This window comes from Syntrophobacterales bacterium, from assembly GCA_031274925.1.
Lineage (GTDB): Bacteria > Desulfobacterota > Syntrophorhabdia > Syntrophorhabdales > Syntrophorhabdaceae > PNOM01.
This window is the reverse complement of the sequence record JAISPL010000030.1, coordinates 1-57,671: the sequence shown is the minus strand read 5'-3', so window position 1 is coordinate 57,671 and position 57,671 is coordinate 1. Positions and strand designations below refer to the sequence as shown.

Annotated in this window: 56 protein-coding genes, 1 tRNA gene and 4 pseudogenes (1 of these 61 running past the window's edge); 20 read left to right on the top strand and 41 right to left on the bottom strand. The window is 49.4% G+C overall.

Translation table 11 applies throughout. The annotated features are described in order from the left end of the window. Together mtnA and LBQ00_05755 are read left to right on the top strand one after the other, a co-directional pair. Positions 1–888 carry the 3' portion of an S-methyl-5-thioribose-1-phosphate isomerase gene (gene mtnA, locus LBQ00_05760; protein MDR2018359.1) on the top strand. Its footprint begins 144 nt before the window's first position, so the window shows 888 of its 1,032 coding nt (coding positions 145–1,032); the start codon falls outside the window, past its left edge; its stop codon occupies positions 886–888. Positions 889–890: 2 nt separating this feature from the next. Beyond that, on the top strand, positions 891–1,670 hold the full coding sequence (locus tag LBQ00_05755) for an SAM-dependent chlorinase/fluorinase (GenBank protein ID MDR2018358.1): 780 nt from the start codon (positions 891–893) through the stop codon (positions 1,668–1,670). A gap of 40 nt (positions 1,671–1,710) precedes the next feature. Here the strand turns inward: LBQ00_05755 and LBQ00_05750 are convergent, their stop codons facing one another. The 7 genes from LBQ00_05750 to LBQ00_05720 all read right to left on the bottom strand — a co-directional run bounded on the left by LBQ00_05750 (position 1,711) and on the right by LBQ00_05720 (position 6,452). Continuing rightward, positions 1,711–1,911 carry a hypothetical protein gene (locus LBQ00_05750; protein MDR2018357.1) on the bottom strand — a complete coding sequence of 67 codons (201 nt, stop codon included), beginning with the start codon at positions 1,909–1,911 and terminating at the stop codon, positions 1,711–1,713. A gap of 91 nt (positions 1,912–2,002) precedes the next feature. Next, positions 2,003–3,385, bottom strand: a complete 1,383-nt coding sequence (locus LBQ00_05745; protein MDR2018356.1) for a DNA recombination protein RmuC — start codon at positions 3,383–3,385, stop codon at positions 2,003–2,005. 110 nt (positions 3,386–3,495) lie between these two features. After that, positions 3,496–4,647 (bottom strand): aminotransferase class I/II-fold pyridoxal phosphate-dependent enzyme, encoded by a 1,152-nt coding sequence (locus tag LBQ00_05740; GenBank protein ID MDR2018355.1) that lies wholly within the window; start codon positions 4,645–4,647, stop codon positions 3,496–3,498. A gap of 53 nt (positions 4,648–4,700) precedes the next feature. Next, on the bottom strand, positions 4,701–4,976 hold the full coding sequence (locus tag LBQ00_05735) for a hypothetical protein (protein ID MDR2018354.1): 276 nt from the start codon (positions 4,974–4,976) through the stop codon (positions 4,701–4,703). Further along, positions 4,973–5,590 carry a class I SAM-dependent methyltransferase gene (locus LBQ00_05730; GenBank protein ID MDR2018353.1) on the bottom strand — a complete coding sequence of 206 codons (618 nt, stop codon included), beginning with the start codon at positions 5,588–5,590 and terminating at the stop codon, positions 4,973–4,975. Before LBQ00_05730 ends, LBQ00_05735 begins: the two co-directional genes overlap by 4 nt. Before the next feature lie 203 nt (positions 5,591–5,793). Then, positions 5,794–6,054, bottom strand: a complete 261-nt coding sequence (locus LBQ00_05725) for a hypothetical protein (GenBank protein MDR2018352.1) — start codon at positions 6,052–6,054, stop codon at positions 5,794–5,796. A gap of 152 nt (positions 6,055–6,206) precedes the next feature. Beyond that, positions 6,207–6,452 carry a hypothetical protein gene (locus tag LBQ00_05720; GenBank protein MDR2018351.1) on the bottom strand — a complete coding sequence of 82 codons (246 nt, stop codon included), beginning with the start codon at positions 6,450–6,452 and terminating at the stop codon, positions 6,207–6,209. Between the two features lie 327 nt (positions 6,453–6,779). On the opposite strand from LBQ00_05720, the gene LBQ00_05715 reads away from it, so the two are divergent. Next, on the top strand, positions 6,780–7,049 hold the full coding sequence (locus LBQ00_05715) for a hypothetical protein (protein MDR2018350.1): 270 nt from the start codon (positions 6,780–6,782) through the stop codon (positions 7,047–7,049). A 152-nt stretch (positions 7,050–7,201) separates the two neighbouring features. Here the strand turns inward: LBQ00_05715 and LBQ00_05710 are convergent, their stop codons facing one another. The 4 genes from LBQ00_05710 to clpB form a co-directional block, all read right to left on the bottom strand. After that, positions 7,202–9,721, bottom strand: coding sequence for a heavy metal translocating P-type ATPase (locus LBQ00_05710; GenBank protein ID MDR2018349.1), 2,520 nt, complete (start codon positions 9,719–9,721; stop codon positions 7,202–7,204). Positions 9,722–10,785: 1,064 nt separating this feature from the next. Then, positions 10,786–11,427: a hypothetical protein gene (locus LBQ00_05705; GenBank protein ID MDR2018348.1), complete on the bottom strand. Its 642-nt coding sequence runs from the start codon at positions 11,425–11,427 to the stop codon at positions 10,786–10,788. 748 nt (positions 11,428–12,175) lie between these two features. Next, positions 12,176–12,250 (bottom strand) — tRNA-Val (locus tag LBQ00_05700). Positions 12,251–12,506: 256 nt separating this feature from the next. Next, a complete protein-coding gene (gene clpB, locus LBQ00_05695; GenBank protein MDR2018347.1) occupies positions 12,507–15,092 on the bottom strand; it encodes an ATP-dependent chaperone ClpB in 2,586 nt (861 codons plus the stop codon). A gap of 348 nt (positions 15,093–15,440) precedes the next feature. On the opposite strand from clpB, the gene LBQ00_05690 reads away from it, so the two are divergent. From LBQ00_05690 to LBQ00_05670, 5 genes and pseudogenes are all read left to right on the top strand, one after another. Beyond that, on the top strand, positions 15,441–15,878 hold the full coding sequence (locus LBQ00_05690) for an Hsp20/alpha crystallin family protein (GenBank protein MDR2018346.1): 438 nt from the start codon (positions 15,441–15,443) through the stop codon (positions 15,876–15,878). Positions 15,879–15,891: 13 nt separating this feature from the next. Continuing rightward, positions 15,892–16,301, top strand: a pseudogene (locus LBQ00_05685) (Hsp20/alpha crystallin family protein). A 691-nt stretch (positions 16,302–16,992) separates the two neighbouring features. Then, complete coding sequence (locus LBQ00_05680; GenBank protein ID MDR2018345.1) at positions 16,993–17,199, top strand: hypothetical protein; 207 nt, start codon at positions 16,993–16,995, stop codon at positions 17,197–17,199. Positions 17,200–17,391: 192 nt separating this feature from the next. Then, positions 17,392–17,880, top strand: coding sequence for a hypothetical protein (locus LBQ00_05675; GenBank protein MDR2018344.1), 489 nt, complete (start codon positions 17,392–17,394; stop codon positions 17,878–17,880). Between the two features lie 193 nt (positions 17,881–18,073). Beyond that, complete coding sequence (locus tag LBQ00_05670) at positions 18,074–18,298, top strand: LapA family protein (protein MDR2018343.1); 225 nt, start codon at positions 18,074–18,076, stop codon at positions 18,296–18,298. A gap of 472 nt (positions 18,299–18,770) precedes the next feature. Here LBQ00_05670 and LBQ00_05665 read toward each other — a convergent pair whose 3' ends face one another. From LBQ00_05665 to rplU, 13 genes are read right to left on the bottom strand one after another with little or no spacing between them, the layout of a single operon-like run. Next, entirely contained in the window at positions 18,771–19,628 is an 858-nt protein-coding gene (locus tag LBQ00_05665; GenBank protein MDR2018342.1) for a DUF2520 domain-containing protein, read from the bottom strand. Then, on the bottom strand, positions 19,625–22,672 hold the full coding sequence (locus LBQ00_05660) for an AsmA-like C-terminal region-containing protein (protein MDR2018341.1): 3,048 nt from the start codon (positions 22,670–22,672) through the stop codon (positions 19,625–19,627). The genes LBQ00_05665 and LBQ00_05660 overlap by 4 nt, the downstream gene beginning before the upstream one ends. Continuing rightward, positions 22,669–23,376: a ComF family protein gene (locus tag LBQ00_05655; GenBank protein MDR2018340.1), complete on the bottom strand. Its 708-nt coding sequence runs from the start codon at positions 23,374–23,376 to the stop codon at positions 22,669–22,671. Before LBQ00_05655 ends, LBQ00_05660 begins: the two co-directional genes overlap by 4 nt. Further along, positions 23,357–24,553, bottom strand: coding sequence for a 2,3-bisphosphoglycerate-independent phosphoglycerate mutase (locus LBQ00_05650; protein MDR2018339.1), 1,197 nt, complete (start codon positions 24,551–24,553; stop codon positions 23,357–23,359). The genes LBQ00_05655 and LBQ00_05650 overlap by 20 nt, the downstream gene beginning before the upstream one ends. Further along, entirely contained in the window at positions 24,550–25,920 is a 1,371-nt protein-coding gene (locus LBQ00_05645; GenBank protein MDR2018338.1) for a tetratricopeptide repeat protein, read from the bottom strand. The genes LBQ00_05650 and LBQ00_05645 overlap by 4 nt, the downstream gene beginning before the upstream one ends. Continuing rightward, entirely contained in the window at positions 25,920–26,288 is a 369-nt protein-coding gene (locus tag LBQ00_05640; GenBank protein ID MDR2018337.1) for a TraR/DksA family transcriptional regulator, read from the bottom strand. The genes LBQ00_05645 and LBQ00_05640 overlap by 1 nt, the downstream gene beginning before the upstream one ends. Beyond that, positions 26,269–26,655 (bottom strand): ribosome silencing factor, encoded by a 387-nt coding sequence (rsfS, locus tag LBQ00_05635; protein ID MDR2018336.1) that lies wholly within the window; start codon positions 26,653–26,655, stop codon positions 26,269–26,271. The genes LBQ00_05640 and rsfS overlap by 20 nt, the downstream gene beginning before the upstream one ends. Further along, on the bottom strand, positions 26,655–27,290 hold the full coding sequence (gene nadD, locus LBQ00_05630) for a nicotinate-nucleotide adenylyltransferase (GenBank protein MDR2018335.1): 636 nt from the start codon (positions 27,288–27,290) through the stop codon (positions 26,655–26,657). The genes rsfS and nadD overlap by 1 nt, the downstream gene beginning before the upstream one ends. A gap of 6 nt (positions 27,291–27,296) precedes the next feature. After that, positions 27,297–28,541 carry a glutamate-5-semialdehyde dehydrogenase gene (locus tag LBQ00_05625; protein ID MDR2018334.1) on the bottom strand — a complete coding sequence of 415 codons (1,245 nt, stop codon included), beginning with the start codon at positions 28,539–28,541 and terminating at the stop codon, positions 27,297–27,299. Then, positions 28,538–29,659, bottom strand: coding sequence for a glutamate 5-kinase (gene proB / locus LBQ00_05620; GenBank protein ID MDR2018333.1), 1,122 nt, complete (start codon positions 29,657–29,659; stop codon positions 28,538–28,540). The genes LBQ00_05625 and proB overlap by 4 nt, the downstream gene beginning before the upstream one ends. After that, positions 29,659–30,651: a GTPase ObgE gene (gene obgE / locus LBQ00_05615; GenBank protein MDR2018332.1), complete on the bottom strand. Its 993-nt coding sequence runs from the start codon at positions 30,649–30,651 to the stop codon at positions 29,659–29,661. The genes proB and obgE overlap by 1 nt, the downstream gene beginning before the upstream one ends. Next, positions 30,648–30,905: a 50S ribosomal protein L27 gene (gene rpmA, locus LBQ00_05610; GenBank protein MDR2018331.1), complete on the bottom strand. Its 258-nt coding sequence runs from the start codon at positions 30,903–30,905 to the stop codon at positions 30,648–30,650. Before rpmA ends, obgE begins: the two co-directional genes overlap by 4 nt. After that, positions 30,895–31,224 (bottom strand): 50S ribosomal protein L21, encoded by a 330-nt coding sequence (gene rplU / locus LBQ00_05605; protein MDR2018330.1) that lies wholly within the window; start codon positions 31,222–31,224, stop codon positions 30,895–30,897. The genes rpmA and rplU overlap by 11 nt, the downstream gene beginning before the upstream one ends. Before the next feature lie 564 nt (positions 31,225–31,788). Here rplU and LBQ00_05600 point away from each other — a divergent pair. The 5 genes from LBQ00_05600 to LBQ00_05580 all read left to right on the top strand — a co-directional run bounded on the left by LBQ00_05600 (position 31,789) and on the right by LBQ00_05580 (position 36,684). Beyond that, the gene (locus LBQ00_05600) at positions 31,789–32,154 is read left to right on the top strand and encodes a hypothetical protein (protein ID MDR2018329.1); all 366 of its coding nucleotides are present in this window, start codon (positions 31,789–31,791) and stop codon (positions 32,152–32,154) included. A gap of 277 nt (positions 32,155–32,431) precedes the next feature. Continuing rightward, entirely contained in the window at positions 32,432–33,295 is an 864-nt protein-coding gene (locus LBQ00_05595; GenBank protein ID MDR2018328.1) for an NAD(+)/NADH kinase, read from the top strand. A gap of 2 nt (positions 33,296–33,297) precedes the next feature. Then, entirely contained in the window at positions 33,298–34,917 is a 1,620-nt protein-coding gene (gene recN, locus LBQ00_05590) for a DNA repair protein RecN (GenBank protein ID MDR2018327.1), read from the top strand. After that, the gene (locus tag LBQ00_05585; GenBank protein ID MDR2018326.1) at positions 34,895–35,347 is read left to right on the top strand and encodes an N-acetyltransferase; all 453 of its coding nucleotides are present in this window, start codon (positions 34,895–34,897) and stop codon (positions 35,345–35,347) included. Before recN ends, LBQ00_05585 begins: the two co-directional genes overlap by 23 nt. A gap of 26 nt (positions 35,348–35,373) precedes the next feature. After that, entirely contained in the window at positions 35,374–36,684 is a 1,311-nt protein-coding gene (locus LBQ00_05580; GenBank protein MDR2018325.1) for a TldD/PmbA family protein, read from the top strand. A 162-nt stretch (positions 36,685–36,846) separates the two neighbouring features. Here the strand turns inward: LBQ00_05580 and LBQ00_05575 are convergent. From LBQ00_05575 to LBQ00_05535, 9 genes and pseudogenes are all read right to left on the bottom strand, one after another. Further along, positions 36,847–37,004: pseudogene (locus LBQ00_05575) on the bottom strand (integrase core domain-containing protein). 342 nt (positions 37,005–37,346) lie between these two features. After that, complete coding sequence (locus LBQ00_05570; GenBank protein MDR2018324.1) at positions 37,347–37,619, bottom strand: hypothetical protein; 273 nt, start codon at positions 37,617–37,619, stop codon at positions 37,347–37,349. Positions 37,620–37,753: 134 nt separating this feature from the next. Beyond that, the gene (locus LBQ00_05565) at positions 37,754–38,092 is read right to left on the bottom strand and encodes a cupin domain-containing protein (protein MDR2018323.1); all 339 of its coding nucleotides are present in this window, start codon (positions 38,090–38,092) and stop codon (positions 37,754–37,756) included. A gap of 703 nt (positions 38,093–38,795) precedes the next feature. Then, positions 38,796–39,260: a DNA-binding protein gene (locus LBQ00_05560; GenBank protein MDR2018322.1), complete on the bottom strand. Its 465-nt coding sequence runs from the start codon at positions 39,258–39,260 to the stop codon at positions 38,796–38,798. Positions 39,261–39,968: 708 nt separating this feature from the next. Further along, positions 39,969–40,121 carry a hypothetical protein gene (locus LBQ00_05555; protein MDR2018321.1) on the bottom strand — a complete coding sequence of 51 codons (153 nt, stop codon included), beginning with the start codon at positions 40,119–40,121 and terminating at the stop codon, positions 39,969–39,971. Positions 40,122–40,531: 410 nt separating this feature from the next. Continuing rightward, on the bottom strand, positions 40,532–41,404 hold the full coding sequence (menA, locus tag LBQ00_05550) for a 1,4-dihydroxy-2-naphthoate octaprenyltransferase (GenBank protein ID MDR2018320.1): 873 nt from the start codon (positions 41,402–41,404) through the stop codon (positions 40,532–40,534). Positions 41,405–41,488: 84 nt separating this feature from the next. After that, positions 41,489–42,235, bottom strand: a complete 747-nt coding sequence (locus LBQ00_05545) for an ABC transporter permease (protein MDR2018319.1) — start codon at positions 42,233–42,235, stop codon at positions 41,489–41,491. 5 nt (positions 42,236–42,240) lie between these two features. After that, positions 42,241–42,987 (bottom strand): ATP-binding cassette domain-containing protein, encoded by a 747-nt coding sequence (locus tag LBQ00_05540; protein ID MDR2018318.1) that lies wholly within the window; start codon positions 42,985–42,987, stop codon positions 42,241–42,243. Then, positions 42,971–43,915, bottom strand: coding sequence for an ABC transporter substrate-binding protein (locus LBQ00_05535; GenBank protein MDR2018317.1), 945 nt, complete (start codon positions 43,913–43,915; stop codon positions 42,971–42,973). The genes LBQ00_05540 and LBQ00_05535 overlap by 17 nt, the downstream gene beginning before the upstream one ends. A gap of 324 nt (positions 43,916–44,239) precedes the next feature. Between LBQ00_05535 and LBQ00_05530 the strand changes: the two genes are divergently transcribed. Beyond that, complete coding sequence (locus tag LBQ00_05530; protein MDR2018316.1) at positions 44,240–44,497, top strand: hypothetical protein; 258 nt, start codon at positions 44,240–44,242, stop codon at positions 44,495–44,497. Positions 44,498–45,088: 591 nt separating this feature from the next. On the opposite strand, the gene thiH is transcribed toward LBQ00_05530, so the two are convergent. The 4 genes from thiH to thiE (LBQ00_05510) are packed head-to-tail and all read right to left on the bottom strand — an operon-like array spanning position 45,089 to position 47,698. Next, on the bottom strand, positions 45,089–46,144 hold the full coding sequence (gene thiH, locus LBQ00_05525) for a 2-iminoacetate synthase ThiH (protein ID MDR2018315.1): 1,056 nt from the start codon (positions 46,142–46,144) through the stop codon (positions 45,089–45,091). Beyond that, complete coding sequence (locus LBQ00_05520; GenBank protein ID MDR2018314.1) at positions 46,137–46,913, bottom strand: thiazole synthase; 777 nt, start codon at positions 46,911–46,913, stop codon at positions 46,137–46,139. Before LBQ00_05520 ends, thiH begins: the two co-directional genes overlap by 8 nt. 1 nt (position 46,914) lies before the next feature. Continuing rightward, a complete protein-coding gene (gene thiS / locus LBQ00_05515; GenBank protein ID MDR2018313.1) occupies positions 46,915–47,112 on the bottom strand; it encodes a sulfur carrier protein ThiS in 198 nt (65 codons plus the stop codon). Beyond that, positions 47,102–47,698 (bottom strand): thiamine phosphate synthase, encoded by a 597-nt coding sequence (thiE, locus tag LBQ00_05510; protein MDR2018312.1) that lies wholly within the window; start codon positions 47,696–47,698, stop codon positions 47,102–47,104. The genes thiS and thiE (LBQ00_05510) overlap by 11 nt, the downstream gene beginning before the upstream one ends. A gap of 527 nt (positions 47,699–48,225) precedes the next feature. On the opposite strand from thiE (LBQ00_05510), the gene LBQ00_05505 reads away from it, so the two are divergent. Then, a complete protein-coding gene (locus tag LBQ00_05505; protein MDR2018311.1) occupies positions 48,226–48,594 on the top strand; it encodes a hypothetical protein in 369 nt (122 codons plus the stop codon). 41 nt (positions 48,595–48,635) lie between these two features. Here LBQ00_05505 and LBQ00_05500 read toward each other — a convergent pair. The 4 genes and pseudogenes from LBQ00_05500 to LBQ00_05485 form a co-directional block, all read right to left on the bottom strand. Further along, positions 48,636–48,900: pseudogene (locus LBQ00_05500) on the bottom strand (Tn3 family transposase). Positions 48,901–49,018: 118 nt separating this feature from the next. Next, positions 49,019–50,968 (bottom strand): RICIN domain-containing protein, encoded by a 1,950-nt coding sequence (locus tag LBQ00_05495; protein ID MDR2018310.1) that lies wholly within the window; start codon positions 50,966–50,968, stop codon positions 49,019–49,021. Between the two features lie 330 nt (positions 50,969–51,298). Then, positions 51,299–51,775, bottom strand: coding sequence for an RICIN domain-containing protein (locus LBQ00_05490; protein MDR2018309.1), 477 nt, complete (start codon positions 51,773–51,775; stop codon positions 51,299–51,301). A 17-nt stretch (positions 51,776–51,792) separates the two neighbouring features. After that, positions 51,793–51,961, bottom strand: a pseudogene (locus LBQ00_05485) (transposase). Positions 51,962–53,142: 1,181 nt separating this feature from the next. On the opposite strand from LBQ00_05485, the gene nifU reads away from it, so the two are divergent. The 5 genes from nifU to thyX all read left to right on the top strand — a co-directional run bounded on the left by nifU (position 53,143) and on the right by thyX (position 57,496). Further along, entirely contained in the window at positions 53,143–53,979 is an 837-nt protein-coding gene (gene nifU / locus LBQ00_05480; protein MDR2018308.1) for a Fe-S cluster assembly protein NifU, read from the top strand. Further along, entirely contained in the window at positions 53,976–55,151 is a 1,176-nt protein-coding gene (nifS, locus tag LBQ00_05475) for a cysteine desulfurase NifS (protein MDR2018307.1), read from the top strand. The genes nifU and nifS overlap by 4 nt, the downstream gene beginning before the upstream one ends. A 103-nt stretch (positions 55,152–55,254) precedes the next feature. Next, on the top strand, positions 55,255–56,085 hold the full coding sequence (thiM, locus tag LBQ00_05470) for a hydroxyethylthiazole kinase (protein ID MDR2018306.1): 831 nt from the start codon (positions 55,255–55,257) through the stop codon (positions 56,083–56,085). Positions 56,086–56,093: 8 nt separating this feature from the next. Then, positions 56,094–56,756: a thiamine phosphate synthase gene (gene thiE / locus LBQ00_05465; protein ID MDR2018305.1), complete on the top strand. Its 663-nt coding sequence runs from the start codon at positions 56,094–56,096 to the stop codon at positions 56,754–56,756. An 8-nt stretch (positions 56,757–56,764) separates the two neighbouring features. Next, positions 56,765–57,496: an FAD-dependent thymidylate synthase gene (thyX, locus tag LBQ00_05460; protein MDR2018304.1), complete on the top strand. Its 732-nt coding sequence runs from the start codon at positions 56,765–56,767 to the stop codon at positions 57,494–57,496. The last annotated feature ends 175 nt before the right edge of the window (positions 57,497–57,671 follow it).

Genomic DNA, 57,671 nt, shown 5'->3' with positions numbered 1-57,671 from the left:
CTCATTGGCGTCACAGCCGCTTATGGCGTAGTCATCGGCATTGCCAGGATACTTCAAAAAAAGAGACACGTCAGCCTATCCGAACTAGAACTCATCTGTCGAACGCTTATCACGACAAGGCCCACGGCAGTCAACCTCGCATGGGCAGTCAAGCGGATGGAGAACAAATGCCGGGTCTACCTGGACAACCCCCTCCTCCTCGAATATGCCACCCGTGAAGCTATGGCCATCCACGGCGAAGATGTAGAAAATAATCAACTCCTTTCCCGTTACGGCGCGGAGCTTATTGATAGCGGAGACACCATTCTTACCCACTGCAATGCCGGCGCTCTTGCGACAGGCGGCTACGGCACCGCGCTCGGCGTGATAAAGGCTGCCCATGATGCCGGGAAACGAATAAAAGTCTTTGCCACGGAGACAAGGCCTTACTTCCAGGGTGCCCGTCTCACCGTTTTCGAGCTTAAAAACCTGGGGATTGACGTTGAACTAATCCCGGACAACCATGTAGGCATTCTCTGCTATTACAAGGTCATCGATAAAGTGATTGTGGGGGCGGATAGGATCGTGGGGAATGGCGATACGGCAAATAAGATAGGCACATACATGATAGCCCTCGCAGCCAGAGAGTATAAAATTCCCTTTTACGTCGCAGCTCCCGTCTCGACCTTTGACTGGTCCCTTAATAATGGGAACAAAATCGATATAGAGGAGAGGGACGGAAAGGAAGTTAAATACTTCAGGAAGACTCTCGTCACCCTTCAGGACGTAAAGGCGAGGTACTATTCCTTCGATGTCACGCCATCAAAGTACATTTCCGCATTCATAACGGAGAAGGGCATCGTTAATAGGCCCTTCAAAAAACAGATAGCCATGCTGTTTTCGCCCTGATCGTGAAAATCATAACCCTTCTCACGGACTTCGGAATGAAAGACGCCTATGCAGGCATCATGAAGGGGGTAATCCTCTCAATTAACCCCAATGCGGCGATTGTGGATATAACCCATACAGTGGAGGCTCAGGATATCAGGGAAGGTGCCTTTCTCGTCCATGAGAACTACCGCTGGTTCCCTGCAGGAACCGTGCATATCGCGGTCGTCGATCCCACGGTGGGAAGCGCCCGAAGACCCATTATCATCCTTAGCCATAACCATATTTTTGTCGGGCCCGATAACGGCATCTTCAGTCTTGTCATGGGCGAAACCCCCTTTGCGCACGTTATAGAGAATCCTGAATTCATGCTTCCCACTGTGAGCTCCACATTTCATGGGAGGGACATATTTTCTCCCGTGGCCGCTCATCTTTCTAAAGGGGAGCTTCCCGTGGCCTTCGGACGTCAGATAGACGATCCGGTCTGCTTGGGCGGTCTCCTTCCTATCACTGAAGGCGAGGTACTCAAAGGAAAAGTGGTGAGATTCGACAGGTTCGGAAATGGGATCACCAATATCTCCGAAGATACACTCCGCGGTTTTGCGAAAGGAATCTCATTTAAGGTTGAGATAGGCGCTATGTCCTTCTCCAACATCTCGGCAAGCTATTACGAAAACGATTTCACATGCCTTTTCGGCAGCTCTGGATACCTAGAGTTCGGATACTTTAAGGGAAGTTTTCAGGATAAGGTCGGGGCAACGAAGGACGACGAAGTGAAGGTCTTTAAGGTCAACTCCCGATGATAAAAGGATTAGGATACAAGGAAGAGCGGAAACGCAGACTCTAGCGTATCAATTCCAAGGCGGTTTTTAAGGCCAGGTTTCCTGACCGTATTGATTTCTGCGCCTCCTCTATTAATCTCGCCGCAGCATCAAGCCCCGCGTTGTGTGCAAGTTCAGTCCAGCCGGCAAATTCTTCGTCGTAATACCCCATCTCTTCGATGAGTCGTTTGAATACAATTCTCAGTCTTTCCTCATCTTGCATCTTTCCTCCTGTCTCTCTTTTCGCTTCAGCCGACCGTTTTATAAGGCCTTCGCTATTAGGCTTAAGTTTGCATTAAGTGTATCCAACTCTGCTATCCGTCTGTGTCTTCCGCCATGGTCTCCACTTTTCGGGGAGAATTGTCCACCTGTTTAAGTAAAGGTATCTCCGTGCCTTCTACACCAAGGTCCTTGAATCTTCTCACCGAAGGCAGGACTCTGGCCTCCAGGGAGCCTATTGTCTTATTATATGCCTCCGTACCTCTTCTTATGGCATTTCCCAAGGCGTCCAAGTGTTCTGTCATCTTAGAAACACGTTCGTAGAGCTCACGGCCCAACAATCTCACTTCGTGGGCGTTTTTTGTGATCTGCTCCTGCCGCCACCCGAAGGCGATCGCCCTCAGAAGGGCGATGAATGTAGTCGGGGTTGCTATAATCACATTCTTCTGGATACCGTCTTCGATGAGTGTCGTGTCCATATCAAGGGCCGCCCCGAGGAAGGATTCGCCGGGGATAAAGAGGACCACAAATTCCGGGGATTTATCGAACTGGCTCCAGTATTCCTTTGATGACAGGCGATTCATATGGGTCCTTACCTGCTGGGCATGCCTTTCCAGCTTTACTTTCCTGCTCTCTTCTGTCTGGTCCGCCGTTGCATCAAGATATGCTTCGAGGGATACTTTTGAATCGACTACGATCTCCCGGTCGGAAGGCAGATGGATAACCATATCGGGTCTTACCTTACCCTTATCCGTGTCCACTGAGACCTGCTCTGTGAAATCACAGTGCATCGACATACCCGACAGCTCCGCGACCCTCTTGAGCTGCATCTCCCCCCATCGGCCCCTGACTTGGGGCTTCCTCAATGCAGAGACCAGATTGTTCGTCTCCCTCTGAAGGCTTTCATTGGTTGACGCCAGGGTCCTCAATTGCTCTTCCAAGCTTCCGTATGCTTTGAGCCGTCCTTCTTCCATGCTCCTTATCTGTTCTTCGTATTTTTTGAGCGTTTCGTGGAGCGGTTTGATCATTCCGTCCATGGCCACCTGGTGTTCACCAAGCTTTCCCTTGGTCGTCTCAATCACCTTTCCTAAACGCTCGGAGGCGAGTCTGATAAAATCCTCGCTGCTGCTTTTCAGCGCCGCAGAGGACAGAGCATTAAACGTGTCGGTCATCTCTTTTTTCATGACGTCGAGGAGCTGCCGCTCACCCTCAAGACTCTTCCTTGACTCTTCGAGTCTGGTGACTGCCTCAATTTTTGAGCTTTGCTCAAGGGCTATTTCATTACGCAAGCCCATGGCCTCGTGGTCTTTTGCGTCGATCTGTTGTCTGAATTCATTGAGAACCGCCTCGGCGCCACGGGTCTTGCCCTCCAAATCGACCATAGACCGGTGGAACTTGAACATCGCCAGGACCCAGGCGACCGAAAAGCCGAGGAGAATGCCTGTTATAAAAGCACCTATTAGCATGCCTGTTGCCATTTCACCACCTCCATACTATCCGTTTACCTATAATATGCCTCTCCTCCCCCCGCTCTCTTACCACGGATACGCCACGTAAGGACGCAACAAAACGCGAGACGAGCGCTAAACTAACGATCGGCCAGCCATGCCTCAAGTCTGTCACACCCTTCGGCAAGGCGTTCCATGCTGTTTGCATAGGAGAAGCGGACATGGGAGGAAGCTCTGAAGGATCCAAAGTCGTAACCAGGGGTAATTGCAGCCTTCGCTTCCCGGAGCGCCCTCTCAACAAAGACCATACTGTCCATGTTCCATTTGTCTATATCTGCATAAATATAGAATGCACCCTGGGGATCGACGGGTATACGAAAACCAAGCTTCTTAAGTCTTTTCAGCATAAAATCGCGCCTTTTTTTGTAAGTTTCTACCATACGGTCAAGCTCTTCTTTTACGGCAAAGGCATGAATAGCCGCATACTGAGATATTGACGGCGGAGAAATAAATACGTTCTGGGCAACTTTCTGTATTGGCCTCACGAGTACATCGGGTACGACCATCCAACCTAATCTCCAGCCGGTCATGGCGTACGTCTTCGAGAAACCGTTCACCACGATTATCTCATCCGAGATGGCAAGCGCGGTGGTTACCTTGCAACCGTAAGAGAGGCCCGAGTATATCTCGTCCACGATCAACGACACACCATTTCCGGACAGGAACTGGTAAAGGTCAGAAAGTGTCTTTTCCCCGTATACACTGCCTGTAGGATTGGAGGGGTTTGAGATTATCACCGCCCTGGGTTCCTCCTTCACATCACGAAAATGGTTCGCCGTTAAGGCATAGTTCGATTCGTGTGATACCGGAAGAGGCAAAATGACCGCGTCGACAATGGCGCCAAAGTTCTTGTAGCAGGGATAGCCTGGATCAGAGAGAACAAGGAGGTCTCCACGCTCAACAAGCGCAACACTCAAAAGCAGAAAAGCCCCTGACGTCCCGCTCGTAATAACTATCCGTTCAGGGGAGATGTTCACATTGTGAGATTCAAGGTAGTACCGGGCAATTCTTTCCCTTAAATCAGGAAGGCCGAGGCTATGGGTATAGAAGGTTCGGTTCTCGCTGATCGCCTTCATGGCCTCCTCTTTGACCGGGGCGGGGCTCGGAAAATCAGGCTCTCCCACCTCCATATGGACAATATCCTCGCCTTTCGCCTCCATTGCCTTCGCCTTTTCGAGAAGCTCCATGACATAGAAAGGGGTGATTTCGGACGCACGCCTTGTTATCCGCATCGTCTCACCATCAGCAACATTCTGCCTTCGCATTGGGAAAGAGGGAGAAATACCTAAACAGGCCCATTCACACCTTGCTCATAAAGACCCCATATTGCCATGTTCAGCTTGTTAATGGAGGTGCGTTTCTCCCTGACCAGGATGATGAGTAGCCGGCCTATGACCAAGGCAACGAGGGACATCTGGATGGGAACGAAAGCAATGTATTGAGGGAGATCAAGAAAGATCTTGTTGTCATCCCCGAAAATGTAATAGTGGAGGACGTAGGGCATTATGGAAAACGTGATGAGATAGAGGCCAAAGACGAACTGCCAGTTCATGCTTTTCAATCCAGCCCTCCCGAAAGCACTTTTTCGGCCGTCACGATATGGTGGAGGCTCGTCTGCCAGAACAAGAAGGGAACGCTCTTTCGTCCTGCGATACGGAACCCTGTGTCGGTGAGGAGTTTAATCACATCCCTGGGTTTCCACTGCTTTTCATGACCCACCTCGTAAAACGCCTCTTTGATCATACCGAGGGCAAGACGGGAAAGGAAGAAGTTCCTGTCGTTCGGGATGACAATGACGAGCCTCCCGCCTGGTCGGAGGACGCGGTAAACCTCATGTACCGCTTCGCTGGGAGTTTTCAGGTGTTCAAGGATGTCAATCATGATGCAGAAGTCGAAACGGGAGGAAGGCAAGGCAAGGGAATTCACATCCGAGTAGACGGCAGTAAGGCCAAATTTACGGCAGATTTTGATGTTTTCAAGTTCAAGGTCAACACCAATAACCTGGCGGTCAGGATACATTCTGACCAGTTTTTCCAGGGCAATGCCTTCACCGCAACCGACGTCCAGTATTGAGGTATTGTGGGGGAGCATGCGGGAGAAAACGTAGGAGTCACGGAAGTCCCAGTACCAGTGGCCGGCACCGCCTTTGGCGTACTGGTCGCGCTGGTAGAGCATCCCTTCTTTGGGTAAATGATGGTGTACCGGCATAGGCCAATGTACCAGAAACACCCAGTCCTGTCAATTGAGGAGGAGGAGATAGACAGTAAAATTTACAAATCAGCTTTCTTCAAAATAAGGTTCGCCAAAGAAAGGTTCGCACCGAAAAGGCCTGCCTGAGCAAGGTCGCAGTACAGACACTTACGTGTGTCTTTACCTGACTAGGGACTCGTCTTTTTGAAGGCCTCAACACCGCTGGATAGAATCAGAATCCTTGCCTTATCTTTCTTCTTTAGCCGAACTCTGGGTTTGAGTGCCCAATTAATGGCCGCGATATTCGTAATGCCCGCCAGGATAGTAACCATGCCCATAAGGCCTTGCATGCCGCGGCCCATAGTGTCCGTAGTGCCCATACCCTGATGGAGCGGAGTAATAAGGCCCATAATAGGGACTGGGTCTGTGATAGGGCGCAACTGGCACAACTGCACATCCCGCCATTAACGTGATCACCGCAATTACCATAATGAGTGTCTTCATATGAATCTCCTTTCGATACATGGAACCAATACCCTCGTTCTGGGCGAACCATGGGTAACATACAGCGCCAGAGGGTTTACCCTATCTGAAGCAAAGGTCATGCCACGATAAATATCTCAAAACCGAGCGGAATATTAATGTAAAATAAGATAGGATGGACAAACTGACATCCTATTTTGTCATTCGGAGGAGAGGAATCAGACAAAAATGTCGAGCAATTGATCTTTTTGAGAATGTCCGGCATGCTTTCTGTCTGTCGTGTTGCCATCATTGAACCCACACTCGTAGCGACCGTCACCTGGTCGTCTATCAGACCGTCCTCACAGCCTCCGACATATTCCATTCCGATATTATGGTATTGACCTTACATACCAGGCGGTAGATTGTTCGAATCTTTTCTTATTTGTTGCGTAAAGTAGAAAACAACGAACAGTATGGTTATCAATTACCGTCCGGGTAAGTTTCATAAGGATACCCCATCCATATTTTACCTGTTAATGAACTGGAATTCCATATATAAGGCATCAAGGTAAGCCATATTCAAACGGGCCTGCATGGAAGCAGAAAGACGGGCAGCGGAGATTTCCTGCAAATTATGACGGTACCAATGCTTACATAGAAGAACAATACAGAATATCATACTTTTGTCGAATGGGATGGACCTTCTTCATTGAGAACACCAAACTACAAATTTGACATGACGAGAAGGGAACGTGCTACCGGAAACTTTAACGACAGGAAATTATCGGCTTCACAAACCGAGATGGCCCATTGCTTCACTCTGAATGATTGTAGCGCCTCTGCGGAACGTTCGATGAGGGCATTGGCGACGAGTAGTATCACTAAAGGCAAAAATATCGTGCTCGCAAAAGCCGAGGCCGTCTATGACTGGATTGTAGTTAACACGCATCTACGCTATGCCAAGGCGATAGGATACTAGACGAGGACTTTTGACTTCAGCTTAGACTATATTATCACGTTCAGCGAACAACAATTCACGACAAAGAACCGTTCTACAGAATATGCGTAGGTAGATTGGAAATAGATCGAACCGAAAACGGAACTTTGGGAGCCAAGCTCCTGGAGGTTCCGTCAACCAAAGAGTTTTTTGTCATACGTCTTGAGAAGCAGCGAGTTCGCTACCACAGATACAGATGAAAGGGCCATTGCTAATCCTGCCCATTCCGGCGGCAGAAGGTTTCCCGTCACGGGATAGAGGACGCCCGCAGCCACGGGAATACCGATCACGTTATAAATGAGGGCCCAGAACAGGTTTTGTCTGATCTTACCCAAAATTTTCCGGCCCAGCCGAATGGCCCGTTCCACATCCAGCAAGTCATTCCGGACCAAGATAACGTCGCCGGTCTCCTTGGCCACGTCGGTTCCGGAACCTATGGCGATACCGATATCAGCCTGGGCTAGTGCTGGAGCGTCATTGATCCCATCCCCGACCATGGCGACTTTCAATCCCCGTTCCTGATACCTCCTTACAGTATTGATCTTGTCCTCAGGCAAGATCTCAGCCGTAACTTCATATATGCCAACTTGGCTTGCTACCGCATCTGCAACTTTTTTATTGTCTCCCGTAACCATAAAGGTCTTCAAGCCCAGATCATGAAGACGTTTTACTGCTTCTTTGCTGTTGTCTTTGAGGGTATCAGCAAGGGCGATCACGCCCAAGGTGCGACCGTCAAGACAGACGAGCATGGTAGTTTTTCCTGCTTCCGTGAGGTTTCTGAATTCGCCTTTCACAGGGCTCACGTCGATCTTGTGGCTTTCCATGAGCTTCATATTGCCTATGAGCAGCGGGACACCCCCGTAAGAGCAGATGATACCGTGCCCTCTCTCTTCTCTGAAATCCCGGACTTCTTCTACTGCGATCCCCTCTTTCATTGCACGGCGCACTACCGCTTGGGCAAGAGGATGGATAGAAAGACTTTCCCCTGCGGATGCTATTCTCAGGAGGTCTTCCTCATGGCCGGATTCAGTTGGCTTAAGATCCGTCACTTCAGGAACGCCTTTGGTAAGAGTTCCTGTTTTATCAAAACCGATAGCATGCAGGCCAGAAACACTCTCCAGTGCTACGGCGGACTTAAAAAGAATACCTCGGTTAAGCCCTACGCCACTTCCCACCATGATCGCCGTGGGCGTTGCGAGCCCCAACGCACATGGACAGGCAACGACCAGAACTGCGATTGCAGCGGTAAAAGCAAAGACAATGGTGCTATGAAACACAAAATACCAAGTGACGCACGTGACTGCCGCAATGGCGACAACAACCGGAACAAACCAGTTGGAGATCGTGTCAGCCAATCGTTGTATGGACGGTTTTTCCCCCTGCGCCTCTTCCACCATCCTTATGATACTGGAAAGGACCGTATCTTTTCCAGTATTGGAGGTCCTGACTTTGATGCTCCCCGATGTATTAATGGTCGCCCCTATCACTTTATCGCCTGGGCCTTTTTCTACGGGAATGGACTCACCAGTGACTATCGATTCATCAATACTCGTCTCTCCTTCCACGATCTCACCGTCCACCGGGATTTTCTCGCCCGGCTTGACAAGAACAACATCTCCCGTAAGCACATCAGAGGCCGCCACGTCCCTCGCCTCGCCGTCTACAAGGAGCCGAGCCCGGTCAGCCTGCATCTCAAGAAGACGTTTGAGTGCCTGACCCGCCCGCCCTTTGGCTTTAGCCTCCAGATATTTACCGAAACGCACGAAGGTAATGAGAACCGCCGAGGCATCAAAGAAGGTAGGCCCGTGAAAAAAGATTTGAGGAAAGGTTGTCAGCACACTGTAGCCGTATGCCGCAGAGATCCCCATAGCTACAAGGACATCCATGTTTGCAGACTTGTTCTTGAGCGCGTGATACGCTCCGTTGTAAAAGGTGGCTCCGGCCGTGAACTGTACGATTGTAGCCATGACGAACATGGCATACATGAGCAGCGGCGACATGGGGAGGAACCACATCATTGGCATAAGCGGCAGCGAGAGGATGGCGCTTATAATGAGCCAATTCCGCTCTTTGAGCGCAACGCCGTCTTGTTCCTCTTCCCGGCCCTCAAGGGGAATGTAGCCTGCGTCTCTGATCTGGCTGAAGATTACGTACAAATCGGTCATCTCAGGATCATAGTCAACGGTAACCATATCGGTTGCAAAGTTGACGACCGCCTTGGATACGCCTCTGGCGGCGCGGAGTTTTTTCTCAATGGTCAGGGCGCAGTTGGCACACGTCATGCCGCTGACCTTGAACCTCTCCTTCTTCTCTGTTGAAACAGCATGGGCATAAGATTTGTGATCCGGAATGCCGGCTTCTTCATGGGGCGGCACCTTCGCAATACCGGTTTCCTCCGCTTCAGGTACGCCTTCCCCGGCGGGTCTGATTGAGTACCCTGCGTCTTCAATCGCCCGATATATGTCATTCATATCCAAAAGATCTGGATCGTAAGCAAGCTTCACTCGTCCTGCGGAAAGCGAGACCTGGACATTCTGTGCGCCATTAAGCGCTTCAAGCGCCTTTGTGACCCGCATCACACAATGTTCACACGCCATGCCGTAGACGGGAATTACGGATTCCGTTCCATATGTTTTTGCGGCTATGTCTGTCATGCCTCCCTCCCCCTACGAGGAATAAAAAAACCAATGTCCTTCAGGTAGCACCGATCCTTGGATCATGGAAGAAAATCAGAGCAGGTTTCCCGGATAAGGCGAAAAATCATCTCCAGAACCTCATCCATCACCTGCTCATCACCAGTCTAAAGCTATTCTTGCACGCACGATTTCATATGCTTTGCAAGATAGCAGCCTCACCACCCCATGCAAGGCCCATGAGCCGAACCTATCGGTTCAGTAAGTCATCGCAATATACGCTTTTCTCGTTCAGCCCCCTTATACCACGTACCCGATTAGGTCCGGTTCATCCGACTTGCAAGATCCCTTATAGTCCGTTCGCTACAAAAGTTTTTCAGTCCATAAAATTCGGGCTTCCTGTTTGTCAAAATTGCTGCACAGACAAATAAAATCAACAAGGAGATCCTGCAGGAACCAGAATGATGATACCAGGTTAAAAAAATTCCGTCAATTAGAGAGTGATCTCAGCGGTTTCCGCGCTCATCTGGTAGTCGGCACATCCATAGGGAAAGCCATCTGCATAAGTTTAAGTTTTACTATATCAACGCGGCGGCCTCGCGGCTCATAAGGAAGCGTCTATTTTGCGCCCTTCTCACGGAAGTATTTTTCCGTGAGAAGGGCATCTGTTTTACTGCCATCAGCAAAGCAACAACATCAATAGCGCCAACAGGGGTAGCGGGGAGTTTGCCTCGTTCCCCAAAATCGTGTTGGAGCGGCGCCAGACAAGGCGCGTATGCGCACTGTGTCCTCAATATCGGTACAGCAACTAAAAGCATGTTCTATCAAATCCTGCTTTTTGCAGTAATCGAAAGGCCACGAAGGCTATCCATCGTTTTAATGTAACCCCGGTTGTATCTTTCACCTGTTCCCTTTTCTGGCAATAAAGTACATTCGCCTATATGTTTTCAACGGTGGAATAAATTTTTCCCGTTGAATCGCTCTAATTTGCCCACGATCAATCGTCTCACCGGTTTCATTCCAAATACCGATCTACCTTATCGCCCTTTCTGACTGTAAAATATAGCTTTAACCAAAACACCTATCTATTTTTTCTTTGCCTCTATTACTGGATATATTGTCCTGCCGAAAGTCGTGTTCACGACAAGCGCCGCGCCGAGATAGATAGCAAATAGCGCCGATGTAAGCAGGGCAAACGCCGGGACACACGCATAACTATGCGGTAAAACTTTGAGGTCAAGAAGCGTTATGAACGGCAGCGCTACATCAAGTGCAAGCACGACTATGGATAATAAATTGAATGTTTTCAAAAAAGCTGGCGTCCAAAGGTATACGACCAAGGTGAGGGCGAGCCACGTATAGCCATCGACTCGGGAATCAAGCGGCGCGCCGGATGCAATGCCGTTGTATTTGAGAAACATTTCCAAGCCGCTGACAAACATAAAATAAGCGCTAAAAAAAAGGAACGTGTTGCCTCCCGCGTAGTTTCCGCCTTTTAAGTCGAGAAGCGCGACAACAATCTGGATGACGAAACCACCGAGAAGCCAGCAACCAATCAAAGGCATGGCTGATTTCTCGACATAACCGTTTAGCAATGCAAAAAAAGCAAAACAGGCTACTGCAAGGGCCACGAGTCCTGCCGGGGTTGGATTGGCCCACTCCTTGGGGACTGGGGCCGGGGTTTTGTCCATGCTTTCCTCGCGGATGGGTTGGGTTGGCTCTTTCATGCTGTTTTCCTCCGTTTTTTTATTACAAAAGAAAACGCATCCACAGCAACCTCATCAATTGCCATGGGTGCGCACTTTTGCCGCTAGTTATCTATAATCTCAGCACACTCCTATAAACAATCGGCTCTGTAGAGGTAAACGGCCCAAAAACGAAGCGAGAAAGGCTTCGTGGCTAAAAAAACTGCTAATTATGCGGATACGGTCGTTCATTTAAGAATCTCCAAAACTGCTTTCTAAAATATTCGACAGATTACATTATAGTGAGCCACGCTGAGGTTGTCAAGTAGAATCTTTGAAACACGTAATGTTTATTCTACTTTTTCCCGAGTGAAAAACTAAGCCCCTAAGAGGAGCATAATGATAACGCAGCGTAGCAACTGCCTGTAAACTGCAGGTAGCTGCAAATAGCTACGCCAACAAGCACAGGAGATAACCCGATAAACGGGCCCAATGATACCACAGTGCACAGAAAAAAGGGGGGATACTTGAGATAGAAAGAACGAATGCCATTGGAAGGGGTAATTCAAGGCGAAATTACAAGGATGCTGAGACGAGACAAGAGTACAATAGTATCCGGTGGCCTCGACATGATCAACAAAACCTGTACGAACCATTACCGGAAGGAATATATAGCAGAGATGGCCCTGGCATCAAACTGACCACTCAAACAGATCTCACATTCGGTAAAGCGGGAAAATTCGAACATCCGGGGACATTCCTCGGAGATCCTTGTAAATACGTCAAAAAATGGTAGGCACGAGGGGTATTGAACCCCTGACCTCTACCGTGTCAAGGTAGCGCTCTCCCACTGAGCTACGCGCCTACAGACCTCAAACTATAATGGCCCTCAAATCTATAACATCCGGGGGATTTAGTCAAGAGGAAACTAGAAAAAACAATGGCTTCCGGGCCTGTCCTCAAATAACTTTATCGGAGATCAAGCCCGGAATGACAGCAAAATTATTTGTGTACGGTTTTAAGAGTAGTGAACAAGTAAACCTCCTCCGGGTGTCCTTTTTGGTAACGAGACGACACGGTGGCTGTGATCCTCCGCCAGTCTGCGATACTCTACTCGCCTTTTACGCAGTTTCGAAGACTGCGTCGTCTTTAGCGTCGGCGCCCACCTTTACTTTGTCTCCTTCCTTTATTTCGCCCTTCAGTACCCTCAGCGCCAGGGAGTCCTGGATCTTTTTCTGGATGAGCCGTTTTAGCGGACGGGCGCCGTAGACCGGGTCGTAGCCTTCCTTCGCGATCATCGACTTCAACTTGTCCGTGTACGTAAGCTCTACCCCCCTCTCTTCCATCTTCTTCGACAGATATGCGAGCTGCAGGTCCGTAATCCGCCTGATATCGTCCACGGTAAGCGACCTGAAGATTATCATCTCGTCGATCCTGTTCAAGAACTCCGGCTTGAAGTGGAGTGTCACCGCCTCCATGACCCGTCTCTTCATTTCTTCATATTCTTTACCTTCAAGGTCAGTAATCCATTGGCTCCCGATATTCGAGGTCATTATGATGACCGAGTTCTTGAAGTCAACGGTTCTTCCCTGCCCGTCCGTGAGCCTCCCGTCATCCAAGACCTGGAGGAGTACGTCGAATATTTCGGGATGGGCCTTCTCCACCTCATCAAGGAGGATAATGGAGTAAGGTTTCCTCCTCACCGCTTCCGTAAGGTATCCTCCTTCTTCATATCCCACGTAACCGGGCGGAGCGCCAATCAGGCGAGCCACGGAGTGCTTCTCCATAAACTCGCTCATATCTATACGAACAATCGCCTGCTCATCGTCAAAGAGAAACTCGGCCAAGGCTTTCGCAAGCTCTGTTTTGCCAACTCCAGTGGGCCCTAGAAAAAGAAATGAGCCCAAGGGCCTGTTCTGATCTTGAAGTCCTGCCCGTGCCCGTCTTATAGTATTCGCAACCGCTTCCAGCGCCTCATCCTGTCCTATCACTCTGCGGTGTATCCTGTCTTCCATGTTGATAAGCTTTTCCATATCCCCTTCAAGCATCTTGGATACGGGTATGCCAGTCCACTTGGCGACTACCTTTGCGATATCTTCCTCGTCGACCTCCTCCTTCAACATCTTCTTGTCTTTCTGCAGATCCAAAAGCTGCGCATTCTTATCGTCGAGTCCCTTTTCTAAAGTCGGCACCTGCCCATACCGTATCTCGGCTACTTTCTCAAACTCACCCTTGCGCTCAAGCTCGTCGGCCTCTACCCTAGCCCTGTCTATTTTTTCCTTCACGTCAGCAATGCCGGTAATCAGAGCCTTCTCTTTTTCCCAATGACCTCTTTTCCCTGCCGCCTCTGACTGAAGATCAATGAGCTCACCTTTAAGTTTTTCCCTGCGTTCTTTCGAAGCTTCGTCCTTCTCTTTTTTCAACGCCTCTATCTCAATCTGGATCTGTATGATCCGCCGTTCAATCTCATCGATTTCCGTAGGGACGCTGTCGATCTCCATTCTGAGCTTTGACGAAGCTTCGTCCATGAGGTCGATCGCCTTGTCGGGGAGAAACCTGTCCGCGATATAGCGGTGGGAAAGGGTTGCCGCTGCAATGAGCGCCGAGTCTTTGATCCTCACCTTGTGGTGAAGCTCATATCTTTCTTTGAGCCCCCTCAGAATGGCAATGGTCTCTTCAACGGAAGGTTCACCTACTAGCACCGGCTGAAATCTCCTCTCCAAAGCCGCGTCCTTCTCCACATATTTCCTGTATTCGTCGAGCGTCGTGGCGCCGATACAGCGAAGCTCCCCCCTGGCAAGGGCCGGTTTCAACATATTTGAGGCGTCCATGGCTCCTTGGGCGCTTCCCGCGCCGACAAGGGTGTGGAGTTCATCGACGAAGAGAATAATAGCCCCGGCGGCCTCTTCAATCTCTTTAAGAACCGCCTTCAGTCTGTCTTCAAACTCGCCCCTGTATTTTGCACCCGCTAACATCGCACCGAGGTCAAGGGCAAGAACCTTCTTATTTTTCAGCGTCTCCGGCACATCCCCGCCCACGACCCTCTGGGCCAGCCCCTCAACGACGGCCGTCTTGCCCACGCCTGGCTCGCCGATGATTACCGGGTTGTTTTTGGTCCTTCGAGAAAGGACCTGCATGACCCTCCTCACCTCTTCATCTCTGCCGATCACAGGGTCAAGCTTCCCTTTTCTTGCCTCGTCTGTGAGATCTCTTGTATACCTCTGGAGCGCCTGGTATTTATCTTCCGGAGCCTGGTCCGTTACCCGCTGTGAGCCGCGGATGTCTTTGAGGACCGTGTATATCTGATTTTTATTTACGCCATAACGTTTCAATATGGAAAAAGCCGGACCCTCCGGTACCTCAGACACACCAATAAGAAGATGTTCCGTGCTCACATATTCATCTTTGAGCCTTTCCGCCTCCGTGAGGGCTATGTTCAGCATCTGTTTCAATCGTGGAGATATATAGACCTGAGACCCTCCCTCCACGCGGGGGACCCTGCTGAGTTCCTTTTCAAGGTCTGCCATAATTGCATCCGCGCTTGCACCGAGCTTGTCAAGAATCGGCCTTACAATACCTTCTTTCTGGGCAACCAGTGAATAAAGCAGGTGTTCGCCGTCCACCATCTGGTGACTGCAGCTTTCTGCTTTCTTCTGAGCGTCTGCGATAGCCTCTTGTGTTTTAATTGTCAATTTTTCCCAGTTCATTCGTTGCCTCCGTTATCGATTTGCGTCTGCCGACCCGCGGGCGGATTGACCTCGTCCATCAATAGCCTCATCCGTGTATGTGGCGCTTATCCCCCCTCGTTATGGCGGCTAGCGCCGACATGTTAATTGGAATCAGCGCATAATTTAATATAATCACTCCAAAGACAAAATCAACTGTCCGACATCCACAGAAACCCGCAAATACAGCATACGCGGGCATTAGCCACCACCCCCCCCTTGACAAACCGCTGTGCAGTGAAAAGACTAATCTTAGAGGGGGGCATCTTAAGATGCGCTGCAAGAACAAACGATAAGCAGTCTAAATACCGCAAATAAAGGAGGTGCATCATGTTGTGGACTGAGGGATTAGGAACATTTAGAAGAGGACTTGATCCATGTGAGTGTATGGAGAATGAGATAAATCAGGTCTTGTCCAGATTCGCTTCGCCGTCGGTGGGTGAGTTTCCCCTGATGAATGTATGGGAAGGCACGGACGAAACGCTCGTGACGTGCGAAATGCCTGGTATTGACCCCGGAACGATCGAAATATCTGTAGCCGGAAAGAGTTTCAGTCTAAATGGCTCACGGAAGCCCGAGTCTGTGGCGACGGATGAGTCGTATCACAGGGGGGAACGTTGGTACGGCCAGTTCTCACGGGCCGTGGAGTTGCCTTACAATGTCGAAGCCTATAAAGTGAAAGCAGAATTCAGAAAAGGTGTGCTTTATGTAACGCTGCCGAGGGCGGAGGCGGAGAAACCGAAGAAGATAACTATAACGAGCGAGTAAGGAGGACAAGCGTATGATAGGCAGGACAAAAGAGATTCAAAAGAAAGAAGTGGGACAGTCAAACCAGGCCGAGCGCACCAGGGCGGGCAGGAGGATATACAATCCCGATGTCGATATCATAGAAAGGAAAGACCACATCGCGGTCGTGGCCGATATGGCGGGGGTCAACGAAAAAACCGTAGGAATAACCCTTGAGAAAAACATCCTCAGTATCTATGGGAAGGTTGAGGCGGAAATACCTGAAAAAATGAGACTGGCTTATGCGGAATATGGCGTGGGAGACTATCAGAGGGTCTTCACCGTTTCGAGGATATAGACAAGGAACGGATTGAGGCCACGGTCAAGAATGGGGTACTTAAACTGATCATGCCAAAAACCGAAGTACAGAAGACCAGAAAGATAGCGGTCAAGCCTGGAGGCTGAATGGCGTAGATCGTTCATTCCTCCAGGCACATTGCGGAAGAAACGGATTGGCGGGAACACTAAGGTCATGTATTTCACCGCTCCCGTAGCTCAAGGGCCGGTTAAAGCGCCGCCTGGAGCCAAGGGTCTGCTGCCGGTCGCCGTTAGTTCCCGCGAGGGACGAAAGAATGCGTTTTTCTGCTGCAAACCGCAATGAATCAATCAATCCGAAATGGATGAAGGTGAATGTATGACAGCAAAACATTTGCACCTGATATAAGAAAAACCAAAAACCCCGGGGAGATGAAAGTTGCGCAGTATCCATATCCGTTTCTCATACTTTTTAAAGGGCATAAACCGGATGATAGATAAATTCTTCAGTGTTTTCGAGATGGAACCAAGACTGCCTGAGGGCCGCTTCGCCTTTATTCCATCCGTCAGTATACGTGACGCAGGAAGAGAGATCACCGCGTTACACTTCCCAAAACGGACCCGGGTCTTACAGGAGCCAGAAAGATCACGTCGGAGCGCGGTAAAGATTGAGGGGCGAATGGGCGTCGGTTCCTTTCCTTCAGGTTACCGTTTCACCCGGCATTCTCCGGTTTTCATTACTTTGATGAGACCGCCTTCTTCCGAGCTGAAGTTTCCTAAAAAAAACTGTTTAAGAATTCATTAGACCATGCGATAATAAAAACAGGAGAGAAAGTCAAAGATGACTGTAACGGACCATCAAGTAGGAGCGGTCATAAAAACATATCTCAAAAACAAAAGAGATACCATTACCAACGTCATGCCCTCTTCGGACGACAGAGGCTCAGCCGATACGCTTTCAGTGTCTGATGAGGGAAAGAAGATCCTCTTTGAAAGAATGGAGAGACGGATCGCCGAAAAGGCTCATAACGGCATCTCTTCCACATGACGGTCACGAATCCGTTCTAATCCTGCTCTCAAATCCACACTAACCCAAAATGGCTTCTCTTGGAGACAGCAGATTTTGACAAAATTGAATAATATCTCAATAACGTAAGCCAACTCCTCGGCATAAAATCCTTGTCAAGACGAGGTTACTGTTATATTTTATGGCTCTGTTCGCTGCGGGAGCATACCGATCATGCTGGACTGCTCAAGCAACGGCCTCGTGGCCAGGATCATTTTCGGCCAGAATCTGCTCGAAAACAAACAGTGGGGTGCCGACCTCGCAGCGCCTATGCTCGCGTGGGCCATGGGAGGCTCGGGTCTTCTTGCCGCATATCTCACCGGCCTTGTCGGTGCGACCCTGGGAACATTGTCGGCTATGGTCTTCATCATGAGCGCCAACATAACCAACGATATCATCAAGCTGTGGGCCCCGAAAGTGTCGGACAAATCGATGCTCTATCTCGGGTATTTCCTTACAGCCCTCTTTCTTTTCATGTCCTTCTGGTGGACGCCGAAGAGACCGCCTGAACTCCTGTCATCCGTTATGGGCCTCGCGGCCATGGGACTGGGTTATTCTTCTTTATTACCGCTGTATCTTACTACTGGACGAGAGCAACAAAGTGGGAGGCCATCTTACGGGACCGTCACTACGCTCTGCGGAGACTGGGCCGTACTGGACTAAAACCTGCGTTCCTCACGTATGGACACAATGGAGTGGATTCTCGTCGGAAGATTGAGTTATCCTTTATTTCGACATAAGCCTGTACATAAAACCGCCGTCAGGCAAGCTCTTGAACAAACTGTTTCCGGCAAAGAAATAGGACGGGAGTGGCCTTCGGGCCTCTTTTATTTGCAACTAAGGAGAAAAAAACCTTATGACAACATTGATAGCGGCAGTAGTGATCGTGGTTTTTGTCACGATCTTCTCAATCCAGAATGCAGCCCCGGTGGCCATCTCATTCCTCTTCTGGAAGTTCGGAGCATCCCTAGCCGTGGCGATCTTTCTCTCTGCTCTTTGCGGTCTCATCCTGGGAGTGATCGTCACTTACGTAATTATGGAGAAGAAACGCCGTCGGTCGGCGCGTGAAACTTTTAAATAGTTTTCTCCTTCCATTTTCGCAATATCTGGCCCTTCCTCCGGGCAGTTGCCTTGGCGCCAAGGAGCCGGATTGTTTGTGGCGGCTCGGATTTTCATTGACAACCCATAGCGTACGATCCACACTCGTATCAATCTCTAATAAAACCATTCACTCAAAGTAGATAAATCTCCTCAATGGAGGTCCTCCGCAAAACTCCTGTTTCTTTATTTATATAACCGAGCAAATTAAAACCGGGAAATTCCTTGGGCTAAAGGCCGTATCTTTTGCAATTCCCAATCTGGCTCCCTGCTTCTTGATCACCCTTCAGGAAGCTGTAGATAATCTGCACACCTCAATGCCCTGTGGATCGGCCAAGACCATTTCAGTCTTCTTCGTTGATAGTTACCATCGCCATACTTGCGGGAAGTCTTCGCGACAATTAGGCCGCAGGAAGTGGAGGCACAACAATGGAACGGAAGAACGGCACAGCTTCTCAGGTGCTCCGCAACACAACCTCAAGCGCCTTGAGTAACTCCTCGTCGAGGACATTCCTCTTCCTTGCCATGCCCAGGGCCACGAGAGAGAGGGCTCTGTACACTTCTCGCTCCAGACCCATGTCCGCTATCGCCTTCAGATGATCGTGAACAGTCTCCATGTCGCCGCGGATGACGGGACCCGTTAGGGAAGCCAAGGGGCCTGCCCGTTCTATATTGTCAATAGTGGCATTTATGATGGGATAAAAAGGTTCAAGTCCGATGTCCGCTCTGTCCATTACGGACTCTGCACTGTGGAATAGGGCGCACAGAAGATTACAGACAAAGACGGCCGAGAGGTGATAGAATACTTTTCTACTCCCTTCAATAATTACGACCTTGCAACCGATTGATTCGCCTATGCGTGTAAGCGCCTTGATGGCAGAGGCAGCGCCTTCAATAAAAATATAGGTACTCGGAAGGACGCAGATGGCGCTCTCAATGTCAGGAAAGGTTTGGAGCGGATGGAGAGAGCCCAATATTGCCCCTTTTCCATCTAGGGGCGTGAGTACCGAGGACGGACGGGCCCCACTTGTGTGGAAGAACAGTTTGCCATCCACTATGGCCGGACTATCATAAATCTCCTCCGCTACCCTTCCTATCTCCCTGTCCTGCGTCGTCACGGCGATAACGTCAGAGCTGTTCACCGCTTTTGTGTTGTCTACCGTATAGAGAATACCTTTCCCGAGGTATCGCTCCGCCAAGGAGAGCGACTCCCTGCTGACATCGGATATGGCGGAGATATGGAGACCTTTCTTTTTCATCGAATATGCGAGGGCTGTCCCCACTTTACCCGCGCCGATAATCCCTATTTTCATTCGAACACTCCCGCAGGCAACGTAAGTATATTCTTGATTATCTCCAAGCTTTTCCCGACAACCGTATCCGCAAAGCTGAGTTTAACCTCGGGGTCTCCGAGAGGGCCTTTCACATCGTAAGACGCATAGAGGAATCCGCTCTTTTCCTTCTTAAGGATACTACGGATAACCGGGAGTTTATCGATAAACATATCGACGGTCACAAGGGGCGACACCGTAATGTTTCCCGCTACCGTATCTCCCGCAAAATCGAAGTCTCCCACGCCTGTAATCAACATGGACGGGCTGTCTATGAGGAAATTGTCTGTCCTGAAAACGCCTTTTTTTGCCTGAAAGCGGGCGCTCATTTTTGTGTACGCAAGGCCGTCCGCCCTGAGATCAACCTTACCCCTCAAGAGGTCGTAAAAGTTCAGCACGCCGAATATTTTGGAGAGAATCGCCCACCTTCTGATAATCCCGTTTCGGCTGTAAAAAGTCACATTCCCGTCGACGTTTCTCAGCCAGTCTTGAGGCGTTACGCCCCTGGAATTTACGTTCCCCAAGACCGATCCAACGCCTTGCACGATTTGAGAGTTAGGGTCGAAAGCTCTCACTATGTGGTCTGCCGTCACCGTTTTCAGCTTTCCGCTCACATGTAACTGCGGCTCGGTCCCCGAAAGGTCGACTTTTCCATGGAAGTCGGCTTGACCTCCCATGATTCCCGCCTTGAATTCGGAGAAATTGATCTTCCTGTCTTCCAGGGAACTCGCTATTTGAAGATTCTCGCCTGTAATTCCTCCAAGTATGGCCTCATGAGCCCTCAAGGAGGCACTACCTTTCGCGCGGGCGAGAAGACCGTCCCGGTTGAGGGATTTCAGCTTAAATTCAGTCTCCTTCTTGAAATCACCGAGATTGAAAGTCTCCATGTTGAGAGACAGGAAGAAACGAGGTGACTCCAAGCTTTCCAAATGGAAGGCTCCCTGTCTGAGCACGGTGCTTCCGCACCTTAGACTCTCTATATTCACATCAAACACTTCCCCTTTGAAATCAGCCCTGAGCGTAATTTCCGTAAATGGCTTAGCGACCCAAGGAAGCCTGACGACTCCGTTGTTCACATCAATATAGCCTTTTATGTAAGGTATTTCCCTGGTCTTGAGATTGACCTGCCCCATGGACAATTCCATCTCCGCCTTGCCTTTTGCCAGGACATCGGTAACGTAAAAAAGTCTGGCTGCTTTCTCGAAACTGTCGATCTTCATAGCCGCATGGAGGTTCATCTTTCCGTCGGCTCCAATATCTCCAGAGAGGTCGATATCTACCGCTTCGAGATCATATTTGAGTCTCCGGACGAGGACGCCTTTTTCTTCTTTCAAAATATCGATAGCGACGGTATTCTGGATCCCTGCTTCCTTCCTCATTACATCCTTGATCTCGTAGGAGACGTTTCGCAGATCTATGGAGCCCGCAGCCTTGAGGAAATCGTTTTCTGATTCGATTAATATGTCAACGCCGGCTGTCCCTTTAGCCTTGAAAGGCAGAGGCGAAATCCGCTTCACGTGATCGGCGTCAAGGCGGCCTTTAATGCTGACCTTCATGGACTTCTTGCTCCAAGTACCTTTCGCGACTATGTCGGTGCCACCACCGTAAATTTGAAAGGAGTCAAAGGTGACCATATCTTTTGTAAAGCGATAAATACCTTTTGTCGAGAAAGGGAGATTCCTCCAGCGCACTTCGCCGTTCCTCAGGATTCCCACCCCGGACCAGTCAAGGTCTCTTCCGGCTCGTCTTTCAAACGCCATCGTACCTTCCACAATACCCTCTTTCAGGGTCAGGTCAGGGTAATCAAATTTGGAGGCAACATCTCTAAGATCGACGACATATGCTCCTTTTGCCGTGACACGGCCACTCGCAAAGATGAAGGTTGCGGAGATATCCTGAAAGAGACTTTCCTTGAAATGTCCCCTCAGGCCAGAGATATCCACTTTCTTTTCATCAAAGCGGAGAATTCCTCCAATATCGGTAAAAACTGCGTCTTTATATTCCGAACGGACCCCTGTCACTTTAATATCCGCTCTGAACGGGCGGCTCGACGAGTACACAAGCTCTCTGAGTTCCACTGTTCCGCCCCCGACATAATCCCAGACCCGCGAGCCTCCCTTAACAATTCTATCCAGGTTCACATAGTCTTTGATTACCTCAAGATTGAGTTCTCCCGAGGAAAGTCTCACTTCGGAGATGTCAGCCTTCTCAAACCGTACCCTAACGTTGAAAGGTGCATCCTTGAAGCAGACGTCTTTCACAAATACATCAATCTTATCGCCGCCTAAAGTCACGACCACGTTACCCTTCATGACATCGTCAAAACAGTGTTTCTTCAGCTCGTCAATCTTCAATTCATACTTGGCAACCTGAAACGAACCATCCACCGACAACTTGCCTTTGCCTGCCTCAAAGGAACCTTCGCCGTTGACGACACCCGACATCTTATCGGTCCACCGCCCTATATCCATGCCGACTACATTCGCTTTGCCTTTCACTATGGTGGCCCTACCCTTAAGGACCCCGTCTCCCCTGATTTTAAGCACTCCAAAGATTTCGTTGTTTTGTATGTCCATGCGGAAATGGAAAGGTTTTCCTGTTTTTAGATGCTCCACCACAAGCTCCTTGACAGCGAAAGGTTCGGCACCGAAGACAACAATACCGTTCCTTGCCTCAAAAAGGTCCGTGGGGACTATGTAGTACTCTTTCTTTGTACATTTAAAATCAGAGACTTTCAGGTTGAAGCCTGTTATGACGACATGGTTGAAGTGGAGCCCTCTCCGGAGATCAAAGACCAATTTCCAGCTATTGACGCTGCCGTTAACTTTTCCTCTTATGCTGACACCACCCAGGTCCACTGAAACAAGACCATCCTCATAGGCAAGGTCAACTGTCGATATTACAACCTTGCCCCCTGCGATCTTGCTGATAACATAAGAGCTAAGGAAAGGAAGATTCTGTGTGACAAGAATGGCAGCGACGACGACCACCGCAAAGGTCACCAATCCGCAGAGGACCTTTTTCATGACCCAGCCCGCGCAAGAGCAAATACGGTCACCCGTTCCACACCGCCCCCGAGAAGAATGCGCGAGGCCTCACGCACCGTATAACCTGTAGTGAAGAGATCATCTACAAGGAGAATTCTTTTTCCTGCCAACCCATGGATGCTCTTTAATTCAAAGGCGCCCTTTATGTTTCTCTTCCTCTCATCCTTCGACAGGGTAAGCTGGTCTTTTGTCTCTTTCCTTTTTCTGAGCGCGTTGTGAAGGACAGGGCGCGAGATAATTCTAGAAATTTCTTCGCTTATAATGAAAGACTGATTGAAACCCCGCTCTTTCAGTCTCTTCTCCGTGACAGGGATAGGTATGATCGCATCCAGACCTCCAGCGAGAAAGGTTATTTTCTCGTTGATAAGGGAAACAAGAAACTTCCCTACATCCTTCCGGCCTCCAAATTTAAACGCATGAATCGCATCCCGCAATCTACCCTCAAAGTAGAAACCGTAACACCCTTCGTGAAATCCTTTTTTTCCATCGATACATTCGCCGCACACGGTTTTCCTGCCCGTCCATCGCCCACATACGGGGCATGTGAAAGCTTCTTCCACGACTCTAAGAGTTTCGATACATTCCGGACAAAACACGAATCCGCAGATGCCACATCCTGCGCAGCGAAGAGGGTAGAAAATCTCAAACGCGCTTTTCAGCGCTTCAGGCACCGTATTTATCAAACTTCATCGCATGAGCAAGAGCCAAAGACATGAGCTGGGCGCTGTATATTGTGCCAATGCTTCCCCGAGCACAGTTCTTCTCATGGAACACCATACCGTCCCTCTCACCGGTTTTGGTGACGAGGAGCAACGGGACGGGATGCCAACTGTGCCCTTTCATGGGACACGGAGTGGAATGGTCACCTGTAATTACCAAGACCTGTGGATTCAAACTATAGATGTCGGGAATGATCCGGTCGACCGCTTCAATGGCCTTCACTTTTTCAGGGAAATTACCGTCTTCCCCTGCGACATCGGTCTCTTTGATGTGGAGGAAAAAAAACTGGTATGCGTCATAATTTTCTTTGAGTATCCTGACCGCATCCCCGTAGTCTTCAGGCACGGCCTTCGTCTCCATTCCCAAGACCTTCGCAATGCCACGGTACATTGGGTAGCTTGCGATGGCAAGAGCACTCATCTTGTATTTCGATGGGAAGCCGGGGATGACCGGCTTCATGGAAAACCCCCTCAAGAGGACTCCATTCGCCGTCTTTTCTCCTTTTATGGCCTCCATGGCCTTTTCGATAAAACTATTTACAACTTTTGCGGCAAAGGAGGCTGTCTCAATCTTTGGTCTGGAATGGGCAAAAGCTTTGTTATCTTTGTGCGGGTCGGCATCCGTAATGGCGTCGGAAAGGTCCTTACCCCTGAAAATCACCGCAAACCTGTGAGATTCGCCGGGCTTCAAAATGACTTTTACGCCATCCACCTCCGGTATGGCATCCTGTAATATGGCGCAAATACGTCGACACTCTTCGGTCGGGATCCTTCCTGCCCTGCGATCCGTCACTATGCCTTCCTTCACGATGCAGAAGTTAGCTCTCGCCGCGAGATCCCCGTCTTTAAGGTCCATATCAAGACCCAGCACTTCCAAAACCCCCCGTCCGATCTCAGACTTGACAGGGTCGTACCCGAAAAGACTCAGATGTCCAGGGCCGCTGCCGGGTGTAATCCCTACGCCAACAGGCATCATGCGCCCGAGGATTCCAGCTTCCAAGGCTAGATTGTCCATGTTCGGTTTCTGCGCCGCCTCTAGGGGCGTCCGGTAGGAATAAAGCGGGTTCGGGATATCTCCAAGCCCATCCAGTATAAGAAAGATTATCTTCTGTTCATTTGATACGATAAGGTCTTCCATCATAAGCTCTGTCCTTCCATTCCCCAGTCCTCTCTTTCGGAGAGCATCTTTATTTCCGTAGGCTCGGCTAGAACGAAATTCCCTTTCTGGACGCAGATGGTGCTCCAACTCAGGCAACTCTCGCAAAAATCCGTCCATTCCTCCTTCATCGAATGGCAGTTGTTACACGTGAAAGGAATATAGATTTGTTTCATGGGAAAGGCAACCCTAAACTCCTCCACCGCTTTTTCCATCAAGCCACGATGGATATAGCCCTCAGCCATCGCTCTGTGCAATCCCCTAAATTCCTGCCCTTCTTCCAAGAGAATATTCAGCGTATCAAGGGCCTCATCAATCATCTCCAACCGAAGACAGAGCCTGGCGTAAAGAAAAGATGTGAGATAATTTTTCGGGGAAAGGTCAAGGATTCTCCGGTAGATCTTCAAAATCACTCCAGGGTCTCCTCGGTCAATGTAAAGATCTTCCATCTTCAGAAGGAAGATCATATGACCTGTCTTAGCCCATCCCCGGCCATATACTCTGGCAGCCTCGTTCATTTTGTCCATGCTCTTGTATGCATCGGCCAAAAGCACGTAAGCTGGAACAAACCGCTTGTTTTCGTTGATTATTTCCTTCATTTCCCGGGAGACGGCCTCATTGTCGCCATTTCCCTTTTCAAAGAGGGTTTTCGCAATCTCAAACCTGATGCCTATGAGTCTGCGCTTTTCCTCATCGGTCTTTATGAACTTCTGGAGTTTCTTTTCTACTTCAAGGGCCTGATCCCAATTTCTTCTGTGTATATAAAAATCTCTGAGGAGGACGAGCGCTTCAAGGCTTGATTCGTTGAGGGCTATAATCTCCTTAAGTCCCGATTCGACCTTCTGCATATCTTTCATTGCAAGCCGGGCTTTGACGGCCCGGAGCAGGATGGCTTCTTTCTTACCTAGGCGTGCCTGCGCAAGATTAAGGATTTCAACAGCCTTATCATATTCCTTCATGGAGGAATACATGTCCGACAAGACCGTATAAGATTCCTCGACATCGGGAGCCTTTTTCAAGAGACGGCCAAGGCTCTCTATGGCCTTGTCCCTGTCACCTTTAAGATCGTATGTCTTCGCCTTTTCTATAATCTCCTGGTACTCGGACCGCTTCTTCTCCTTCCTTCTTTCTTTCCACCTCACTATGGTATCCTTGATATCGTAAAAAAAACCGATAATGATTGAGACAAGCACACCCAAAGCAAAGGAGATGGCCACAAAGTGGGCGACACTGCCTTCGTAGAATTTGCCGAATCCTACGTAAAGCCTCACATTTTCAGGGTTCAAGCGAGAGGCACCCAGATAAGAAACGAAGAACAGCAAAAAGAGGAAAAAGAACAGCTTATATTTCACTAAATCCCCCGCTTTTCCGCACTTTTTTCTTCCATATGTCTCTTACAGGTAATACAATACCTTGCCACAGGATTTGCTTCAAGCCTTTTCTCGTTAATCTTTTCTTCGCAATCCTCACATATTCCATACGTACCGTGGGCAATTTTATCAAGTGCCCCGTCAATATCCTTCAAAAGATACAGATCGTTATCGCTTATGCTCATGAGGATGTCGGAGGTATATGAATTGCTTGCGGCATCGGCCATATCCTGAATACCGTCCGTTCCCAACGAGTAGGAATCCTCTTTTAGTCTCTTAGCCTTGTTTAAGATTTCCGCACGAGTCTTCAGCAGTATCTTTTTAAAGTACTCAAGCCTTTCGTTCTCCATTGGTCACCTCAAATTGCGTATTTTCTCCCTCTATTCTATGTCTCTTTGCCTCTATCCACAGACTTTCGAGGTCGTAAAGCTCCCTCAACTGTTCCATAAATATATGGACAATCACATTCCGGTAATCAATAATGACCCATCTTCCCTGCTGGTACCCTTCCATTGAATAGGGTCGTATGCCGGCATCCTTCATATTCTTTTCCACATGGTCGGCAATAGCCTTCACGTGCCGGTCGCTCGTTCCGCTCGCCAGCACGAAATAATCGGCAATATCGGTGAGGCCTGCGAGCTCAATTACGGCAACATCAAGTGCTTTCTTTTCATCAGCAAACTTCCCTGTCAATAAGGCCTTTTTCTTTGTATCCACTATGCCCTGTATAACCCCCTTTCGCTTATGAACCTTTCGACCCTTTCGGGCACAAGGTATCTGATGGACTCGTTCCGACTCAGCGCCTCCCGTATCTGCGTGGAAGATATGTCTAGCTGAGTAACCCTTTTCAGGTATATCTTTTTCCCCGTGGTATGGAGGAGCGTGGTATCGTCGATTTTTCTCACCAGTCGTCTCACGGTTTCCGGGAGAATCGCAGAGTCTGAAATGTCCCTGTCTATCGGACGGAGCATGATAACAAAGTCCGCGTGTGAGAAAAGTTCCTCGTAGCGATGCCACGTATCAATCTCCAGAAAGGCGTCGAGCCCCATGATAAAATATAACTCCCCATATCTTTTTTCAAACGTCTCAAGGGTATCTATGGAGTACGAGATCCCACCTCTTCTGATTTCCAGCTCTGAAAGCCTCAGAAATGGGTTGTTTCTTACGGCGATCCTGAGCATTTCCATTCTATGATCCACATCTGAAACCCTCCTCCCCCTCTTATGGGGAGGGATGTAGGCTGGCACAAAGAAAACTTTCTCTATCCCGAAAGATTCCCTAATTTCTTCCGCTGCCCTCATATGCCCTATATGTACGGGATCGAAGGTACCGCCGAATATGCCGATCGCCATTATGTCCTATGTCCTCAACTGTCCATCGCCTAGACCGATAAACTTCGTTACCGTCAGTTCTTCAAGCCCCATGGGTCCGAAGGCATGAAGTTTTGTGGTGCTTATACCCATTTCTGCTCCAAGTCCCAGTTGAAAACCGTCATTTAACCTTGTAGACGCATTAACAAGCACCAGAGAAGAATTCACCTCATGGAGAAACTTCCGTGAGTTACCGTAATCGGATGTGAGAATCGCCTCTGTATGACTTGAGCCGTATTTCCTGATATGAGAAATCGCCTCGTCCATATCTTTTACTACCTTAACGGCAAGAATGAGGTCAAGGTACTCTTCATACCAGTCCTCCTCGGTGGCCACCTCGGCTCCACTCACAATCCAACGCGTTCTTTCACAGCCTTTGATTCTCACGCCATGTTTTGTAAGCAGGTCTGCCATGCCGGGCAGAAAAGCTTCTGCGATTCCTTCGTGGATGAGAAGAGTCTCCATTGCATTGCATGTGGAAGGCTTCTGTATCTTGGCATTGAGGCATACCTTACGGGCCATGTCCAAATCCGCCGTGAGGTCCACGAAGGTATGGCATACGCCTTTGTAATGTTTCAGCACCGGGATGCGGGACTCGGCAACCACGCTCCTAATGAGAGCCTCGCCGCCTCTCGGGATGACAAGGTCGATAAGCTCGTCCACCTTCAGAAGGTCATATATATAAGCTCGGTCCCGAGTCTCGACAAGCTGGGCCACTTCAACAGGTATGGCCGCCTCCTTTAGCGCCTCCTTGATGAGGCGATAAAGGGCCATGTTGGAATGGTGCGCTTCGGAACCGCCTTTCAGGATCACGCAGTTACCACTTTTCAGACAAAGGGAGAAAGCCTCTACGGTGACATTGGGGCGGGATTCGTAGATCACCAGGATCACCCCAATAGGGATCCTCATTCGCCCGACATGGAGCCCATTAGGCCTCTTCCACATTTTCACTATCTCGCCTACAGGGTCGGGCAGGACGGCCACATCCGCGAGGCTTGTCGCCATTTCATTGACTACCTTCCTGTCCACCCTCAGGCGATCGACCATGGCTTTTCCCAAACCTGCCGCTACCGCCTCTTCAATATCTTTTTCATTTTCCTTGAAAAGATACTCTTTTTCCTTTATTATCCTTCCCTTAAGAGCATTAAGAGCCCTCTCTTTTTGCTCCGTAGTAAGATGGGCGCATATGTCGGACGCCCGTTTTGCTGCCCTCGCAAGTTCTTCAGGTCTCATATGATCACCATATTATCTCTGTGTATAACCTCTTCCGCATACTTGTATCCCAATCTCCTCTCTATGTCCGCGCTTTTCAGCCCCTTGATGCGAAGAATGTCCGACGACGCATAGTTGGTGATGCCTTTCGCGATAATGTCACCCAAGGCATTCACCACCTCAATACATTCGCCACGATTGAAGTCGCCCTCCATGTTCGTGATCCCCGAGGGAAGGAGACTCTTCCCGTGGTGCAGTATGGCCAGTTCGGCGCCCTCGTCGACCCGAACTTCCCCCTTGGGCTTGAAAGCAAACGCAGTCCACCACTTGCTTCTCGCAAGTTTCTTTCCAGGTAAGAAAAGGGTCCCGATCTGCTCGCCCCCGACAGTACGGATGATACAATCCTGCACATCTCCGTGCACTATCCTGGTACAGATACCGTAAAAACCGGCTTTCTTGGCCGCCTCAAGTTTGCTTACCATACCTCCGGTGCTCTTTTCGCTCTTCGTTCCCTCGGCGAGCCTTTCAATGTCCGCATCTATCTTGGGCACCACATTGATCATCCTAGCCATAGGATACTTGTTAGGGTCTTTCTCGTAAAGACCTTCCACATCTGAAAGAAGGAGAAGGAGGTCGGCACAGCATAGTTGGGCTATAAGCGCCGAGAGATTGTCATTATCTCCGAATTTTATCTCCTTGAATGAGAGGGCGTCGTTCTCGTTGATTACGGGCACAATGTCCATGGCGAGCAAAGTATTCATAGTATTCATTAGATTTAAACACTTCGTCTTGCTCTTTATATCTTCATGCGTGAGGAGTATCTGGCCTACTTTCATCCACGCCCTTTCGAAGGTCTCCTTGTACATTTTCATGAGGGACACCTGGCCTATGGATGCAAGGGCCTGCTTTTTTTCGATCTCCACAGGCCTTTTCTTCAAGTTAAGGGTCTCCATACCGCACGCAACAGCGCCACTTGATACAATAGCCACCTCAATGCCCTTGTCCTTCAGAACCTTCACCTGTTTGGCAATCTTCTCTATTTTGCCGATGGAGACATGATTTTCCTTGTCCAAGAGGACCGAAGTTCCTATTTTCACCACTATTCTTTTTATGTTTCCAGTCTTTGCATTGTTAGTCATTAGATGACCCTCTGAGTGCCTTTCTCTCTTATGGCGTCTTTCAACATCTCCATGCCCCACCCTTTGAGGGCGCTTACTTTTATTACCTCTTCTCCCATGGAGACAAACAGCGCTTCCCATTTGTCGGTCTCCTCATGGGAAACGAGGTCCGTTTTGTTGAGCACAAGAATCTTCTTCTTGCCAATTATCTCCTCATTGTATGAAGAAAGTTCATGACACAATATTCTATAGTCACTCTCAGGGTCAGGCGACGAAGCGTCGACAACCAGCAATATCATACCGGTTCTCTCGATATGTTTCAAAAAAGTAATACCTAACCCCTTCCCCTGCGAAGCCCCTCCGACAAGGCCTGGGATGTCGGCTATCACGAACATGTCGTTATCCGACCGGCATACGCCGAGGGTGGGAATCAACGTGGTGAACGGGTAGTCGCCTATTTTTGGTTTTGCATCGGTAAGACGGCTGATAAGAGTTGATTTTCCCGCATTAGGTAGTCCGACTATGCCGACATCGGCAAGGAGTTTGAGAACCAAACTGAGGTCCTTCTCTTCGCCCTCTTCTCCATACTCAAACCGGGTCGGCGCTCTGTGCACTGAAGTCGCGAAACTGGCGTTTCCCCTTCCTCCTCTACCGCCTTTCGCTATTATGAAAGATTCACCATCCCTTGTGACATCACATAGAAAGCTTCTTTCTTTTTCATCGTACACCACAGTACCGAGAGGAACTGAAATGTACACATCTCTGCCATCTCTGCCTTTCTTATTCCTGCCACTGCCGTTTTTGCCGTTTTCTGCTCTGTATATGCGTTTGTATCTGAAATCAAGGAGACTCGTGAGGTATGACTTTCCGGTAACGACTACATCCCCCCCCCTTCCACCGTTCCCTCCGTCCGGTCCACCTCTGGGGACATATTTTTCTCTTCTAAAGCTCGCCGAGCCCCGACCGCCATCTCCAGCTTCCACATGAACAAGTGCTTCATCAACAAACTTCATTCAGCAGGATAAACACTCACCCTCTTTCTGTCATCTCCGAAGGAGTCAAATTTTACTACCCCATCAATGAGAGCATAGAGGGTCCAATCCCTTCCAACCCCTACATTGCTTCCGGCATGAATCTTGGTGCCGTGCTGTCTCACTATGATAGCGCCCGCCTTTATAGCCTGGCCGCCGTAAATCTTTACGCCAAGCCTCTGGCCGCTTGAATCTCTTCCGTTCCTTGAGCTTCCGCCCGCTTTCTTATGCGCCATGAAGTGCCTCCACAAAAATCTTTTCTATGAACAATTCGGTGTAGGGTTGACGGTGGCCTATTTTCTTCTTGTAATCTTTTCTTCTCTTGTACTTGAATGTGGTCACCTTTCTCGCCTTGCCATGGGAGAGGATTTTACCTTGCACATGGGCACCCTCGACATAAGGGCTACCAATCAGCGTCTCTGCTTCGTTGTTTACCGCGAGGACTTCCCTTATATCAACTTCTTCCCCTTCTGCATTCGGGAATAGTTCAAGTCTTACTTTCATCCCCTCCGCAATCCGGTACTGCTTTCCTCCGTTTTTGATAATGGCATACATAATACACTCCTTCTGCTAGGTTTAGAAAAAAACTATTTATAGTATACAAATAACATTCAAAAGTCAAGTAATAACTTACGCCACCCTTCCTCCTGGTTGTCTATTCATGTATTCCCTTTACATTTTACATTGATATGAAATGCAGATCCTCTCCTGTTTTGTCTATTGCGACATGCCATGCGCCTCTCTTCAGAGGCAAGCCCTATTCTTAAGGCACAAGTTCCATGACGTTAAAAGGGTATGGCTCTTATGAAAGGATTTCAAGGGCTTCTCCGTAAGAGCCACATCTTTCCTTGAGAGATACCTTGACCACAGGCGAAACTCAATACTCTTTACGCGCTCAAGAATCGGTAAGATTTAAAAAGAGGGGAGGTCATTCAGGATTCTCTTCCTGATATCTGTCAGTGAAGGGGTCTCTTTGTCGCCTCACCGATGATAGAACCTGGCGCTGCGACCGCGTTCCATCATTTCTATCCACAGACGCCAACGGTGGAGGGATTGTTGGGGGAGGGAGAAGGCACATCTTTCATTGACAATACCTCTTCTGTCTGTTAATGATTTTATATGGTTGACAGACTGGGGTTTTCAGACGCCTTGGCAGCAAGGATAGACATCATGCCCCGCTTGGACGTTAACCAGGCCTTAAAACTCGCCTTCACGATGGACATCCTTTTTTGGCAACCGTTGCCTAGAGTCTCCTTCTATAAAGATATGTACATTCAGGCAATGGGAAACTTCCCGAGCATACGGGTGGACGAGACTCAAGGGAGGATTTTCATCAATACGGACGAGTTCTTCGCAAAAATACATGAATACTTGGAAAGAGAGGATGACTGGGATAATTTTCGCCTATTCGGAAGGTACTCAATGTTTACCAATCGTTCCTCATGGACCTCTCGCCTTACCGGTCAGCGAGAGAGGAGGCCATAAGTCCTGTGTGTCTGATACTAAAAATATCGGATGAGAACAGTAAGGCAACAATGTCCGATGATGAAGTTAGAAGCGTTGTTTTTCCCTTTACCCGGAACAAAATCAATGTTCGGTGTGAAGAGTTGAAGGATAAGAGGTTCGACCGAGCAACGATAGCCTATCAAGCCATCCTAGCTCACGCCACGCGCAACCTGTTCAATACCGGCATAACTGCTCCGTCAAAGATGTTTTCAGACTTCTCAAGAATCTGTCACTCTATCTGAAGGAGAGAGTACCTATGATAAAAAAGAAGAATACAATTCACATAGTGTGCAAAAGAAGAAATGAAAACGCCATGAAGACAGCTTCCAAAATCCTTGATACCTTCGGGCATGAACATGATATTTTTCTTGATGAGGAATCGGCTCGTGCCGTTGCGTATGATAAATCGGTGGAAAGGGAACACATCGGCGACGGGGCGACATTTATCGTCGTTCTGGGGGGAGATGGCACACTCCTCAGTGTCTCCAGGAATCTCAAAGGAAAGGATGTCCCAATCCTAGGCGTGAATCTCGGGGGCCTCGGTTTCCTTACAGAGACTTCGCTGGAGGAGTTGCCCCTCATGATAGATCAAGCGGCAAAAGGTCAGTATAAAGTCTCAAAGAGAGTGATGCTTGATGTAAGCGTGAGAAGGGCGGGTACCGATATTTTCGAGTTCTCCATCCTGAACGATGCGGTTATCACAAAGGATGCGTTGGCCAGGATCATTGATATTGAGACTTACGTGGACGAAGAGTATCTCACAACCTTCAAGGCGGACGGTCTTATACTCTCGACTCCCACGGGCTCGACCGGCTATTCGCTTGCGGCAGGAGGGCCAATTCTCTATCCTTCGCTGGAAAACATTATAATAACCCCTATCTCACCTCATATGCTCACAAATAGACCCATGATACTCTCGAAGGACGTGGCGATCAGGGCAATACTCAAATCAAAAGACGAACGGGTTGTGTTGACCCTGGACGGACAGATCGGGTTCCCTCTTGAATACGAGGACGAGGTAGTTGCGAAAGAATCACAGCATTTCGTGAGACTCATCAAGTCTTCATCAAAAGGTTATTTTGAGATCCTGAGGACTAAACTGAAGTGGGGTGAAAGGTAAAAATGCTCACCTTTCTGAAGGTGAAGGACTTCGCCATAATTGACGAGGTGCGGATAGAATTCGACGAAGGATTGAGTATAATAACGGGTGAGACTGGTGCGGGTAAATCAATCATCATAAACGCTCTGTCCACCCTTATGAACGCAAAGGCGCCTTCCGCCATAGTGAGGAACAATACCGCTCAGGCCGAGGTTTCAGGCCATTTCTTCCTGGGGAATAAAGAGTTTATCGTAAAACGGGTAATAGGCATTTCCGGCAGGTCAAAGGCATTCATCAACGAGGACCCCGTCACACTCGGAAGACTTGAAGAGATGGGAAGAAAACTGATCAACATTTATGGCCAGAACGAGTTCCAGCACCTCCTGAACAAGGATAACTATGTTCGCATTATAGATAACCTATTATCACTCACAGAGGAGCGGAAAACCTTTTCTGAAAAGGTAGTTGCACTTAAACTCGTGAGGATGGAATGCGATACCAGGAAAAAAGAAGCGGAAGGGAAAGAAAAGGAGATATGCCTTCTCGAATTCCAGATCAACGAGATCGAAAAATCAACTCTTTCTGAAGAAGAGGAAGATAAAATCAGGGAAAAGCTCAAACTTCTAAAGGACGCAGAGAAGATACGGAACGGTTTAGACGCGATTACGGAAAGCCTCTATGGAAGTGACCAGTCGATGCACTCGGTCTGCAAGACACTGACAAGTCGCCTCAAGCCTTTTTCCGCCATTGAAATGATAGACGCGCTGAGGAACCGGATGGAGGCCCTTTCTTTAGAGATGGAGGACATAATGAGCGATGTCAGGGCCGTCGAAAAGGTTGCCTTTTTCGACCCTGCGGAACTCGAAATACTGGAAAGTCGGCTCTCCCTTATCTTTCAGCTGAAAAATAAATACGGGAAGACCTATCATGAGATAAAAGCCTTTGAGAGGTCTGCACGGGAAAGGCTCGTATACCTCTCCGCTCTTACTGATAACATTGAGAGACTCGAAAAGGAGCGTGGCTTACTGGAAAAGGAAGTTGAGGACTTGGCTCAAGCCCTGTCAGATAAACGAAAAGAAGGGATCCAAGCCGTTGAGAAATCCATTGTGAGCGAACTTGAGCTTCTTTCCATAAAGGGCGCATTGTTCCGGATTGCAATGGAAAATAAGGGCGATATTGACGAAGAAGGTATGGATGAGATAGAACTACTGATTAGCACCAACTATGGGGAACCGCTAAAGCCCCTGAGAAAAATAGCCTCCGGAGGAGAGCTTTCAAGGATTATGCTCGCCATGAAACGAGTGGTTGGCGGTGAGGAGGAGAAGGTCCTTATCTTCGACGAAGTGGACGCTGGTATCGGAGGAATGGTTGCGGACATGGTAGGCAAAAGACTCAAAGCCCTCGCAAGGAAGCACCAGGTCATATGCATAACCCATCTCCCCCAGATTGCCGTCTATGGCGACCATCATTACCTCGTCGAAAAGAAGCAAGAAGGAAGCGGGACGAAAACGGGGATAAGGAGACTGTCAGGACACGAGAGAATCGGCGAGGTTGCGCGCATGATGGGCAGCGCGAACCTAACGGAAAAAACCCTCCAGAGAGCCGAGGAGATGCTACGAAATGTTAAGAAAGGCCTCAATTGAGGATGTAAAAAAGATACACTCCATCGTAAATAAATCCGCATCCACCGGAGAGATGCTTGCCAGATCCTTGGGCGAGCTTTACGATAACATGAGGGACTATTTCGTCTATGAAGAGAACGGTACTGTCTTGGGAACATGCGCCCTTCATATCTGCTGGGAGGATATTGCAGAGATAAGGTCTCTCTGCGTAACGGAAAACGCCCGTACGATGGGCTTCGGGCGGATGCTCGTCAATGCCTGCCTTGAAGAAGCCAAATCCATGAAGATAAAACGTGTCTTCCTGCTCACCTATCAGGAAGAGTTCTTCACAAAGTGCGGTTTCCATCCAGCCGACAAAAAAGAGTTGCCTCAAAAAATATGGTCGGACTGCATCAGGTGCCCAAAGTTTCCGGAATGCGACGAGCTTGCCATGATTATGACTGTTCCATGATCGCGTAAAGTCGAAGAGGTAAAGATATGAATCACGAAGAAATTAAAAGAATCGAAAAGGGCGTAAAAGCAGCGTTCGATGATTATGAGCTCTTCTTTCTCAAAGAAAAGATAAAGAAATATGAGAGCCGCGAGAAGGAGATAGCCAGTGCAGAGATAAAAGAGGAGACCGGGGTGGCCATGAGAGCGGTCAAGGGCGGCAGAATGGTCTTCTCATACACCTTTGACGAAGGAAAGGAAGCGATTGCCTCGCTCACGAGCAACACCGCCACGATCCTTCCGTTTCTTGAGGAGGATCGTGACAGAGTTTTTCCCGAAATGACCGTACCTTGCCAGGAATCAGAGATTTACGACAGCAAAGGTCTCTCCACGGATGACCGTGAAAAGGTGGCGCTCTTAATGGATATGGAACGCACCATCCTTGAACACGACGCAAGAATCAAGACCACGAGAAACTGTGAGCTCCAAGAGACAGAGATTGAGACCGTAATCCTCAATTCCAGGGGAGTCCGGGCGGAAGCAAAAAAGACTCTTTACACCCTCATGGCTATGTGCGTTGCCAAGGACGCTGACGAAGCATCATGGTTTGATTGGTCTTGGGCCCATTCGTTGCGGGCCCTTGACGGCGCATCCCTTGGCAGAACCATAGCGGGCAGGGCCGTCTCCCTCCTTTCAAGCAAACAGATCAATACCGGGATCTATGAGGGAATTCTTACTCCCGGCGCCTCGTGTGATCTCCTTGATATCCTTGCAAGCTCCTTTCTCGCGGAGAACCTCTATAAGAAGAAGACGCGTCTTGCCGATAAAGAGGGAAAGAGATGCTTCTCTCCTCTCGTCTCCATCACCGATTCCGGACTCACTGGGATGGGAACTTTCCCCTTTGACGGCGAGGGAACGACAAGCAGAGTAAACCCGGTAGTAACCGAAGGAATCCTCAACGGGTTCCTTTATGACACTTACTACGGGCGCAAATTCGGCAAACCTTCGACGGGGAACTCGGTAAGGAGCGGCTTGAAAGATCCTCCCGCTTCGGCTCCGCGGGGGTTCCATATTATGAAAGGTAAACATGACCTGAATGACCGGCCCCTTGAAGGCGTAATCATTGCAGAGCTCATGGGCACCCATACGGCAAACCCGATTACAGGCGACTTTTCTCTCGGAGCCACGGGATACCTGAAAAAAAACGGCTCCACAACGCCTTTTACGGGGGTAATTTTATCGGGTAACCTCTTTGAGCTTCTCACCAATGTAAAGGGGGTCGGGACGGACCTCACGTTTTACGGCGCCCACGGCTCCCCTTCCCTCTATGTGGAAAATCTCAAGATCAGCGGCATATGAAGATAGGGCATTTTATATAGCATCTCATAGCATCTCCGGCGGCTCAAAGACGCTTAAATAAGTTCCCTGCAGCAAGCTGCAGGGAACTTTCAAATTATAGCTAACGCACTTGTGGAGCACCCCTCCATCACCCCCACGCCTTTCTAACTTATCTGCTGCTCTCCTGTGTTCCCTCGGTGGCTTCATCTTAAGCCCCTTGTGAGGATGATTCTCGTTGTAATCTTCAAACCAGGAAGAGAGTATTTCCATTACCGTTACCTCATCGGATAGGTCATGGAGAGAGATACATAGTCTCTCTTAAACGTCTTGGCTAAGGACTTAGGCCATACCGTTAGATTCAGAGATATGCAGTATAGCAGGACCAGTTGAACCTGGTCTCAAGCCAAGCGGTATTCTGTGATCATCTCCGCGGTGATCCTCTTATTGGTGGCAATCCTCTCTGTCGGAGCACCAGCATATGCTCATGAAGTCTCCCGTGTATTAGGGGGGAGAAGGTTATTGGTCGTAGACTTTCTTGTGGTTTATCCGGAACGGACAGTCACTCTCCTACCCGTAGGTCGGCCTCTCATTGATGTACTTCTCATCATCGGGTTGGGGATACTTCCATGGCATCGGTGATTCTCGTCCTTCTTTATAAATGGCATGCGTGAGATCAGTTTTTTTCACGGGCAATGCGGATCAATCTCTACCTTGCCCAAAAGTCTCTGAAGCTCTCTGATCTCAGCTTTAAGTTGCTTTAGAACGACAAGTTCTTCCGATCCCTCAGCTACGATGAAGAGTTGGTTGGGATGGACTTCATACTTTCTTGCCACCGATGAGATAGAGCTGCCCGGAAGTTCTGCTTCCTCCTTTCTGCTCCGCCGAGAAATACCTCCTTCTCTGCACTGACACTCCCTACCGGGTTCATATATCTTTTTCCCCTGGTTATAGTACAATTATCAGGCTGTTTAGTCCCTTTGAGGTATGGCGTATACTATACCTTCACTTAAGAAGGGAACAACTATGGGACATGACTACAACCTATTTTTGGATTTATGAGTGTCCGGTTAAAAAGGGGGGGGGACTGCACTTATCGAGTGGCGGGGCTGAATGTAGAAAACAATACTAAAGTTTCGTTGCCTGTATTTTTGATAGAGTGCGTCATGCCTTGCGGAGCCTTGAAAGCATCCCCTTTCTTGATAGGCTTCGCTTCGGTATCATCCATAAATTCTCCCTGACCGCTCACCACATAGAAAAACTCGCTACTATCTTCGTGGGCATGCGGTGCAATTTGAAAGCCGGGTACAATGTTGACCTCAAGATTATTTAGTCTGTCGTTGTCCTCTTTGCAGAAAAAGTGCTTCAGAAACACCCCCTCTTGCGTTGGATGTTTTATGAACATAGCGTCCATTTTTACGTTGTTTGACATTAGTATACCTCCTTGAAATTATAAATTTTCGATTACTGAGCGTGTAATGATTATTCATCCCTCGTCTGTGTCCGTCTCGCCTGTCGCTTATTTAGCTGGAATTTCCGATATGTCTCTTATTGGCGATGTGGTGGCAGGGGGAATCGTTATAAACAAGTGTCCAAAATTGCACGACTCTCAGACTGCCCGATAATCAATAAAGATCATCATCATTATAAACAAGTGTCCAAAATTGCACGACTCTCAGACCTAACAGCAGTTTGCCGGTATCATGGGTCAAGTCGATACCTGTCCAAAATTGCACAGGTATTTTGAATGACCTAAGCCGTAAAATATTTTGTTGTCAATAATTCTACCTCCTCGGTAGAAGCCCATTTGGGCAATTTGTAGAAAATTTATCTAAACTCGCCGTGCAATTTTTACACCTTGGATTATTATAAATATAATGGTTAAACCTTGTCAAATAAGCGTATCCCAATGGAATATAGCTAACGCACTTGAAAGAGGTCCAATCATCCTTATTCGCCGGAACTAAACTTGATTGAACGTTTCTGGAACTGACCCAAATCTCGGCTGCGCAGTATATTGCATCTATTCGATTCATTTGATGATGCTCTTGCAGACTGTTTTCAAGTGCGGGACTATATCACCAACCCGTGGTAGCGGGAGGATAGGGAAAAGGCGGGGAATTATAAGAAAGTTTCTAACGCCGACGCCAGGCGATCCAAGCAGGGAATCCATTCTCATCCCTCATCCTGAGTATATCGTCACCCTTTCTGACTTCAGCGGCTATTATTGCCGACTGACCGCGGAACGACACTTTGGATCCTTTCACTTCCACCTGATCTTTTGGTTGAATAGTGATATCTTGATTCTCCAAGTACCACTCGGGACCCAGGTGAACATCAACTATATCAATGCCCACGCGCACGAGCAGATGCACGCCCGCCGACATACCTCTCCGCGGAATGAAACGCTGAACAGTGACCACGATGCCTTCAACGGTCTCCATGGTTTTGATACTGTAAAGACAGCAATACGGAGCATCAAGTCCCCAACCCCTGCTGCCCGTCCATGGCTTGACCCGGGCCACGGCAACTTTCGGAAAACCAAACAAAGTCAGCACAAAGATCAATAATCCAAGTACAATCATGAACCGTTTCATCATTCCCTCATTTTCTGCCGAAAGTTACCATCAGCCTGCCTTTCTTTAACTTAAACCATGGCAGAACAAGACAACAAGCCATCCTTGATTGTCCAAGGCCCTTAAGCATTTATTTTTTATATACTTTATTGTACCTGCCGTCAACCTTATATGGGCGCCGGATGGGCTGTCATTCCGTATTTTAGTCTTCCATGGCAGGGCATGAGGCGGGCTTGTAATACCTGATCTCCTTGGCCTCCTAATACTCTTCTAGAACTCTATAGCACCGCCTGCTCTCTTAGGTTCGAATCAGCTAAGTTTCTCCTTGCGCTCCAACTAGCACTGAAAGCACCAGTTATATTCATTCTATAGGCATAGTATGAAATACCGGTGGACCCTTGCAAGCTCAGTTATGTGCCTTTTCCGTAGTTACTTCGACTCTCATGCTATGAACAACAGGAATGCACTATTGACAGGCATTTTCGAACCTGAAGAGTACGGAACAAATAAGCAGGCTACAAACTGTTGGCAATCCATGCCTCTCGCCATAGCAGACCTACCTATGACAGCGCGCATGCGGTTCAAAGTCGGCCAATAGTGACCGGGCGGCGGGATCACCCGAAAAGGCTCTTCAAGCTTCTTGATCTGTCGGCGAATCATCTCGGCCTGCTCGCCTGTCGCTCCAACCTTCAGGTAATTCCCTCAGGTCCGCTATGACTCCCAGAATATCTTTTATATTGTGGAGGAGTATAATACCGTTTCGGTCTTCATTGAGACCATATCCCTGATCCTGAATTTTATCCCGGCACCCGCACCCACTACGAACCTTACGAGAAGACTCATGATGACGAGAATAATCACTTTATCTTTGCGTGTCAGTTTCAAATATAAGTCATCCCAAGTGCATCGTAAAAGAGTTTTTGAAGAGTAAGGCAAGGTTCCTTAAAAGAGAATGCAATAATCTCTGCATAAAACGATTTCGGCTTTCAAAAGGAGGAAGATCATGCAAAGCGATAAAGAAGAGCTTCAATTATGGAGACGCGTCTCTCATCTGCTGGATCATTCCACGGACTCAAGAATGGAGATAAATCCCGTCATAGCAGAATGTCTACCGTATGTCCTTTCTGCAGTGCGGCAAAAGTCAAGATCAAACTCGTGGAAAGCGTGAACAGGTTCAATGAAGTAGATAAATATCGGATTTTATTCCTGTACCTCATGCGGGCAGGATTGGTCCGACCCGGAAGATGTGTAGTCCACTCCAACGACAGTATTCCAAGGAACAGCGCGCCCTTCCCTTAAGCCGTCCCCGCCACTATGGCAAGACTGTTTATGAAGTAGAGGATTCGTATGTACTTCCCGTATCTGTCGAGGAGAACCCAATCATCCGTGCTCCTTACTATGGCTAACATCCTCAAAAAAACAGGGACACCCAAAAGACAGAGGCCCGAAAGACAAGAGAGGAAACCAGCCAGTGTCAGCGCCGCAATTGATCCATAAATGGCGATAAAAAAGAATATGAGTCCCCGGTAAGAGCCCTTCTTCCCCAGTCTCACTGCCAAGGTACGCTTCCCGGCCTGACGATCCGTCTTCATGTCCGGCAGGCTCTGGTAGTAAAGGATTGACGCCACCATGAGACCCACCGGGATAGATACGAACAGAGGCCTCAAATCAGCACGGCCTGTCATTACCCAATACGTCCCCAATACCATGATCGGTCCCATGTTAATCCCCACAAACACCTCCCCAAGGCCACGATACCCGTACCGAACAGGCGGCGCCACATAGAAGAGACTGCTTAAGGACGCAAAGATTATCATAGGGGATAACACAAAAAGATCATAGGTAATCATCAGGTAAAAAGCTCCAACAAAAGCAAGGAAATAGAGAACGATGATGGCGTTAAGAATGGCTTGTGGAGACAACTTCCCTTCCTGTATGACTCTCGACCCACCGATCGCCTCCCCCTCGTCGGTCCCCTCTTTATGCTCGAAATAGTCGTTGGCAAGGTTGGTGGCGAGATGGACCATAAGCGCCGCGATTATAACCAGGAAAAACTTGAACCCGTGCGAATCCCCGTCTTTCGCGAGCACCCATCCAATTACAAGAGGCATAAGAGTGGTAATGAAAAACGGCGGACGGCTCGCCTGTATCCAAGCCTTCAGCTTCATGGCCTTTCCCCCGCGCAAACCAATTTCACTACAACGATACTCTTATTGTCTCCCTCTTCCAAAAAAGGATAACTAATTTCCATTCTACACATTTTTCCACCTGCAATACCTTCTTTCGAGGATGTCAAAAGCCTCATAAAGGACAATCCCAATCACAGAGAGAGCAATGATGCCTACAAACATGGTGGCGTAATCAGCCCTGCCCCATGCGTCTATGATGTAGAAACCCAAACCTTCATTTGTCCCTATGGACTCAACAAAAAAAAGGACTGCCACTGCAGTACCTGTGACAATACGAAGCGACGTGAATATGCCCGGCAGAGAGACAGGCCACACGACGTGACGATAGAAGTCAAGGCGGCTTCCTCCCAGAGATTTCAGGGAATAGACCACTTCGGTATCGATGGACCGGGCCGCATCCCTCGTGGTAATGAGAAGTTGAAAAAAAATAATCATGGTAATGAGGACTATTTTACTCGTATCCCCTAATCCGAAAAGAACGAAGATAATGGGCATGAGGACTATTTTCGGGATGGGGTAGCCCAGATAGATAAGGGGCGCGAAAAGGCGGTCGAAGCTGGGGTTGCTCCCCAAGAACAACCCTAAGGGAACAGCCATGATAAAGGCGATGAAAAGCCCCATAAATATGCGGAACATACTGGCGCCTACATGCCCCCAGAACGTGTTCTCTCCTATCTCTTGCACACCTTGAGAAAAAACCAGCACAGGGTCGGGAAAAAGGGAGCTTCCCAAAAGGAGCGCGAGGATATACCATAGAACATATATGAGAAGGACCGTGGTTGCATAGGCGAAAAACTGCCGTTTCTTCATGCCGGTTATTCGAGAACTTTCCTCAGCTCAAGGTTCCGTCGAAAGAACTCGGGACTGCTCCGGTATTCGGGGTCGCCTGCTGCGGGATTATTAAGAATTGTAGCAATGCCCATCTCGTTGTCAAACACCATGATTCTCTTTCCCATGAAAACCGCCTCGTCGAAACTATGGGTTACGATAATAAAACTGAACTGTCTCTGATTGAATACAGCAAGCAGACCGTTCTGGAGTCGTTCCCGAGTGATCGTGTCAATTGCGGCAAAGGGCTCATCAAGCAGCAACAGGCTTGGTCTGAGAAGTATCGCCCTCGCAAGGGCGACGCGCTGCCGCTGGCCGCCGGAAAGCTGGGCCGGATAAAGATGATCAAGACCTTCGATACCGAGCGTTCTCTTCACGTCCTGCAACTCCCCGTCAGGGACCGCGATTCTCTGGAGCCGCGCGCCAAGAGACACGTTATCCTCCACTGTCTTCCATGGCAGAAGTCCATAGTGCTGAAGCACCAAGGCAATCTTTTTGGATGGTCCTGCAACCTCTTCTCCTTCCAGCCATACGCCCCCTTTTGTCGCAGGGATCAGTCCGGCAATCATAAGCAGAAGCGTTGTCTTCCCACATCCCGAAGGCCCTACAATAGCAAGAGAGTCCTTACGGGAAAGGTCAAATGCGATATCTCTAAGTACGACCTTAGGGCCGGGTCCGCCAAGAAAGGTTTTGCCGAGACCGTCCACCCGCAGGAGTTCATGGGAGGTAGCCATCTGCCACCACTTGCATGTACGGTACTACTACTCCCACCTTGATCGTCCCTTTCTGATAGAGCCAGCGATATACATCGTCTACCTGGTCAGAAGTGGGGAGGACAAGTTTGGAGAATTCCGGTACCGGGAAGCCGGACTTCAACTGACCCGGTATCCTGCACTCTCGGTTCATCACGGCCCGCACGTCCTTGGGGTTCTTATTGATATAGTCCGAAGCCTTTGCCACGGCCTTGAGAAACAACCTTACTTTATCGGGCTGCTGGCTCAGAAATCCTTGGTGGAACGAAAGGACCGTTGCCGACCATCCTTTCCCGCCGTCGTCCATCAGTACTTTTCCGCCCTTCATTTCGGAAAGCGCGACCAGAGGTTCAGGAAGAACCGCCACCGCCACCTGGCCCACCATGAGCATCTGCAAGCGGATGGGGATATTCTTTATCTCCACCATTTTCACCTGATTGATGGGAATGCCTTTTATGGAAAAAAACTTTCCCGTGAGAAAATCAAGAACTGTATTGGAACTGACCGCAACGCCATTGCCAACAACATCTTTAAGCTCCCTGCCCGCAAACTTAGGCGCTAGAACAAGGGCAAACATTCTCTGACTTTTCGTCGTATTGTGGACCACAGCCGTTATTTTGATAGGTACTTTATTGGCGCTTAGCACCATGCATGTCGGGATATCTCCGAAATACCCCGATATCTGTCCCGACGTAAAAGCCACATCTTTCTCAAGGGAGGAATTGAACGGGACAAGTTCCACGGTAATACCCTGCTCTTTGAAATATCCTCTCTCGGCGGCCACGAAGACTGGAAGACACTGAATCACCGGCAACGTGCCGAACCGGATGTCGGCCGCCGCACAAGCAAGTAAAGGAATCAGAAAAAATATCCCCAACAGAAGAAAACTTGTACATTTGCGAATTATCATCTACTCCTCCACAAGTCCTGTCCGCTTCTGGACGCCCAAACCAACGGTTGCTACTTTATCACGAAAGGGCAATATAATCAAGGTCCCCAACCCCCCTGTTCCCCTCCCTCTTCTCTCTCTTGCGATCAGACAATGGACAGAATAAAGCAAGACCAAATCGACAGGCAAGGACAAATATCATGGGGGAAAGGGGTAATATATTTGACTGTTATTCTCACAAAAAGACCCGGACAAACAGTCCGGGCATGTGATAGAATAAGTATCTTATGGAAGCCGCTATTACTTGATTAAGGGGCAAATAACTATCCAAAAAAGGAGGGTTCAATGGCAAAACGATGTGTTCTTGGTCTTCTCGTGACTAACCGGGTTGAAAATGCCCAGCAGATTCAGAAGGTACTTACGGACTATGGCTGCAATATCAAGACGAGGGTCGGCCTCCATGAAGCGACGGAAAACCTATGCTCCCCCACAGGACTGATTCTCCTTGAGTTATTTGGCGACGATAAGGCTTACACCGAAGTAGAGGGGAAATTAAAGGCGATAAAAGGGCTTCAGGTTCAAAAGATGCTATTCGACACATAGAATGCGGGAATAGCGGGTCCGCCAAGCCAGCATTATTCACCTATCTGTCTCATTCTTTTTGCGGATCAGTCTTCACGTCTGGATTCGCGTGTGTGGGTTACGCCTTTGATTTTGTAACGCTTGTCCCTGGTCGCTCTGTAAAGCTTTCCTGCCTAACCTCAGGCGGCACAGACGCTCTTCTGTTTTATTTCCCATGACACAGGCCAAGCGCAAGACGCAAAGATCAGCTTATTGAATGAACTTCCCCACCGCTTGGCGGCGTGGTATCCCGGGTTTACGACTGACTATTGGGAAGCACGCGCCTCTTAAGGGGCTTAGAATTAGACCTGCAGAGAGTAATATAGATCATCACTCCCAAAAGGCCACCTGGCTTACCATCATAGCGATATGCACATCCTCTATACCATCTGCCTTACCCTAATTGAAAAAGAGAGAGCCAAGCCCCTCTCCATGCCCCGTCTTGGTATAGGCGTGGAGGAAGTATCTGTGCGCAAATGATGCCCGCCTTGATTGCCTCGGGCGGCATGAAGGGGTGCGGCGGATGGGGGGGAGGCTTAATAAGAATACCTGAAAATCCGGTACATCTTTGCTTTACAGGTTCTGGTTTGCAATATTACGCCAGTCCGTAAATACGGGATCATACCCCTTGTTTATGAGCATGGATTTGATCTCATCCACGCTTCGCCGGTCATGGACGTCAAACTGACCTTTTTCATATGTATTCTGCCAATCACTATATCCACCTACGGTGGTGAGAGAACCACCCGACATCTTGGTGACTCCGAAATCAATAATCCGGTCTCTGAAACACGCATCCTCCCTAGTGGAAAGATTGATCCCGGCGCGTGGAAACAGGAGCCGCCCCGCACACATAATCTTAACCATATCACGGTCAGGCACCTCAAAGTAACGGCAATCATCGTTAGCCACGGGGCGCAACCGGGGGAAGGAAAGAGTATATTCAACGCCAGGGTATCTTTTTTCCATGTAACGGATGTGTCTAAAGAACTGGGGAACATCTTCCCGCCAATCCGAGAGTCCCAGAAGTGCTCCCATAGAAATATGCCTGAACCCCGCCCTGGCTATCCTCTCCGGGGCTTGATAGCGATAACCGTAGTTCTTCTTCGGCCCCGAAAGATGCAGTTCATCGTACCTATTCCTGTCATATGTCTCGTGATATAGTGTCACCCCGTCGGCTCCGGCGTAATACAGTCCCCTGTACTCCTCTGTTTCGAGCGGGTATACTTCAAGGGTAATATTTGGGAAGTGCCTGAGTGCGATGGTTATCGCCTCTTTAATATACGACGGAGGAGAGTGAAAGCGGGATTCCCCGGTAAGGATTAGGCAGCTTCTAATGCCAGTGGCAGCAAGGGCCCTGCATTCTCTGTCAATATCCTCATAGGTGAGTTTTTTTCGCGCAATGCCGGTAGAGGCCGCCTGAAATCCGCAGTATGCGCACTCGTTCTGACAGTAATTCGATATGTAGAGCGGAGCGTAGAGACTGATTGCTCTTCCGAAGTGCTGTCGCGTTAATGCCTGGGCTGCTTGGGCCAGGTCCTCAAGCACTCCCCTGTCTTCCGAGTGAAATACATGGTCGAGGTCGTCAATAGTGAGCCTCAGCGGGTTAATTGAAAACCTTCTATTCATCGTAGAGGAACCCTGTGAGCGGCGATGAAGCGCTGGCCAAATTCCGCTCACCGCTCATCCCGGCCAGATAAGCCATTCTACCCGCCTCTATGCCCCTCGCAAACGCAACCGCCATCGCCACAGGGTCTCCCGCTGCCGCCACCGCAGTGTTTACGAGTACAGCGTCGGCGCCCATTTCCATTGCTTCCGCCGCATGGGAGGGACGCCCGATCCCTGCGTCCACGATAACGGGGACCTCCCCAATCTCTTCAACGAGCACTTCGAGGAGCACTCTCATCTTAAGCCCCTGGTTAGAACCAATCAGAGAACCCAGGGGCATGACAGCAGCCGCTCCGGCCTCCACCAGAGCTTTCGCTGTATAGAGATCAGGACTCATATAGGGAAGAACCACAAATCCTTCCGCCGAGAGGGCCCCGGTAGCCTTGACCGTCTCAGCGTTGTCCGGCAGCAGATATCGACTGTCGTTTATGACTTCAATTTTCACCCAATTTCCGTATCCCGCTTCACGGGCAATATGGGCGATCCGCACCGCCTCCTTCGCATTCCTCGCGCCGGATGTATTCACCAGGAGGATTACCTCTTGGGGGATGAAGGAAGTAATATTTTCATCACTCTGTTCAAGGTCGATACGTCTGAGCGCCACAGTTACGATCCCCGTACCAGAACGGACAATGGCCTCTCTCATCTTCTCCTTACTCTGGAACTTCCCTGTCCCCAGCAGAAACCTACTCGAAAGCTCTCTGCCTCCTATCGTCAACACATCCCGCATCCTAACCCCCTCCCACAAGAGATACCATCTCTAGGCAGTCGCCGTCCGAAAGCACCATGTCAGCCCACACATTCCTTGGCACAACCCGCCCATTGAGCTCCGCAATGACGCCATCCCGTATTCCGCGCACTTCAACGAATTCCAATAGAGTGGTCTTCTCCGATATCTCAACGGCTTTGCCGTTTACGTTAATCTTCAATTTTTTTACCCTTGACCCTGGCAAGTAATTCCCTGGTATCGCCGCAGGCCCTCACCACTCCCACGGTCCTAGCCCCTGCGTCAAGAACGTCATCAATATTTGTAAGATCAATCCCACCAATCACCACAAACGGTATATTGAGATTTTCGGCTGCCTCTCTCACGTACGAGAGTCCCACGGCTTGTCTTCCAGGTTTTGTGGGTGTCGCGTGTACGGGTCCCACCGATATATAATCCGCGCCGTCATAAATGGCCTGCCTCGCCTGTTTAAGGTTGTGCGTCGTCTTGCCCAATATCATGTCAGGACTCATCTTTCTTCTGGTTTCCTCGGTAGACGTGTCCTGGCCCACGTGAACACCGTCCGCACCTGCTTTCACCGCAAGCTCAGGGTCATCGTTCAGAATAAAAATAAAGGGCCTGACCTGCCTGAACGCCACAATTTCCAAAGCTTTCCTCAAAATTTCCTGTTTGTCTCCTGATTTGTCACGGAGTTGAACGATGGCAGCCCCATCTTCCACGGCCTCTTTCAGCACATCGACCCTGTCGGAGATAATATAAATATCTTTTTCAAAAGGTGTTTTCTTCATTTTTCCAGACCGGCGCATGGCGGATCATATTTATATCGCAAATCTGCTCAAAAATAAACCCAGTGCTATACTATCATTGCAAGACCACTATAAACTGGATCCACACCGTGATGCCTTCTTTCAAGGCAAGATAATTTGGTCAGAACCGTCACGATTTTATTGCTATCATCAACGTCGTCCCTTTCGTGAACGCTGCCTTCCTTTTTCAAACGGAGATGATTTTATTGGTGGCATACGGCATACACATGCACCAGGCGCCAGCCAAAATGAGGACGGCAAACGCTCGCTATAGGTCGGGCTGGATATTCATCGGGCAAGAACTTTAGCATGTCCGGCTCACTAAACCCCACTGGCGTCGCGTGCTCACGAAAAAGCGCGAGAGAGACTGGCCCGTCGCAAAATGCTGACAGGCGGCGAGATTCAGCGTGAAATTGAGTATTTTTATGACGCGAAATACGATAAAAACTGAATCGTGATTAACCGCGGTCAATGGAGAGAAAAGATATGCTTTGTATAGAAAATATTTTTTGTCAGACAAAATAAGCTCCGCTGCTATTGTTCATCGCGATTATACGACAGGCATACCGATACAGATTAAAGTGTTTCCCGACTGCGTTATTGTTTACAACGACGGCAGGCTGCCGGAGAACTGGACAACCGCCAATTTACTGAAAAAACGCAGGTATTGCCCTTATAATCCAAAAATCGCCTATGCGTTTTACCGGGCGGGCTGCATTGAAACTTGGGGGCGAGGAATTGAGCGAATAACAACAATCTGTAAGGATACAGGTAAGCCAGAGCCTTTGTTTCAGGCATCGCCGAGTAAGATAAGTGCCACATTGTTACACCGGCGGAGAACATTAGGGTCGCAGAAAAGTTCGCTGATAGGTTCGTAGAAAATGAGAATCAACAAATGATATTACGATTGATGCAGGAACAGCCGCTCATCAATACTCTTGCCTGGGTCACGTAGCGCCTGGACTGCCCGTTCCAGGCAGACAGTGTTCCACATGATGATTGCGGCCACCACTAAGTTGCGGTCGCTCGCGCGGCAACGCTGATTCTCGAAATTGCGGTCACAGATTTCACCGAGCCGGTTCAAGAATACGGCTGCGGCTTGGACCAGCGCGTTTTTGTGCTTCGCCATTATTCAACCAATCTGCACAAGGCGTGCGCAACTAAACGTTCTGCATCCAGTCAACTTGCTCTTTAACTTTCTCGACAAATTGCGGATGCCACCACCACGAAACGGGCACTTACTCATCTCTATCGCTGCCAAAGATGAGTAAGTGCCCGTTTCGTGCTTCACTGGAACAATTGTTACTGTTTCAGTGCGGACACCTCAATGAGTTGCGGCGGATGCTCAATGTCGTGCTGCTTTGCCGGGACAAAGGCGAACTGGTACACAGGCCTCAGCTCGTCCTGATCGGCCCCAACGGACACCTGCCTATAGCCCAGCTTCCATTGGTTGAGTTGATAGCTGTCCGCTGCGTGGAGTTGTTTCATGGCTTCGGCCCGCGCAGCTTCAAAGTCCTTTACGGCGAAGGACGAGCTGATTGGCTCAAGCTTTTGCCAAAGCTTCGTGGCTCTCAGCACGGTTCCTTCATTGTCCATCTGCACGCGGATGGTCCCGGCCGTGCCAAGCACTTCGAGTGACGCGCCACCAGCCTGGACAACGCGTTTGTACTGGACGGTCACGCCGGCCTGAGTCTCTTGCATCTCGGACGGCTGGCCCGCCACCGGCATACTGACCGTCGTGTAGCGGGTGACCATCGGCTCGGCTGTTTGCTGCTCGCTCCATTCCTGCTCGCTGAGGAAGCTCGCGGCATGTTTGATATATTCCTTTTCGGTGAGCGTTTTTCTGCCTGGCTTGGCGATTTGCCCGGAATCAAGGTGTAACGCGCCGGTGCCGGAAACACGCTCCAACCTGGCTTTACCGCCGGCCAGCAGCGGGGAGGCTACCTCCAAGGACGTTCCGGACGTGCTCAGCGCCTTGACCAGCTTGGGTGGCGGCGTGGCCTGGGCCACCTTGAACTTGGGTAACTGCTGCGTGATTTGCCTTGCGGACAGCTGGTTTGAACTCGATTGTTGAGTTCCCGCAGGATACATCAGATGGTAGTGAGTGTTGCCAGAGGTGTTTGGCGCATTGGTAAAGCTGGTGTCATACAAAGGCGTCTTGGTAATGTCATCGCCACCCATTGTGATGCACAGCGGGACAACGCCATACGCCCCTCCCTGGCCGAATCCGTCAAGGAACATTTGTGCCACGGTATAACCGCGTGCGTAGTTGCTCCACACCCGATCCACCTGGTCGGTATTGCAATACATTGAGGTGGATCCCCCGCAGGCCATGCGCAAGGAACTGTTCAGCGCAGAACCCCAGCGCTGGAAGACGTTGCGCATAGAAACGGAGTCAGCAGCGCCGTTGAACTTATTCGGGCAAGAGTAGCTGAAAGTACCCCTCGGTGTGCAAGTCTCAGGGCCGTGGGCAAAAACCGCACACGAACATTGCCAGTAGTAGCGGAGTTTGCCTCCGCCATTGGAATTCGCCAACAACACCGAACTTTGGGTAGCATTATCGCCCAGCGTGTTCCAGATCGTGGGGTTACCGTGGCCGGTATAAAAAAACAGCATCGTCTGGTCGATCCCGTTCAAGACATCGGTGTCGGCGCCTGTACTCACGCGGCTCTTGTCGTAATAATACTTTGAAGTGTTTGTCAGCCCGATGTGGCTGTGTGTCTTGCTCCAAGTGTTAGGCGCATAGTGTTGCGTGGTCTGGCTCCCCGCCATGTTCTTGCCGAAGAGAAACGCATTGGCTGTGTCGATGTTCCAATCCGTGTTCCCATGCACGGCTTTAACGCTGTTGGCGGGTGGATTGAGGTTCAACTCGCCGATTGTCCATTGCTGGTTACCGTTCCCCGCCATGCAGTCCCAAGTCTGGACTTTGGTGCCATTGGCCGTACCACCGGCGTTGACATCTAAACATTTATTGGTGCCCGTCCAGACTATTTTGCCAGGAAAATTAGTATCGAGAGACCATCGCTGATTGGTGTTTCCGTTTTGGCAATCCCAACTCTGGACCTTGGTGCCGTTGGCCGTACCACCGGCGTTGACATCTAAACATTTATTGGTGCCCGTCCAGACTATCCTGCCATTATCAAAAGTCCAATCCTGGTTACGGTTTCCCGCCTGGCATTGCCATATGTGGACAACAGTGCCGTTGGCGGTGCCACCACCCGCGACATCTAAGCAAGTTCCGCTGTGTATCACGCTTGCCCCATAGCAGACGCTGTGGACGGCAAAGATGGAAATACCTAATGCGCATAAACAAAATCATGCCAATCTGTTCATGTCTATCCTCCTGCTAGAAGCTGGTTGCTACTGTTCACCGTTATTTCAGAAATAATCCGAGCTTAACCGGACATCTCGGGATTGGCTCGGAACTTTGGACTTCGCCCCTGCGCTTAAATTGGCGGGAAACCAATTGCCGCCAATTCATAAGGCGCTGCCCATAGAAAACAGGGGAGAGGTCACCACCACCCCCCCCCCTGTTCACGCCTGCCGCTGGGTCCGGCCCGGCAGGTCAACCCTTTCGCGCAGTTACTTAACGATCCATTGCTGGTTATCGTTCCCCGCCATGCAGTCCCAAGTCTGGACTTTGGTGCCAGTGGCCGTACCACCGGCGTTGACATCTAAGCATTTGCCACCCATCCAGACTATTTTGCCAGGAAAATTAGTATCGAGAGACCATCGCTGATTGGTGTTTCCGTTTTGGCAATCCCAAATCTGGACCTTGGTGCCGTTGGCAGTGCGACCGCCGTCGACATCTAAACATTTATTGGTGCCCGTCCAGACTATCCTGCCATTATCAAAAGTCCAATCCTGGTTACGGTTTCCCGCCTGGCATTGCCATATGTGGACAACAGTGCCGTTGGCAGTACGACCGCCGTCGACATCTAAGCAAGTTCCGCTGTGTATCACGCTTGCCCCATAGCAGACATTGAAGCCACCCAACGCAAGCATGCCAAAGCCCGCACACAACAAACCTAACAGCATAATTCTTTTCATGTTTTTCATTTGTGTATCCTCCTTAAGATGGTATTGTAATGGCAGCGCCACTGTTCAATCAATATCTTAAGCTTCTTTGAGCGTGTAAAATATTTCGCCATTCAGCAGTTCACTCCGCATCTTGCCATTGAATGACTCGTTGCAGCCATTCTCTCATGGGTTGCCCAGCTTGATGAACATGGTTTTGACCTTGAGTATATCCAGCCCCAGGCTTTTCCCACATTCTATTCCTTACGCCAGCGATAATAGGTCGCCTCGCTAACGCCGAGAGGCATGCTTGGAGACAGGTTCAGAGGGATATACTGCCCCTGTTGCTGCGTGAGCAGAATATTATGTTGTTCTTTTATACAGAGAGGAAAATTATGGCTGTGCTGTGCTGTGCTGTGCTGTGCTGTGCTGTGCTGTGCTGTGCTGTGCTGTGCTGTGCTGTGCTCTCATCTAAATCCTTTATTTAAAAATTTAAATAAAATATAATATACGGTAATATATGGATATTGTCAAGAAAAAACGTCACAAATCATCAGAATATTGGATGCAAAAATATCTGGAATTATTTCAGGAAGTAGAGAATTTAAAAATAAATAGAGACTGTTACCGACAAAATGACAATATTATATAATGCCGCCAATGGTGGTGCCATTATGAAATGCAGGAAATGGGGAAGCGAAGAATCAGTAAAGAACGGCCAGCGCTTAAGGCCGACAGCGATACAAGTCAAAGACTGTGGCTTTCTATGTGCTGTTAACACTAAATAATTATAGTGATAGAATCAAAATAATGATTATAACTGAAAAACAATACAAAGGAAAATCTCCTTATGGTTTCATCAGAAATATTATGGATGCTTGAGCCTGGAAGATTTACACGTGACCCAAACCATATTTAATGTGGAAGGGTGAACAAGGAAGAAATTTCAATACAATGTGGATAACTATCAAATCTTTCATTCCAACGGTCGTTGCCGGAGAAAGGACAGCGTTCTATTTCGTCTCCATACTTTTCCATAATATCATTGCCTGTCTCATTTCCAACGGCACATGATCAAAGAAATCATGCATTTGGATTCTTCTTTTGATCAGGCCGACGGTGCACAGGATGATCGGTTAGTCCGCACCTTCTCTAATTCTTGACACATTAAGCCTATACCATATATATACTATACTTACGGGAGGCGTGGGTGCGATTCCCGCATTGACTCCGAGAAAACAGGGGCTATAGTGACTGCCGTAAAGAGATTGCGGGAGAGATAAACCTGTGGTAAAGATATCGATATACGGCTCCGCAAGGATTTCAGGCTTGAAGTCCGTACTCAGCCGCTATGCCGAGGAGCGGCTCTCGTATATTACGAAACGTTATTTTCTAAAGGAGTGTGCGTCATGTGGGAATATACCGACAAAGTAAGGGAATATTTCTTAAATCCACGCAATGTGGGTGAAATAGAAAATCCGGACGGCATTGCTGATGTGGGATCCATCGCCTGCGGTGATGCCTTGAAACTTACTTTCAAGTTAGATGAAAATAAGCGGATAATAGACGCCAAATTCAAGACTTTCGGCTGCGCCAGCGCCATTGCATCCGCCTCGGCTCTTACTGAGATGGTCAAAGGCATGACGATCGAAGAGGCCGGAAAGATCACGAACCAGGATATCGCCGAATATCTTGGGGGGCTGCCGCCCGAAAAGATGCACTGCTCGGTACTCGGACAGGAAGCTCTCGAAAAAGCAATCGACAATTATCGGGGAAGCGCCTCTCCCAAGAAAGAAGGGGAGATCATATGCGAGTGCTTCGGGGTGACCGATAAAGAGATCAAACAGGCGATCAGTGAAAACCACCTCACCACGGTGGAGGAGATAACAAATTACACAAAAGCGGGAGGCGGGTGCCAAAACTGCCACGGAAAGATACAGGCTATAATCGACAGCATCTATACCCAGACCAAACCGGAGATACCGGCAACAGAAAAGTCCAGGCTAACGAATATCCAAAAAATCAGGCTCATTGAGGAGACTATTGATAAAGAGATACGTCCGTCTCTGAAGCATGACGGAGGCGACATTGAACTTGTCGATATCGTGGGAAACAGGGTACTCGTGGCTACCAGAGGAGCATGCGCGGTATGTCAGGCATCCCAACTCACGTTAAAAGGATTTGTGGAAATCAAATTGCGCGAACTCGTCTCACCTGAACTCGTTGTCGAGGAGGTGTCCCCATGAAAGCAGTATATCTTGACAACAACGCCACTACCATGGTCGCCCCAGAGGTCCTTGATGAGATGATGCCCTATTTCAGCAAAATCTATGGAAATCCGTCAAGTATGCACAGCTTTGGGGGGCAGGCGGCAAGAAAACTGAGTGAGGCGCGGATGAAAGTGGCAGCCCTGATTGGGGCGGAGATTGATGAGATTGTCTTTACCAGCTGTGGAACAGAAAGCGACAACACCGCTATTCTATCTGCGCTGGCAGTCAATCCCGAGAAGCGCCATGTGGTGACAAGCAGAGTGGAACACCCGGCCGTAAAAGTCCTCTGCGAGCATTTGAGGGATAAGGGGTATCGGGTAACTGAACTTGCCGTTGACACAGAAGGAAACCTTGATATGGATGAGTACGAAAAAAGCCTCACTCCGGACACGGCGGCAGTAAGTCTCATGTGGGCCAATAATGAGACCGGGGTCATCTTCCCCCTCGAACTGGCAGCCCGCCTCGCACGGGAAAAAGGCATCGTTTTCCATACCGACGCCGTCCAGGCCGTGGGCAAAATACCCATCAACATGAAAGAGAACGCCATCTCCATGCTCTCCTTTTCCGGCCATAAACTTCATGCCCCGAAAGGAATCGGCGTCCTTTATGTCCGCCGGGGGACAAGATACTCACCATTCATGATAGGCGGCCACCAGGAAAAGGGACGGAGAGGCGGCACCGAAAATACGCCGAATATAATCGGCCTCGGAAAAGCATGCGAGCTTGCGGCCCTGAAGATTGAAGAAGAGAGCACGAGGGTAAGACAGCTCCGCGACAAACTTGAAAGCAAACTCATCACCAGCATCCCCAATGTTAAGGTTAACGGAGGGAAGGCGGAGCGGCTCCCCAACACGACGAATATCAGTTTCGAGTTTGTCGAGGGAGAAAGCATCCTTCTCTTGATGGATCAGTTCGGCATCTGCGCATCATCTGGGTCCGCGTGTACTTCTGGATCGCTGCAGCCCTCCCATGTGCTGCGCGCCATGGGTGTACCATACACGATGGCGCATGGGTCGGTTAGGTTCAGTCTCAGCAGTTACAACACCGACGAGGATATCGACCTAGTAATAGAAAAGCTTCCCTCAATTATTGAAAGGCTGAGGAGCATGTCCCCCTATTGGACCGAGGGCTGCGTCTGTACGAATTAGCAGGAAGGCAACGGTTCCTTACGGAAAGTGAGTTAAAGGACTTCCGAGCGGAACATGATGGATAATACCCCTAACGGCAAAAACCTTCAGGCAGGGCGCATATATGAATATGGATGCAAATCAATTATCGAGAAAAACGGTTGAAATTCTGCGCGAGATCAGAAAACGGCAACCATTGGTTCACCATATAACCAATTTCGTGGTGATGAACAGTACCGCCAATGTGACCCTTGCAGTGGGCGCTTCCCCTATCATGGCCCACGCCCATGAAGAGATGGAGGCCGTGTCCGGTTTCAGCAGCACCCTCAACCTAAATATCGGGACGCTGACCCGCCATTGGATTGATTCCATGATTATGGCCGGAAAAGCAGCCGGTGCGGCGGGGACGCCAATCATTCTGGACCCTGTCGGTTCCGGCGCCACACCTCTCCGTACCAGGGCAGCGTTAAAGATTCTGGAAGAAGTACCTGTCTCCATTGTGAGGGGAAACGCTTCGGAGATCATGTCCCTCTTTGCGGGCACGGAAGACATAAAGATCCGCGGCGTCGATTCCCTTGAGATGGTAGACAGCGTACGGGCCGGGGCTCACAGGCTGGCAGCCAAGCTGAGAAAGGTGGTCGCCGTTACCGGAGAAATAGATTTCGTCAGTAATGGCGACATGGCACTGGAAGTGTTGAACGGACATCCCATGTTCGGCCGAGTCACCGGCACAGGCTGCGCAGCCACAGCAGTGATCTCATGTTTCGCGGCAGTTGAGCCTGACCCACTGGTCGCTGCGGCCGCGGCTCTTGGATATTACGGACTCGCAGGAGAGGAAGCGGCCCGTATGTCGAACGGGCCCGGAAGTTTTCAGGTGGCTTTGTACGACGCCCTCTATAACCTTTCGGAAGATGTAATGATCGAAAAACTCCGAATAAGACCTGTGTGCGAATGAGTGTCGACATGGCAATGAAGGCGGCCCACCGAAAAACAGGAAAGCCCACCCTTAAGGATTACCGGCTCTATTTCGTCACAGATCCTCGCCTCAACAAAGGCTACAACGTGCTTGAACAGGTAGACCTTGCCCTGCAGGGAGGCGTCAGAATTATCCAGTTAAGGGAAAAAGGGCTGCCCGCACAGGAATTCATCGGTCTGGCCTCACAAGCATTGAAACTGACGCGGGCATATGACGCATTTCTGATTATCAACGATTTGCCGGAAGTGGCATCTTCCGTAGGCGCCGATGGGGTCCATATCGGCCAGAACGATATTAACCCCCTGGAAGCCCGAAAAATGCTGGGAAAAGATGCCATCATCGGGCTGTCCGTAAAAACCGTCGAAGAAGCGATCCGAGGAGAAGAAGACGGCATTGATTACGTGGCGGTGAGCGGGGTATTCCCCACCACAACAAAGGAAGATGTGGGATACTACCCGGGCCTTGAAGGTATAATGCGTATCAGAAACTGTACCCGACTTCCGGTCATAGGGATCGGAGGGATTACGCGTGACAACTGCCGATACGTTATTGATGCGGGAGCCCACGGTGTAGCCGTGGTTACCGCCATTACCATGTCGGATAACATTCCCTCTGCGTGCCGCCTTCTGCTTGAAGAGATCGGAGCGTGAGGGGCCAAATGATGGAGACGAAGCTGAAAGTCCTGTTAATTAGCCACACACCTGAACCGGAAGGGACGGTGGCGGCCGCAGCGCGCCTGTGCTACCGCTCCGGAGGTATTGATACGCTGAAGGGCGAGATACCGGCCGGTCAGGCAAAGGCCTTCCTCAACAAACTCATGGGAATGGGCCACATGAGCCCAGTCGAGCATGTTTCATTCACCTTTGCCATAGAGGGTATCTCAAGGACCTGTTCTCACCAACTGGTGAGACACAGGCTTGCGTCATACAGTCAACAGTCCCAGAGATATGTGAGCAAGACCGCAGGATTCCAGTATGTGATACCGCCAGTCATTGATGACGACGAGGAGATGAGAACCCGTTTCAAAACTTTTATGAAAGAGACTCAAAAATTCTATAATTATCTGGTCGCCAGACTTGAAGAGAAGGGGCTTAAAGGTGAGTCCGTCCGTGAGGACGCACGGTTCGTCCTGCCTAATGCCGCTGAGACCAAGATCATTGTCACCATGAATGCGCGCGAGCTTCTTCATTTCTTCGCGCAGAGGTGCTGCAACCGGGCCCAATGGGAAATAAGGCGCATGGCCACGGAAATGTTGAAGCTGGCCAGGAACGTAGCACCCACCCTCTTTGCATTTTCCGGCCCGAGCTGCGTAAAAGGCCCGTGTCCTGAAGGAGCCTATTCCTGCGGGAGGATGAAAGAGGTCAGGAAGCGCTTCCGCAGTTTGTTATGATGCCCGTAAGGCTTTTACTTGAGAGTTTTCACTTATAGATAGATAATGCCATTGCCTGGTATTTCTCAAACCAAGACTCCAACGTCAGCATTTGCCATAATTTGAACGTCAAATCCACCATCGCAACTTTTTTGGATATAATCTTGGTTCGCCGTGTAAATCTTCCAAGATGATG

Coding starts and splice junctions, on each gene's coding strand:
- LBQ00_05750 (MDR2018357.1), bottom strand. CDS start 1,911: ATGCAAGATGAGGAAAGACTGAGAATTGTATTCAAACGACTCATCGAA.
- LBQ00_05745 (MDR2018356.1), bottom strand. CDS start 3,385: ATGGCAACAGGCATGCTAATAGGTGCTTTTATAACAGGCATTCTCCTC.
- LBQ00_05740 (MDR2018355.1), bottom strand. CDS start 4,647: ATGCGGATAACAAGGCGTGCGTCCGAAATCACCCCTTTCTATGTCATG.
- LBQ00_05730 (MDR2018353.1), bottom strand. CDS start 5,590: ATGCTCTACCAGCGCGACCAGTACGCCAAAGGCGGTGCCGGCCACTGG.
- LBQ00_05720 (MDR2018351.1), bottom strand. CDS start 6,452: ATGGAATATGTCGGAGGCTGTGAGGACGGTCTGATAGACGACCAGGTG.
- LBQ00_05710 (MDR2018349.1), bottom strand. CDS start 9,721: ATGACAGACATAGCCGCAAAAACATATGGAACGGAATCCGTAATTCCC.
- LBQ00_05705 (MDR2018348.1), bottom strand. CDS start 11,427: ATGAAAGAGCCAACCCAACCCATCCGCGAGGAAAGCATGGACAAAACC.
- clpB (MDR2018347.1), bottom strand. CDS start 15,092: ATGAACTGGGAAAAATTGACAATTAAAACACAAGAGGCTATCGCAGAC.
- LBQ00_05690 (MDR2018346.1), top strand. CDS start 15,441: ATGTTGTGGACTGAGGGATTAGGAACATTTAGAAGAGGACTTGATCCA.
- LBQ00_05680 (MDR2018345.1), top strand. CDS start 16,993: ATGACTGTAACGGACCATCAAGTAGGAGCGGTCATAAAAACATATCTC.
- LBQ00_05675 (MDR2018344.1), top strand. CDS start 17,392: ATGCTGGACTGCTCAAGCAACGGCCTCGTGGCCAGGATCATTTTCGGC.
- LBQ00_05670 (MDR2018343.1), top strand. CDS start 18,074: ATGACAACATTGATAGCGGCAGTAGTGATCGTGGTTTTTGTCACGATC.
- LBQ00_05665 (MDR2018342.1), bottom strand. CDS start 19,628: ATGAAAATAGGGATTATCGGCGCGGGTAAAGTGGGGACAGCCCTCGCA.
- LBQ00_05660 (MDR2018341.1), bottom strand. CDS start 22,672: ATGAAAAAGGTCCTCTGCGGATTGGTGACCTTTGCGGTGGTCGTCGTC.
- LBQ00_05650 (MDR2018339.1), bottom strand. CDS start 24,553: ATGATGGAAGACCTTATCGTATCAAATGAACAGAAGATAATCTTTCTT.
- LBQ00_05640 (MDR2018337.1), bottom strand. CDS start 26,288: ATGGAGAACGAAAGGCTTGAGTACTTTAAAAAGATACTGCTGAAGACT.
- nadD (MDR2018335.1), bottom strand. CDS start 27,290: ATGGCGATCGGCATATTCGGCGGTACCTTCGATCCCGTACATATAGGG.
- LBQ00_05625 (MDR2018334.1), bottom strand. CDS start 28,541: ATGAGACCTGAAGAACTTGCGAGGGCAGCAAAACGGGCGTCCGACATA.
- proB (MDR2018333.1), bottom strand. CDS start 29,659: ATGACTAACAATGCAAAGACTGGAAACATAAAAAGAATAGTGGTGAAA.
- obgE (MDR2018332.1), bottom strand. CDS start 30,651: ATGAAGTTTGTTGATGAAGCACTTGTTCATGTGGAAGCTGGAGATGGC.
- rpmA (MDR2018331.1), bottom strand. CDS start 30,905: ATGGCGCATAAGAAAGCGGGCGGAAGCTCAAGGAACGGAAGAGATTCA.
- rplU (MDR2018330.1), bottom strand. CDS start 31,224: ATGTATGCCATTATCAAAAACGGAGGAAAGCAGTACCGGATTGCGGAG.
- LBQ00_05600 (MDR2018329.1), top strand. CDS start 31,789: ATGGTTGACAGACTGGGGTTTTCAGACGCCTTGGCAGCAAGGATAGAC.
- LBQ00_05595 (MDR2018328.1), top strand. CDS start 32,432: ATGATAAAAAAGAAGAATACAATTCACATAGTGTGCAAAAGAAGAAAT.
- recN (MDR2018327.1), top strand. CDS start 33,298: ATGCTCACCTTTCTGAAGGTGAAGGACTTCGCCATAATTGACGAGGTG.
- LBQ00_05585 (MDR2018326.1), top strand. CDS start 34,895: ATGTTAAGAAAGGCCTCAATTGAGGATGTAAAAAAGATACACTCCATC.
- LBQ00_05580 (MDR2018325.1), top strand. CDS start 35,374: ATGAATCACGAAGAAATTAAAAGAATCGAAAAGGGCGTAAAAGCAGCG.
- LBQ00_05565 (MDR2018323.1), bottom strand. CDS start 38,092: ATGTCAAACAACGTAAAAATGGACGCTATGTTCATAAAACATCCAACG.
- LBQ00_05560 (MDR2018322.1), bottom strand. CDS start 39,260: ATGATGAAACGGTTCATGATTGTACTTGGATTATTGATCTTTGTGCTG.
- menA (MDR2018320.1), bottom strand. CDS start 41,404: ATGAAGCTGAAGGCTTGGATACAGGCGAGCCGTCCGCCGTTTTTCATT.
- LBQ00_05545 (MDR2018319.1), bottom strand. CDS start 42,235: ATGAAGAAACGGCAGTTTTTCGCCTATGCAACCACGGTCCTTCTCATA.
- LBQ00_05540 (MDR2018318.1), bottom strand. CDS start 42,987: ATGGCTACCTCCCATGAACTCCTGCGGGTGGACGGTCTCGGCAAAACC.
- LBQ00_05535 (MDR2018317.1), bottom strand. CDS start 43,915: ATGATAATTCGCAAATGTACAAGTTTTCTTCTGTTGGGGATATTTTTT.
- LBQ00_05530 (MDR2018316.1), top strand. CDS start 44,240: ATGGCAAAACGATGTGTTCTTGGTCTTCTCGTGACTAACCGGGTTGAA.
- thiH (MDR2018315.1), bottom strand. CDS start 46,144: ATGAATAGAAGGTTTTCAATTAACCCGCTGAGGCTCACTATTGACGAC.
- LBQ00_05520 (MDR2018314.1), bottom strand. CDS start 46,913: ATGCGGGATGTGTTGACGATAGGAGGCAGAGAGCTTTCGAGTAGGTTT.
- thiE (MDR2018312.1), bottom strand. CDS start 47,698: ATGAAGAAAACACCTTTTGAAAAAGATATTTATATTATCTCCGACAGG.
- LBQ00_05490 (MDR2018309.1), bottom strand. CDS start 51,775: ATGAAAAACATGAAAAGAATTATGCTGTTAGGTTTGTTGTGTGCGGGC.
- nifU (MDR2018308.1), top strand. CDS start 53,143: ATGTGGGAATATACCGACAAAGTAAGGGAATATTTCTTAAATCCACGC.
- nifS (MDR2018307.1), top strand. CDS start 53,976: ATGAAAGCAGTATATCTTGACAACAACGCCACTACCATGGTCGCCCCA.
- thiM (MDR2018306.1), top strand. CDS start 55,255: ATGAATATGGATGCAAATCAATTATCGAGAAAAACGGTTGAAATTCTG.
- thiE (MDR2018305.1), top strand. CDS start 56,094: ATGGCAATGAAGGCGGCCCACCGAAAAACAGGAAAGCCCACCCTTAAG.
- thyX (MDR2018304.1), top strand. CDS start 56,765: ATGATGGAGACGAAGCTGAAAGTCCTGTTAATTAGCCACACACCTGAA.